At 44.5% G+C, this 57,671-nt stretch carries 52 protein-coding genes and 1 riboswitch (2 of these 53 only partly in view); of the genes, 5 read left to right on the top strand and 47 right to left on the bottom strand.

Features of this window, described 5'->3' with window-relative positions:
• Positions 1-679, top strand: the 3' portion of a protein-coding gene (gene fni / locus FC51_RS01490) for a type 2 isopentenyl-diphosphate Delta-isomerase (RefSeq protein ID WP_057909151.1). It extends 353 nt beyond the left edge of the window; 679 of the gene's 1,032 nt are visible here — the last part of the coding sequence; its start codon lies beyond the left edge, outside the window; it ends in the stop codon at positions 677-679.
• Between the two features lie 98 nt (positions 680-777).
• Here fni and FC51_RS01485 read toward each other — a convergent pair whose 3' ends face one another.
• Complete coding sequence (locus tag FC51_RS01485; protein ID WP_057909152.1) at positions 778-2,142, bottom strand: RsmB/NOP family class I SAM-dependent RNA methyltransferase; 1,365 nt, start codon at positions 2,140-2,142, stop codon at positions 778-780.
• Positions 2,143-2,219: 77 nt separating this feature from the next.
• On the opposite strand from FC51_RS01485, the gene FC51_RS01480 reads away from it, so the two are divergent.
• Positions 2,220-3,053, top strand: coding sequence for a Cof-type HAD-IIB family hydrolase (locus FC51_RS01480; RefSeq protein ID WP_057911131.1), 834 nt, complete (start codon positions 2,220-2,222; stop codon positions 3,051-3,053).
• A 169-nt stretch (positions 3,054-3,222) separates the two neighbouring features.
• Here FC51_RS01480 and glpK read toward each other — a convergent pair whose 3' ends face one another.
• Together glpK and FC51_RS01470 are read right to left on the bottom strand one after the other, a co-directional pair.
• Entirely contained in the window at positions 3,223-4,728 is a 1,506-nt protein-coding gene (glpK, locus tag FC51_RS01475; RefSeq protein WP_057909154.1) for a glycerol kinase GlpK, read from the bottom strand.
• A 172-nt stretch (positions 4,729-4,900) separates the two neighbouring features.
• Positions 4,901-5,089 (bottom strand): 2-hydroxymuconate tautomerase, encoded by a 189-nt coding sequence (locus FC51_RS01470; protein ID WP_057865671.1) that lies wholly within the window; start codon positions 5,087-5,089, stop codon positions 4,901-4,903.
• A 145-nt stretch (positions 5,090-5,234) separates the two neighbouring features.
• Here FC51_RS01470 and FC51_RS01465 point away from each other — a divergent pair, with 145 nt between their 5' ends.
• Positions 5,235-6,668: a C69 family dipeptidase gene (locus tag FC51_RS01465; RefSeq protein ID WP_057909155.1), complete on the top strand. Its 1,434-nt coding sequence runs from the start codon at positions 5,235-5,237 to the stop codon at positions 6,666-6,668.
• A 58-nt stretch (positions 6,669-6,726) separates the two neighbouring features.
• Here FC51_RS01465 and FC51_RS01460 read toward each other — a convergent pair whose 3' ends face one another.
• From FC51_RS01460 to FC51_RS01400, 13 genes are all read right to left on the bottom strand, one after another.
• Positions 6,727-8,154: a C69 family dipeptidase gene (locus tag FC51_RS01460; protein WP_057909156.1), complete on the bottom strand. Its 1,428-nt coding sequence runs from the start codon at positions 8,152-8,154 to the stop codon at positions 6,727-6,729.
• A gap of 247 nt (positions 8,155-8,401) precedes the next feature.
• Positions 8,402-10,534: a type I DNA topoisomerase gene (topA, locus tag FC51_RS01455; protein WP_057909157.1), complete on the bottom strand. Its 2,133-nt coding sequence runs from the start codon at positions 10,532-10,534 to the stop codon at positions 8,402-8,404.
• A 116-nt stretch (positions 10,535-10,650) separates the two neighbouring features.
• Complete coding sequence (gene dprA, locus FC51_RS01450) at positions 10,651-11,529, bottom strand: DNA-processing protein DprA (RefSeq protein WP_057909158.1); 879 nt, start codon at positions 11,527-11,529, stop codon at positions 10,651-10,653.
• A gap of 38 nt (positions 11,530-11,567) precedes the next feature.
• Positions 11,568-12,341, bottom strand: a complete 774-nt coding sequence (locus FC51_RS01445) for a ribonuclease HII (protein WP_057909159.1) — start codon at positions 12,339-12,341, stop codon at positions 11,568-11,570.
• Complete coding sequence (gene ylqF, locus FC51_RS01440; RefSeq protein WP_057911130.1) at positions 12,322-13,194, bottom strand: ribosome biogenesis GTPase YlqF; 873 nt, start codon at positions 13,192-13,194, stop codon at positions 12,322-12,324. Before ylqF ends, FC51_RS01445 begins: the two co-directional genes overlap by 20 nt.
• A gap of 11 nt (positions 13,195-13,205) precedes the next feature.
• Complete coding sequence (locus FC51_RS01435) at positions 13,206-13,424, bottom strand: YozE family protein (protein ID WP_057909161.1); 219 nt, start codon at positions 13,422-13,424, stop codon at positions 13,206-13,208.
• Between the two features lie 2 nt (positions 13,425-13,426).
• Positions 13,427-14,044, bottom strand: coding sequence for a YpmS family protein (locus tag FC51_RS01430; RefSeq protein WP_057909162.1), 618 nt, complete (start codon positions 14,042-14,044; stop codon positions 13,427-13,429).
• 7 nt (positions 14,045-14,051) lie between these two features.
• On the bottom strand, positions 14,052-14,978 hold the full coding sequence (locus FC51_RS01425) for a GDSL-type esterase/lipase family protein (protein ID WP_057909163.1): 927 nt from the start codon (positions 14,976-14,978) through the stop codon (positions 14,052-14,054).
• A gap of 87 nt (positions 14,979-15,065) precedes the next feature.
• Positions 15,066-15,914, bottom strand: a complete 849-nt coding sequence (locus tag FC51_RS01420; protein WP_057909372.1) for a DegV family protein — start codon at positions 15,912-15,914, stop codon at positions 15,066-15,068.
• A gap of 85 nt (positions 15,915-15,999) precedes the next feature.
• The gene (locus FC51_RS01415) at positions 16,000-16,497 is read right to left on the bottom strand and encodes a dihydrofolate reductase (RefSeq protein WP_057909164.1); all 498 of its coding nucleotides are present in this window, start codon (positions 16,495-16,497) and stop codon (positions 16,000-16,002) included.
• A gap of 10 nt (positions 16,498-16,507) precedes the next feature.
• Positions 16,508-17,458 (bottom strand): thymidylate synthase, encoded by a 951-nt coding sequence (locus FC51_RS01410; RefSeq protein ID WP_057909165.1) that lies wholly within the window; start codon positions 17,456-17,458, stop codon positions 16,508-16,510.
• A 27-nt stretch (positions 17,459-17,485) separates the two neighbouring features.
• Positions 17,486-19,408 carry an ABC-F family ATP-binding cassette domain-containing protein gene (locus FC51_RS01405; RefSeq protein WP_057911129.1) on the bottom strand — a complete coding sequence of 641 codons (1,923 nt, stop codon included), beginning with the start codon at positions 19,406-19,408 and terminating at the stop codon, positions 17,486-17,488.
• 7 nt (positions 19,409-19,415) lie between these two features.
• Positions 19,416-20,615: a CCA tRNA nucleotidyltransferase gene (locus tag FC51_RS01400; RefSeq protein ID WP_375710465.1), complete on the bottom strand. Its 1,200-nt coding sequence runs from the start codon at positions 20,613-20,615 to the stop codon at positions 19,416-19,418.
• Positions 20,616-20,756: 141 nt separating this feature from the next.
• Here FC51_RS01400 and FC51_RS01395 point away from each other — a divergent pair, with 141 nt between their 5' ends.
• On the top strand, positions 20,757-21,647 hold the full coding sequence (locus FC51_RS01395) for a YitT family protein (RefSeq protein ID WP_057909168.1): 891 nt from the start codon (positions 20,757-20,759) through the stop codon (positions 21,645-21,647).
• Between the two features lie 131 nt (positions 21,648-21,778).
• On the opposite strand, the gene FC51_RS01390 is transcribed toward FC51_RS01395, so the two are convergent.
• The 17 genes from FC51_RS01390 to dnaE all read right to left on the bottom strand — a co-directional run bounded on the left by FC51_RS01390 (position 21,779) and on the right by dnaE (position 40,868).
• Positions 21,779-23,041 (bottom strand): tetratricopeptide repeat protein, encoded by a 1,263-nt coding sequence (locus tag FC51_RS01390; protein WP_057909169.1) that lies wholly within the window; start codon positions 23,039-23,041, stop codon positions 21,779-21,781.
• Positions 23,042-23,107: 66 nt separating this feature from the next.
• A complete protein-coding gene (locus tag FC51_RS01385) occupies positions 23,108-23,383 on the bottom strand; it encodes an HU family DNA-binding protein (protein WP_057909170.1) in 276 nt (91 codons plus the stop codon).
• A 208-nt stretch (positions 23,384-23,591) separates the two neighbouring features.
• On the bottom strand, positions 23,592-24,899 hold the full coding sequence (gene der, locus FC51_RS01380) for a ribosome biogenesis GTPase Der (RefSeq protein WP_057909171.1): 1,308 nt from the start codon (positions 24,897-24,899) through the stop codon (positions 23,592-23,594).
• Positions 24,900-24,995: 96 nt separating this feature from the next.
• Positions 24,996-26,240 (bottom strand): 30S ribosomal protein S1, encoded by a 1,245-nt coding sequence (rpsA, locus tag FC51_RS01375; RefSeq protein ID WP_057909172.1) that lies wholly within the window; start codon positions 26,238-26,240, stop codon positions 24,996-24,998.
• Between the two features lie 83 nt (positions 26,241-26,323).
• The gene (gene cmk, locus FC51_RS01370) at positions 26,324-27,001 is read right to left on the bottom strand and encodes a (d)CMP kinase (protein ID WP_057909173.1); all 678 of its coding nucleotides are present in this window, start codon (positions 26,999-27,001) and stop codon (positions 26,324-26,326) included.
• Positions 27,002-27,033: 32 nt separating this feature from the next.
• Entirely contained in the window at positions 27,034-27,669 is a 636-nt protein-coding gene (locus FC51_RS01365; protein ID WP_057909174.1) for a LysM peptidoglycan-binding domain-containing protein, read from the bottom strand.
• Positions 27,670-27,733: 64 nt separating this feature from the next.
• Positions 27,734-29,185, bottom strand: coding sequence for a RecQ family ATP-dependent DNA helicase (locus FC51_RS01360; RefSeq protein WP_081037507.1), 1,452 nt, complete (start codon positions 29,183-29,185; stop codon positions 27,734-27,736).
• Positions 29,175-30,233: a helix-turn-helix domain-containing protein gene (locus FC51_RS01355; protein ID WP_057909175.1), complete on the bottom strand. Its 1,059-nt coding sequence runs from the start codon at positions 30,231-30,233 to the stop codon at positions 29,175-29,177. Before FC51_RS01355 ends, FC51_RS01360 begins: the two co-directional genes overlap by 11 nt.
• A gap of 126 nt (positions 30,234-30,359) precedes the next feature.
• Positions 30,360-30,941, bottom strand: coding sequence for an ECF transporter S component (locus tag FC51_RS01350; RefSeq protein ID WP_057909176.1), 582 nt, complete (start codon positions 30,939-30,941; stop codon positions 30,360-30,362).
• 89 nt (positions 30,942-31,030) lie between these two features.
• Positions 31,031-31,152: riboswitch (FMN riboswitch) on the bottom strand.
• A 40-nt stretch (positions 31,153-31,192) separates the two neighbouring features.
• Positions 31,193-31,921 (bottom strand): pseudouridine synthase, encoded by a 729-nt coding sequence (locus tag FC51_RS01345; protein ID WP_057909177.1) that lies wholly within the window; start codon positions 31,919-31,921, stop codon positions 31,193-31,195.
• 11 nt (positions 31,922-31,932) lie between these two features.
• On the bottom strand, positions 31,933-32,514 hold the full coding sequence (gene scpB, locus FC51_RS01340; protein WP_057909178.1) for an SMC-Scp complex subunit ScpB: 582 nt from the start codon (positions 32,512-32,514) through the stop codon (positions 31,933-31,935).
• Positions 32,504-33,253 carry a segregation and condensation protein A gene (locus tag FC51_RS01335; RefSeq protein WP_057909179.1) on the bottom strand — a complete coding sequence of 250 codons (750 nt, stop codon included), beginning with the start codon at positions 33,251-33,253 and terminating at the stop codon, positions 32,504-32,506. Before FC51_RS01335 ends, scpB begins: the two co-directional genes overlap by 11 nt.
• A complete protein-coding gene (locus FC51_RS01330; RefSeq protein ID WP_057909180.1) occupies positions 33,246-33,608 on the bottom strand; it encodes a hypothetical protein in 363 nt (120 codons plus the stop codon). The genes FC51_RS01335 and FC51_RS01330 overlap by 8 nt, the downstream gene beginning before the upstream one ends.
• Before the next feature lie 12 nt (positions 33,609-33,620).
• On the bottom strand, positions 33,621-34,508 hold the full coding sequence (gene xerD / locus FC51_RS01325) for a site-specific tyrosine recombinase XerD (protein WP_057909181.1): 888 nt from the start codon (positions 34,506-34,508) through the stop codon (positions 33,621-33,623).
• Positions 34,509-34,517: 9 nt separating this feature from the next.
• Positions 34,518-35,378 (bottom strand): CvfB family protein, encoded by an 861-nt coding sequence (locus FC51_RS01320; RefSeq protein ID WP_057909182.1) that lies wholly within the window; start codon positions 35,376-35,378, stop codon positions 34,518-34,520.
• Between the two features lie 146 nt (positions 35,379-35,524).
• On the bottom strand, positions 35,525-37,282 hold the full coding sequence (gene pyk, locus FC51_RS01315) for a pyruvate kinase (RefSeq protein ID WP_057911128.1): 1,758 nt from the start codon (positions 37,280-37,282) through the stop codon (positions 35,525-35,527).
• A gap of 238 nt (positions 37,283-37,520) precedes the next feature.
• Positions 37,521-40,868: a DNA polymerase III subunit alpha gene (dnaE, locus tag FC51_RS01310; protein WP_057909184.1), complete on the bottom strand. Its 3,348-nt coding sequence runs from the start codon at positions 40,866-40,868 to the stop codon at positions 37,521-37,523.
• Between the two features lie 132 nt (positions 40,869-41,000).
• Between dnaE and FC51_RS01305 the strand changes: the two genes are divergently transcribed.
• Positions 41,001-41,207: a YjzD family protein gene (locus FC51_RS01305; protein ID WP_057909185.1), complete on the top strand. Its 207-nt coding sequence runs from the start codon at positions 41,001-41,003 to the stop codon at positions 41,205-41,207.
• Between the two features lie 163 nt (positions 41,208-41,370).
• Here FC51_RS01305 and FC51_RS01300 read toward each other — a convergent pair whose 3' ends face one another.
• The 14 genes from FC51_RS01300 to FC51_RS01235 form a co-directional block, all read right to left on the bottom strand.
• The gene (locus FC51_RS01300; RefSeq protein WP_057909186.1) at positions 41,371-42,252 is read right to left on the bottom strand and encodes an alpha/beta fold hydrolase; all 882 of its coding nucleotides are present in this window, start codon (positions 42,250-42,252) and stop codon (positions 41,371-41,373) included.
• 21 nt (positions 42,253-42,273) lie between these two features.
• The gene (gene clpB / locus FC51_RS01295) at positions 42,274-44,886 is read right to left on the bottom strand and encodes an ATP-dependent chaperone ClpB (protein ID WP_057909187.1); all 2,613 of its coding nucleotides are present in this window, start codon (positions 44,884-44,886) and stop codon (positions 42,274-42,276) included.
• Between the two features lie 146 nt (positions 44,887-45,032).
• Positions 45,033-46,271, bottom strand: a complete 1,239-nt coding sequence (gene pepT, locus FC51_RS01290; protein ID WP_057909188.1) for a peptidase T — start codon at positions 46,269-46,271, stop codon at positions 45,033-45,035.
• Between the two features lie 26 nt (positions 46,272-46,297).
• On the bottom strand, positions 46,298-47,413 hold the full coding sequence (locus FC51_RS01285; RefSeq protein WP_057909189.1) for a Nif3-like dinuclear metal center hexameric protein: 1,116 nt from the start codon (positions 47,411-47,413) through the stop codon (positions 46,298-46,300).
• Positions 47,403-48,107: a tRNA (adenine(22)-N(1))-methyltransferase gene (locus tag FC51_RS01280; protein WP_057909190.1), complete on the bottom strand. Its 705-nt coding sequence runs from the start codon at positions 48,105-48,107 to the stop codon at positions 47,403-47,405. The genes FC51_RS01285 and FC51_RS01280 overlap by 11 nt, the downstream gene beginning before the upstream one ends.
• 176 nt (positions 48,108-48,283) lie before the next feature.
• Positions 48,284-49,525 (bottom strand): RNA polymerase sigma factor RpoD, encoded by a 1,242-nt coding sequence (gene rpoD / locus FC51_RS01275; protein ID WP_081037508.1) that lies wholly within the window; start codon positions 49,523-49,525, stop codon positions 48,284-48,286.
• 17 nt (positions 49,526-49,542) lie between these two features.
• A complete protein-coding gene (gene dnaG / locus FC51_RS01270) occupies positions 49,543-51,369 on the bottom strand; it encodes a DNA primase (protein ID WP_057909191.1) in 1,827 nt (608 codons plus the stop codon).
• Positions 51,370-51,505: 136 nt separating this feature from the next.
• Positions 51,506-53,587, bottom strand: a complete 2,082-nt coding sequence (glyS, locus tag FC51_RS01265) for a glycine--tRNA ligase subunit beta (RefSeq protein ID WP_057909192.1) — start codon at positions 53,585-53,587, stop codon at positions 51,506-51,508.
• Positions 53,587-54,513, bottom strand: a complete 927-nt coding sequence (gene glyQ, locus FC51_RS01260; protein ID WP_057909193.1) for a glycine--tRNA ligase subunit alpha — start codon at positions 54,511-54,513, stop codon at positions 53,587-53,589. Before glyQ ends, glyS begins: the two co-directional genes overlap by 1 nt.
• 296 nt (positions 54,514-54,809) lie before the next feature.
• Positions 54,810-55,571, bottom strand: a complete 762-nt coding sequence (recO, locus tag FC51_RS01255) for a DNA repair protein RecO (protein WP_057909194.1) — start codon at positions 55,569-55,571, stop codon at positions 54,810-54,812.
• Positions 55,572-55,583: 12 nt separating this feature from the next.
• Positions 55,584-56,486 carry a GTPase Era gene (gene era / locus FC51_RS01250; protein WP_057909195.1) on the bottom strand — a complete coding sequence of 301 codons (903 nt, stop codon included), beginning with the start codon at positions 56,484-56,486 and terminating at the stop codon, positions 55,584-55,586.
• 13 nt (positions 56,487-56,499) lie between these two features.
• Positions 56,500-56,901: a diacylglycerol kinase family protein gene (locus FC51_RS01245; RefSeq protein ID WP_065203810.1), complete on the bottom strand. Its 402-nt coding sequence runs from the start codon at positions 56,899-56,901 to the stop codon at positions 56,500-56,502.
• Entirely contained in the window at positions 56,885-57,367 is a 483-nt protein-coding gene (gene ybeY / locus FC51_RS01240) for an rRNA maturation RNase YbeY (protein WP_057909197.1), read from the bottom strand. Before ybeY ends, FC51_RS01245 begins: the two co-directional genes overlap by 17 nt.
• 30 nt (positions 57,368-57,397) lie before the next feature.
• Positions 57,398-57,671: the 3' end of a PhoH family protein gene (locus FC51_RS01235; RefSeq protein WP_057909198.1), read on the bottom strand. 692 nt of this gene lie beyond the right edge of the window; only the last 274 of its 966 coding nucleotides appear in the window; its start codon lies off the right edge, out of view; it ends in the stop codon at positions 57,398-57,400.

Genomic DNA, 57,671 nt, shown 5'->3' with positions numbered 1-57,671 from the left:
GATTTTTGCCAACATTGGTGCCAATCACAATGCCGACGATGCCAAACGGGCCGTTGACCAATTGAAAGCCAACGCGTTGGAACTCCATATCAACGCTGCTCAGGAACTGGTCATGCCGGAAGGTGACCGGACATTTTCGTTCATCAATCACATTGAATCGATTGTTAAGGCCGTTAACGTCCCCGTGATCGTTAAAGAAGTCGGATTTGGGATGAGTCAAGACATCATCAAAGAGCTCCAGGAGTTGGGCGTTCAATACATCAACGTCTCTGGGCGTGGCGGAACAAATTTTGCAACAATTGAGAATTTTCGCCGGCCCGATAAAGAGATGACCTATTTGGAAAATTGGGGATTGACGACTGTTGAATCGCTGCTGGAAAGCCGCCCATTCCAAAAGCATATGACCGTCTTTGCGTCCGGTGGGATTCAATCCCCCATGGCCGTTGCCAAAAGCTTGGCACTTGGAGCTTCTGCGGTGGGCGTTGCCGGCTATTTTCTTCACGCCTTGATTCACCAAAAAGATGAGGCCGTGATTTCCGACATTAACAACTGGAAATACGGGTTAAAAGCCATCATGGTGATGTTAAACTGTCAGACGATTGCGGATTTACAGAAGCAAAAATTAATTTTGAAACCCGAACTTAGAGATTATTTAAAACAGCGACAGATTGACTATTAGGATATGAACCAAACAAGGCTGAGAAACGAGCAGATCACTCGTGTCTCAGCCTTATTTGTGTATTGGTACGTAATTCGCCCGCGTATTTCGGACACAATCTAAACGATAAATCGCAGCCCTTTTGGAAAGAAGTTTTTCGCTGTGCCGTTAACCACTTTGGCAAAGCCGACGGGTTGGTTGGCGCAAACTAACAAATACCAGCCCTTTGACAAACTCGGTTCAACCGTAAACGTATCCCCGTGAACATACTTGGCCCACTGAAGTTGGTCAATGACGACTTGGCGTTTAACTTGATCAGCATGAAGTGCCAGTGCTAACGCGTAGCTGGGCTCAAAGCGGTTCTTTTTGAAGGTGCCAATTTCCAACCCCAGGCGAACAATTTTGATGCCCGATAAATTAGGCGTTTCTTCGGGAACCGAATACAAGTGATCTTTAAAGACCACCAGTTTTTTGAAATTAACATCCGTTAAGGTGTCATCTTTAAATTGATTTAATAACACATTTTCGTCTTTGGTGGGCATCTCAATATTGCGCCCGATTCCACGGAACCGTTTTGGCTTTGGATCAGGTTCGCCGGTTTCCGGCTTCTTGAGTTTGGCAATGAAGTGGCCCTCACCGTCAAAATGATGGGGGAAAATTCTCACACAGTTTTTCAAATCCGGATTGCCGTTCGCCCATTCTGGGATGCCCGAATCCATTCCCGGGTACTTTTTGACCGGTAAAATTTCAAATCCAAACGTCTCCACCAGCCAGGCAATAATCTGCTCATCTTCTTCCGGCGCAAAGGTACAGGTTGAATAGATCAACTCGCCGCCGGGCTTTAGGTTTTTGACCGCTTGTGTGAGAATGGTTCGCTGACGGGTGCTGCATTCTTTCGGGTAAGCCAAATTCCAATACTGCATGGCATCTGGATCCTTTCGAAACATCCCTTCTCCTGAACATGGCGCGTCCACCAACACCCGATCAAAAAATGCCGGAAGTTGAGCGGCCATTCTGTCTGGATCGGTATTGGTGACAATTGTGTTGGTCAGCCCAAACCGCTCGACATTTTCAACCAAAACTTTGGCCCGTTTACTGTCGATTTCATTTGCGATTAGCAGCCCGGTATTACCCAGATAACTCCCCAAATGCGTGGTTTTACCACCCGGAGCCGCGCATAAGTCCAAGACTTTCTCGTTTCGTTTGGGTGCAGCAACTTCCCCAACGTACATGGCACTTGGTTCTTGACTGTACACCGCGCCACTTTGGTGATCGACGGTTTTACCGCTAACCTGGCCATGATAGCCAAACTGACAGTGAGCTGTGGGATGCGTCAAGTCAAGGTCCTCAGGCTGACTGACCTTCAGCGGGTTCACTCGAAAGCCTGGCGTACTGGGTTGGGAAAAACTGGCAATAAAAGCCGCTGCCTGCTCTTCGCCCATTAATTTTTGATATTTGGTGATGAAATCGGTTGGTAGGTTCATTCTAATCTCCCTTGTTATGATGAATAATTGACGTTTTGACCGTTTTCAGATACTATAAATGGATATGTTGGTAAGGAGTGATTACAATTACAAGAAAACTCATCGCACTCGACCTGGATGGGACGACGTTAAACAACGATAGCAAAATCAGCAGCCAAACTGCCGCAACCATTCGGGCTGCAGTGAAACAAGGCTACTTGGTCAGTATTGTGACCGGTCGTCCGAACAGACTTTCTGAAAACTTTTATGATGATTTACATTTAAATACACCCATGATTAATTTTAATGGCAACCTTGGCATTTTACCACATCAAGCGTGGAATCGTGAATACCAGTACACAATTGATAAGGAAATCGTGGCGGAACTGCTGGCAAAAAGCAAGTCACTGGGCTTATCTCTGATCGCCGTTGAAGGCCGGGATATGTTTCTCGCCAACCATGGCGTCAAAAATAACGCCGGTTTTGGCTTTTTCCCCAGTACGTTAGAAACCGACCAAGTTCTCAGTCAACAAAGCCTGCGGGACAACCCCATCAGTATTACGGTACAGGTGGAACCGGAACTCAAAGCCGGCTTAATCGACTTCCTTCAAAACCAATTTGGCGATCAAGTCGAAGTGTCCCCTTGGGGCGGCCCTCATTCGATTGTCGAAATAGCGACCAAGGGCGTCCATAAGTCCACTGGCTTGAAATTCTTGGCGGACTATTATGGCATTCTTCAAAAAGACATTATTGCCTTCGGCGACGAAGGAAATGATGTCACCATGATGCAATACGCTGGTACCGGCGTCGCAATGAAAAACGCCATTGACAAAATCAAAGAATTTGCCAATGACGTGACGGACTTTTCCAACGACGATGATGGCGTGGCCCGATACTTACAAGACCGAATGGATATCGCGGTTGGAGAATAATAATGGCCAAATGACACCTCAGTGTTGTTTGGTTTTTTTGTTGGCATGCATTTCATGATGGAAAATCAATGGCATCCCTCATCGCCTTGAATCCCAACCAAAAACGCACCTGGTAAAGCAAACAATGATCGTCAGCCACAGGTACGTTCAAAAACAGAGTTGCGTTCAATTAGTCATTTGGATGATACTGAATGGTTGCCTTAACGGCGCGTTGCCAGCCTGCATACAGCGTCGTTCTGGTAGTCGCATCCATCTCAGGCTTGAACTCATCCCTTGATTTAACCGTCTTTTTAATATCTTCAATCGAATCCCAGAAACCAACCGCCAGGCCTGCCAGGTATGCAGCTCCCAATGCAGTTGTTTCAGCAATCGAGGCCCGTTGAATTGGGGTTCCCAAAATATCCGCTTGAAATTGCATTAGATAGTTGTTGTTGGCAGCCCCACCATCAACCGCAAGCGATTTAAGATCGATCCCGGTTTCGGCGGCCATTGTGTCAACAACGTCTCTTGTCTGGTAAGCCAGCGATTCAAGTGTCGCCCGAACAAATTGATTTTTGGTTGTTCCACGAGTCAATCCAAAGACCGCGCCTCTGGCATCCTGATCCCAGTAAGGCGCACCCAGCCCGGTAAATGCCGGTACGACGTAAACGCCGTCACTGCTTTTGGCGTCAATGGCCATCTGTTCGGAATCGGGTGAAGATTTGACCATTTCCATCCCATCTCGCAGCCACTGAATGGCCGAACCCGCCACGAAGATACTCCCTTCCAGCGCGTAGTTGACTTTGCCATTGATGCCATATGCGATCGTGGTCAACAGTCCGCGTTTGGACAACGTTGGCTCTTCGCCGGTATTCATCACGATAAAGGCACCTGTTCCGTAAGTATTTTTAATCATTCCCCGTTGAAGCGCCATTTGACCGAACAAAGCTGCCTGTTGGTCACCGGCAATTCCGGCAATTGGCACTTGAACCCCAGAGAAAGAGTAACCTGAGGTATAGCCGTAAATCTCTGAAGAGGAATGAACTTCAGGCAACATGCTTTCTGGAATATTAAGCACCTTTAAGATATCTTGATCCCACTTCAGCGTATGAATATTAAATAACATCGTTCGACTGGCGTTGGTGTAATCAGTCGCATGGACCTTGCCGCCTGTCAGCTTCCAAAGAACCCAGGTATCAATGGTGCCAAATAACAAGTCACCGTTATCCGCCTTTTGACGAGCACCTTCCACATTATCCAAAATCCATTTGATCTTGGTCGCCGAGAAGTAAGAATCAATAATTAAGCCAGTCTTTTCGTGAATCATGTCGTTATAGCCGTCACGCTTCAATTGGTCCGCCAAGTCGGCAGTCTGCTTGGACTGCCACACGATTGCGTGGTAAATCGGCTCGCCTGTGTTCTTATCCCAAATCACGGTTGTTTCCCGTTGATTGGTGACACCAATCCCCCGGACTTTGTATGGCGGAACATCAGCATTAATTAAGGCTTCTGAGATAACAGATTGAACGGCATTCCAAATCTCGTTGGCATCGTGCTCAACCCAACCGGATTTTGGAAAATACTGGTGGAACTCCCGTTGCGCCTTTCCAACGATATTGCCATCATTATTAAACAATATTGCCCGGGTACTGGTCGTGCCCTCATCAATGGACATTATGTATTGCTGATCATTCATGTAAAGGTCTCCATTCCTGTTGTTAATACGTTTAACGCGTCTTTTCTCTTTGTTTAGTATACAATAATATCCAGTTGACGACCAATTTGTCCATAAACTTTAGAAAATAATAGACGCTATCGAAAGAAAAAGCCCGCAACCCTGAGATTGTGAGCTTAACATGACTAAAAGTCTACTTTTCGTCACTCTTTAAAACGCCGCCAACGCTGTAACGGTTTGTTTGCATTTCACTTAAAATAACGTGAACGTGTTCTGCGGGTGCGCCAGTGTTTTTAACAACGGCTGCGGTGACGTCTTCAACGAGTCCCTTCAATTGATCCTGTGAACGACCGGCAATTAAATGAATATCTACGATTGGCATAAACTAATTCCTCCATTTTTTTGAATGCAAAAAGTATACCCTAAAAGTTTTTCGCCTGCAATCACATTTGAACGCCCGCCAACCGTTTTGGGGCAAAAAATGATACAATGTTGCAAGCAACGTTTACGATAGGAGATTTTTAAACATGATACCAACTAAAAACTTTTCAGCCTGCACCAGTATGATTGTGGGAAAGAATGCCAGTATCGATGGGTCGATCATGATCGCTCGAAACGAAGACAGTAAGGCATCCTGGCCTAAGAATTACGTAATCCATCCTCACGAAGAATTTGACCAGCCCCAGGAATTTTCTTCCAACGATAATGGCTTTAAGATCAGTCTGCCAACCATTCGCGCCAAGTATTCAGCGACTCCCGAATGGACGGATAAATTCGGCTTGTTTGAAGAAGACGGCTTTAATGAATACGGCGTTGCCATGAGCGCCACTGAAAGTACCTACACCAACAAGCTGGCTTTGGGTGCCGATCCACTCGTAGAAGACGGCATTGGTGAAGAAGCCATGATTACCGTCGTTTTACCCTACGTCAAAACCGCCCGTGAAGGCGTCCAGCGTTTGGGACAAATTGTTGAGTACTACGGCACGTCAGAATCAAACGGGATTTTGTTTGCCGATCAAAATGAAGCTTGGTACATGGAAACCGGTGGCGGTCATCACTGGGTGGCGCAACGAATTCCTGACGACAGCTATGCCGTGATTGCAAACCAAAGTGCCATTCAAGAAATTGATTTTGATGATCCGAAACACTTCATGTGGTCAACAAACATTCGCAAATTTGTCGCCGACAACCATTTGAACCCCGACCCATCCGGTCATTCATTTAACTTCCGGCAGATTTTTGGTACCGCCGACTTATCGGATACCTATTACAATACGCCGCGGGTTTGGTATGGCCTGCGGATGTTCTCGCCCGACCTCGAATTTGACCCAACTAGCCAAAATATGCCGTTTATTAATCAGGCCAACCGAAAATTGAGTCTCTTTGATGTCCAGGATTTTCTTGGATCACATTATCAAGGGACTGCGTATGACCCCATTGGCGAGGGCTCTGAGCACGACAGGCACCACTTCCGACCAATTAGTCTCGCCAAGACACAAGAGGCCCATATCCTCCAAATACGGCCAAATATGCCCACTCCTGCCGCAGGGATCCAGTGGTTGGCAATGGGGGTTGCCGCACAAAGCAGCTTTGTGCCATTTTACGCCGGTGCAACCGACACTCCAACCGAATACCAACATGCCAGTGGCACTTATGCACCAAATCAAGCTTATTGGACGTACAAATTAGCCGGCGTCCTGGTAGATCCGCACTACGTTTCGTTTGGGCCGAAGTTAAACGATACCAGAGCCGATCTGCGGGTTGCCTTTCAACAAGCTGTTAAGAAGGCCGATGCGGCCGTCGGTGGCTTATCAAATGTCGAATTAGCGGATTTTCTCACCAAAGTTAATTTCGAAAATGCTAAAACCGGGCTGACCGCTTACAACAAGCTTATCTCCGACCTGATTACCCATTCAACTGATTTTTCACCAATTAATTTTAAACAAGACGTTAACCTGTAGCACTAAAAAATGAGCAACCTGCCGTCCTGGTAGATTGCTCATTTTTGATTACCATATTTTAATAATGTTCTCTGGTAAACGAACCTGGAACATCCTGACTGGCTTTAACAACCAGCTTGGTCAACAGGTCTTCAGTGGCTTTCATCATGTGATCGGCCGTTCTGGCATTGGCTTGGCCAAGTGCTCGGACAATGTGTGAACCAGCCGCTTCTTTTTCGGAAATCCGCTTATCAACCTGGGCAATTCGTTCATGGGCATAACCCATTTCTTTTAGTTGATAATCTTCAATATCAGCCATTAATGCCTGATAATGGTCGGCAGCAATCAGTGAAATCAACCGATTTGCCCAATAGGCGTTATGACTATCCAAAGTTTCCGTCGTATCCCGGTAGCAATCCGGTGTGTTGATGACGTTGGTGTAAAACGGCGTTAAGACATTAAACGGGTTGGACGCAAACGTGATCCACTGAATCGCTGAATAAGCCGACGGCATGTTAGGCCGCAACTGCAAGATGGATAATTGCTGGTTACGGTTAATCCCAATTGGCCGATAAGGCACTGTTTTGTAATCTGCTCCTGGCGCAAACGGATCGTAAGGCGTGTCCTCGTAATGAGAGCTCAAGACAAATTTGATATCCTCAATGGTGATTTTTCGATTGGCGTGGCAAATAAACGGCAGGTCGTTCCTCATCGGTGACTTATCCTTAACGGATTCAGGATCAAAGTAACGTTGGCCATACCATGCCCGTGGTGTGTTGTAATGGCGATCCAACTGGGTGTCCGAACCAAAGATCTTTCTAAAATTAAAGTGATTGGTTAAATTCAAGTGGTTGTCACGGGCAAATTTACGTAAATCCTTGGAATACATAAAGCTGTCCGGATCATCGAAGTCGATTTCTTGAATGCCGGTCTGGTTTGGCGCGATAACATAAGCGTCATCCGGAATCCGTTGGGCAACCCAGTGATGGCCGCCGGCAGTCTCCATATACCAAATTTCGTTAACGTCAGAAAAGATAATTCCGTTTGATTCGTAGGTCCCATACTTCTCAAGCAGTTCACCCACTCGTTGAACGCCTTGCTTGGCAGAATCAATATATGGCAGCGTGATTGTCAGTAAATCTTCTTCACCCAGTCCATTGGGCTCAAATGGATCAGCACCCATCACCCTGGAATTGGTCGTAATCGTCTCTGTGGCGCTCATCGCCACATTATGGGCATTTATACCAGCTTCTCCCCAAACGCCCTTTCCAGGGACAGCATCGGGCACTGAGGTATATCTCAGTGGATTGTCTGGCAATTTAACAGCAAATTTCGTTAATTGTGCGTGATAGTCCCTTGGTTGGTCTTCAGGTTCGACGACCACAAACTTCTTAGGGTTAACGGCATCGCCCGCGTCTTCGTTTCTGGCAATGAGCGTTGACCCGTCGTAACTGGCCTTCTTACCAACTAAAATCGTCGTACAACTACTGTGTTTTGATGAAAACATTTTAAAGCCTCCCCTTTATCTTCCTATCACCTTGATTTTACACCCTTTTGACTGGAGTGGAAGAAAAGAGCGTGAAATCGGTCACATATGAAGGCATCACTGCAAACAAACGCTTTTGACAAAATAAAAACCGATTGGAAAACAAGTTGCGTTTTCCAATCGGTCATTTTCGTTCAGTGACAAAGCCACTTAAGGGTAAATCATTATTTTTGTGCCGGTTAATCATTATTTTTGTGCCGGTTAATCATTATTTTTGTGCCGGTTCTTCATAATCACCATTTGGACAGACCACTTGGGTGCCGCCCTTTACCCGTTTTTCAACCAGGAAGTGGCCATCCTTTGGACAGTCACGGCCGATTGGTTTATCCCATGAAACAAAGTCACAGTCGGGAAATCTCGAGCAACCATAGAAGATTCGGTTCTTTCTTGATTTTCGTTCAATGACCTGGCCTTCATGACACTTCGGACAAATAACGCCAATTTCTTTAACAATTGGTTTGGTATTTCGACAGTCAGGGAACCGCGAACAAGCGTTGAACTTGCCGTAGCGTCCCATTTTAATGACCATCGGTGCCCCGCAGATATCACAGTTAAATCCGGCTGGTTCGTCTTTGATTTGGACCTTTTCCATGTTCTTTGTGGCCGACTCGACCTCGTCTGAGAACGGCTTGTAAAAAGTATCAACCAACTTGATCCAGTTTTCCTTACCCTCTTCAACTTGGTCAAGCTTGCCTTCTAAATTAGCCGTAAAGTCAATGTTAACCACATCCGGGAAGTATTCGACGATAATCTTGTTAACAATTTCGCCTAATTCAGTCGGTTCAAATCGACGACCGACTTCCTTGACGTAATAACGCCGTTGGATGGTGTCAATGGTTGGTGAATAGGTGGAAGGACGTCCAACACCCTTTTCTTCCAGCGCCTTAATCAAGGTTGCTTCACTGTAACGGGCTGGTGGCTGGGTGAAATGTTGATCAGGGTTGTTCTTAACCAGTGAAACCACGTCGCCGGTTTCAAGATCAGGAAGTAAATTATCCTTTTCTTTGGTATCACCGTATACCTTCAAGAACCCATCAAATTTCATCTTTGACCCGTTGGCTTTAAAAATCACGTTATTTTGTTCAATCGTGACCGCCATGGTATCCATAATTGCCGGTGTCATTTGACTGGCAAGAAATCTTGACCAAACCATTTGGTACAAGCGGAACTGGTCACGGGTCAAATATTTCTTGAGACTTGCCGGTGTTCGAAAGACTGATGTTGGCCGAATCGCCTCATGGGCATCCTGGGCGCCTTCAGGCAATTTACCTTTGATTGGCTTGGTGGCCGCATATTCTTCCCCGTATTCTTCGTGTAAGAACTTGGAAGCTTCATGCTTGGCAATAACGGAAATTCGGGTTGAATCCGTCCGCATATAGGTGATTAAGCCTTGGCTGCCCTCTTTACCAATGTTGATTCCTTCATACAGCTGTTGAGCGGCCATCATTGTTTTTCGAGTCCGGAAATTCAACTTCCGGTTAGCTTCCTGTTGCATCGTACTGGTCGTAAATGGTGGCTGCGGCTGGCGCTTACGTTCACGTCGGGTCACTTTGGTAATGTCAAAATCACCCTTTGGATCAAGCTGTTTTAAAATAGCTTGAACGGCTTCATTGTTAGGCAGTTCTTTTTTCTTGCCGTTCACGCCATAAAACGCCGCCTTAAATTTACTGCGACCCTTTTTAAATTCAGAATCAATGGACCAGTATTCTTCAGGAGTGAAATTCTTAATTGCTTTTTCACGCTCAATAATCAGCCAAAGTGCAATTGACTGCACCCGACCGGCACTAAGACCTTTTTTGACTTTTTGCCATAATAGCGGTGAAATCGAATACCCTACAAGGCGGTCAAGAATTCGCCGTGCCTGTTGGGCATCTACCAGGTTCATGTCAATGTTTCGGGGATGCTTAAAAGATTCTTTAACCGCATCCTTTGTAATTTCGTTGAAGACAACCCGATTATCATCGTTTGGATCAAGGTCTAAAATGTGTTGCAGGTGCCAAGCAATTGATTCGCCTTCACGGTCCGGATCGGCTGCGAGATAAACTTTTTTAGCTTTTTTGGCTGCAGAACGTAATTCCTTGATTGTATCGCCTTTGCCACGAATCGAAATGTAATGCGGTTCGTAATCATGGTCGATATCAACGCCCATCTTACTCTTTGGCAAATCACGGACGTGACCTTTACTGGCGACAACCTTGTACGATCGGCCAAGATATTTTTCAATTGTTTTGGCCTTAGCTGGAGACTCTACAATCACGAGTGTCTTTTTAGGTGATTTCCGTTTTGTCTTCGCTTTTGGTTTAGATTTGGCTTTTGGTTTTGGTTTAGTAGAAGTTGCCATTATTTCTCCCTTCGAAAGTGCTACTTTTGTATTCATATTATTGTAGGAATTTTTATTACAAATCTACCACATCATATTGCAGGAATTTTGAAGTGTCAACTCATGCACTTTCAAATTCAGATTTGATAGAACTCTTCGACGATATCATCGGCTTGCAAAATCGGCTTGGCGCCAGCCGCGATTAATTCATTCGTACCAACTGATAGCGGGCTGTTGATCGGACCGGGAACTGCTAAGACATTCCGATTGTTTTGAAGCGCCAAGTTTGCAGTAATTAAACTTCCGGAGTGCTGCTTCGCCTCAGTCACTAAGATGCTTTGAACAAGACCGGCAATAATGCGATTTCGTTCCGGAAAATGGCTGCGATAGCCCTTGGTATGATTGGGATATTCAGAAATCAACAGTTGTGTTTGGCCAATTTGTTGCTGCAGGGGTCTGTTGGCCGCTGGATATTCGATGTCCAATCCAGTCCCAATGACCGCAATAGTCGAGCCACCGCTGGCAATTGCGCATTGGTGAGCAAGAGTGTCGACGCCTTTAGCAAGTCCGGATACAATAGCCATTGTATTGGAAACTGTGCCAGGAATCAACTTTTTCATAACCTCAAACGAATAATTTGTGCAGTCACGGGCACCGACGACGCCAAGTAGCGGCCTTGATAAAAGTGGCAGCCGGCCCCGATAAAACAAAATCAACGGCGGTGCGAATGCTTCCCTCAAGGCGACCGGATAGTCCGGATCACAGATCGAAAGCCACTTTTCACCGGCCACTAATTTTTCAACTAACCGTGTATCTTGAAGCAGTTGATGATAGCTTTTAGAAAAGGCGGCAAAGTTGTGCTGATTGATTCCGGCGACGTTCGCCAACAGTTCAACCGGTGGTAATTGGGTGTTTGACCACTCAGATTGTTTTAGCCAAGCGTATACCTTCGCCTTGCCAATTATTCCAATTCCGTTACATAAATGAATCCGCAATAAAAAATCTCTTAAAAGCATTTTTATCCATCCTTTTAAGAGTATATACGTCATTAAATTTAATTTTTGCGAAATTTTTCAACCGGCGAAAAAGTCATCCGGTGAATTGGGGTTGGCCCGTACGCCTTTAGGGCAGCCAAATGCTTTGCTGTCCCATACCCGGCGTTATGAGGAAAATCGTAAGCCGGATATTGCTTGGCATATTCATCCATTAAGTGATCACGATACACCTTGGCGATGATGCTTGCAGCAGAAACACTGATGCTCTTGGCGTCCCCCTTGATCAACCGCGTTTGTTTGATTGGCACGGGAATCTGCATGGCATCGACAATAATTTCTTCTGGTTGCGGATCCAATTTCTCAACGGCTTGTTTCATGGCGACTCGAGTTGCTTGATAAATATTGAGTTCGTCAATCCCTTGATTATCAACCAATCCGATACCGATACTAATGGCAACTTGTTGAATCTTCGGCGCCAATTCAGCGCGGACAGCCGGTGTTAATTGTTTAGAGTCATTGACCTGAACCAAATCAAAGTCCTTCGGCAAAATGACGGCAGCTGAAACGACCGGACCGGCCAATGGTCCTCGACCAACCTCGTCAACCCCGGCAATATAGTCAATCCCCTGTTGCCAGAAGTGACGCTCATATTCAAATCGGTGTTCAAATGCGACGACCGCGGCCTGCTGTTTATGAATGCGAGCGGCTGCAGCATGAAGGGCTGTTTGGACACCCTTTCTGGGATCGTTTTTAAGCTGGGTAAATAGCGGGTCGCTGACGGCTGTCACATCCCTTAACAATTGTTTAATCTCACTAATTGTTTGTTTGCGCATCATCTTCCACCATTTCTGGATTGTCTAACGTAAAGCGGCCAATTTTTCCTGACCGGAAGTCCTGAATAATCCGGTTGGACCCCCGTTCATAATCGTCTCTCATCCCAACTTTTTTGGTAATTTCGAGTAGTAAATCAACATCGGATAAATCAAAGTCGGCATCCGTCAAATGATAGCGTTCTTTTAACCCGTTTGGATTAAGCAGTCGTAATCGCCCGAGTCCAAACAAGGCAACGTCATCGCTGGCGAAGACGCTTTCCTTAATGGCACCAGTCAATGCCAGCTTATCAGCAACCTCCTGACTTGAAAACTTGGGCCAGAGGATTCCTGGCGTGTCCAGCAATTCAAGCTTATCGTCTGACTTTAACCACTGCTGTCCTTTGGTTACCCCTGGTCGGTTACCAACCTGGGCAGCCCGTCTGTTCACCAGGCGGTTAAGCACCGTCGACTTACCAACGTTGGGTACACCGACACTAATCGCGCGAATGGGACGTTTTTTCATCCCCTTATCCTGTTCGCGTTGCAATTTTTCGCGCAAAATTGGCGAAATAACGGAAATGACGTTGTTGATTCCAAATTTCGTCTTTGCATCAATGGCGATTGCCGGTTGATGATGTTCGGCAAAATAGTTTAACCATTGATTGGTGAGCTTGGGATCTGCCAAGTCACGTTTGGTCATAATATATAAATGCGGTTTTTGAGCGCTAATTCGCCTTATTTCCGGATTTTGAGAGGTCAACGGAATTCTTGCATCAATCACCTCAAAAACAATGTCAACCAAGGATAAATTTTCCTCGAATTGTCGAATGGCCTTGGCCATATGTCCTGGGAACCACTGAATTGTTACTGCCATTTTTTCACTTCCTAAAAGCTTTCTTGATATTCGGTCCAGACTGAATCAAAGATTTCCATTGTTGGCAGATATGTCGCGTTTTCTTCCAAGTATTTGGAAAGCGCGTCAAACTCATCTTCCTGCTTGGGAAATGACTGATCGTAAAATGCGTTGTTGGCAAACTCTGCCACCGGATCGGTGCTGCCGGGGTTTCGTTTGGTCATTAAAAATTGGTAGAACGTTTTATGCATGGTTAGTTCACCTCGGTTGCTGGCGGTAAAATGATCTCAAAGGCAAACCTGCCCTTGCCATTCATATCAATGGTTTTGGCACGATAATTGATCCCATGCTTGCCATTCATGTGAATAATATCAAGTTTGATGAGTTTATTCTTGGGATCGAGCTGAACCCACTTTGGCAACTTATAATTTTGTTTAACGTAAAGTAGAACAAAACTAATTGGTACCGGAAACTTGCCTAATGCAAGCTTGTTGGCATGAAGCGTCACGTTCCCATTGGCCATCACCTTTGGGTCAAAGGTAAGTGAATAGTCCACGTTTGACCCCAGTAACTTCAACGTCCCGTAGACAATGCCTTCGTCTCCGACCTCAAAGTGATACTTGTTTTGGCTGTCTTTTTGCAGGCGCCCCAGGTAATAGCTCGATAGTTGATTCAGTTGTGCCTTGTTAATTGAAACTGAAACCGGCTGCGAGGAAGACGTGACCTGCTTATCGGCAGATTTGGTCAATGAAGATGACGATTGAACGGCTGCCCACATTCCCAAAATTGCCACGACCAAAAGTCCAATCAACGAAATAAAGGCCAACTTCCAGGGATTGCGCCGCTTAACTGATTGCTTGTCTTGTCTCATCTTCAAATCACTCCTTTGCCCAAGTTGTATGCTTCACCATCTGCTGATACAGTTGATCGGTCATAATCTTGTACCCGGTTAAATTAGGGTGAAAATGATCATTGTTTGATAAATATTGATTGGACTGGGCGGATTGGCCGTTTAGGATCCGTTCAATATCAGCCGGTGAACTTTGGTTGCCGCTAAAATTGCTGGCGCCAGCCTTCTTTTCAAGGCTCTTTCGTTCTTTAGCGGTCTTAAACTGTCCGTCCGTCAATTGCTTGTTGATCGACACAAAGTAAATCCCGTGTTGTTGCTGGCTGACCTTCTTGGTTATCTGGTTGGTTTGAGCAACCGTGTCGTTAATGTATGAAACCTGCGGAAAGTAGACGTAAACCGGGTTGTAGATCCCAAAGACAAAGATTGGCGCGCGGGAATTAAGCCGGCGAATGTTTCGAAATAGCCGAGCCACTCGCTGCTGATAAATCAGGCAGTATTGATTCAACTTGGTATCCAAAATCTTTTGGTTGGACGCCACCACGTTGGCCTTTAAAAATTTGAGCAGGTCATTGCCGCCCGTGGTCACGGTGATCACATCCGCATGCCGTAAGCTCGTTTGAAGGCGTTTTGAAGAAACCACCCGATGATTAATCTGATCGGTGGTTTCCCCCGAAATACCGTAATTTGCCGTCGACATTCGGACATTGGGATTCTTGGCGTTCACCTTTTTACGAATTAAATTGGTGTAACCGCCTTTATTGGTGGGATCCCCCACTCCTTGGGTCAAAGAATCGCCAACAGCGGTCAAGCGGATTTCTCGTGGCCGTTGCGTTGATCCCTGGTGAAAATACCGGAAACCGGCAAATCCCAAGGCAACAAGAACGACCAACCCAATCAGCCAACCGCCCCAGCGAAACGAATGCTGATGACTTTTGACATGTTTATTTTTGCTCAAACAAAAAACTCCTCAAATATTGAAATCTAAAAGGGGTTACGACAAACAAACGTTGTCTCGCCCCTTCATACAAATCTCTGTGTTGATTTAATCAGGATCACTGAAATAAATTAACGCGAAAGCACCCTTTCCGGTATGGGTAGAAATCGTCGGTGATGTGACGCGCTCAAGAAGCGATGCGTTCGGAAAATCGTCTTTGAGCTTTTGGACCGTTTCTTTCAAAATTTCGGTCTCGGTCACATATGAAATACCAATTGACTTGATTGAAGGTGTTTGCTTCATTTCGTCAATGATACCATTGAAAAATTTTCGAAGCGACTTATCGCCGCGACCTTTAGAAATAATTTTAAGTTTACCACCCGTCACCTGAAGGCCTAATTTAATATTCAAAAAATTAGTAATTGCCCCGGCAAATGCGGGAAGCCGCCCGCCTTTGACGATATTGTCCAGTGTCATCACACAAAGATATAACTTTGTGTTGCTGCGGACTTTATCAACCCGCTTTAAGATGGTTTGTAAATCAGCACCTTGTTGCGCGAGCTTGGCAGCCTCCAAAACTTGGAAGCCCAGACCCCGGTCAGTGCTTTGACTATCCACAACGGTCACATTGCTCTTACTGATCGTCGCTGCCTGTTCAGCTGCATGAACAGTCCCACTAATTGCTTCAAGCATATTGAGGCACAGAATTTCGCTGCCGTCCTCACCCAGTTGATCAAACGCTTCGACAAACTTGCCAACAGGCGGTTGACTCGTCTTTGGCAGATCATGAGCTGCCAACATTTTGGGAACAAACGTTTCGTTGGTGATTGTATCATGGTCAACATAGACTGTGTTATCAATCATCACCGTTAGTGGAACCATTGTAATGTCATATTGTTCAAGTTCTTCATCGGTTAATTGAGCAGATGAATCCGTCACAATTTTTACTTTTGCCATTTCCGCCACTCGTTTCTTTACAAAATTATTAAATAATTGATAGTCCATCGATAATTATATCAAAATTTAGATGAACGGACACCATTTATGAATGGAATTGCCTTCTTTCATAAACTTCAAATGTATGGGGATACTTGTTTTTTTCATCGACAATGCCTGGGATTGATTTAACCAAAGCAAACTGAGAATAATCAATTGGCGGCATATAGGTATCGCCCACAAACGTCCCCTCAATTTTAGTTCGATAGAGCCGATCAACCCGGGTTAACAGTTGTGAGAACAGGTTGGCGCCACCGGTCACAATATATTCCTTGGTGGGATTTTCTGCCACCAGTTCACAAAGTCGGTCAATCGAGGGCACAACATGAACGCCGGCCGGGAAGTCACTTTGACTGGAAATCACAATGTTTTCTCTTCCGGGAAGCGGCTTGTTATAACTTCGAAAAGTCCGCGATCCGGAGATAATCGTATTGCCCATCGTTGTTTTCTTAAAATAGTGCATGTCATCTGGAAGATGCCAGGGAAGCGTGCCATTTTGGCCAATTAAGCCGTGTGAATCTTCAGCCCAAATAAAAGCTAACATGACTGCCCTCCTAAACCGCAACCGGTGCTTTGATAACGGGATAAGGATCGTAGTTTTTCACTTTAATATCCGCCATCGAAAAGTCATCCAGATTCTGCTTGTCGGGATTTAACCACAATTCTGGTGCCTGACGTGGCTTTCGGGTAAGTTGCTCTTTTACCTGCTCAATATGATTTAAGTAAATATGAGCATCGCCAAGCGTGTGTACAAAATCGCCGACCTCAAGCCCACATTCATGGGCAATCATTGACGTTAACAATGAGTAGCTGGCAATATTATACGGCACGCCCAAGAAAATGTCGCCGGATCGCTGATATAACTGACAGCTGAGCTTTCCATCGTTCACATAAAATTGAAACATTGTGTGACATGGTGGCAGCGCCATTGAAGGCACATCTTCCGGATTCCAAGCAGAAACAATCATCCGTCTTGAATCAGGGTGCGTCTTAATCGTTTCGATTACATTTTGAATTTGGTCAATCGTTTGGCCATTAGACGTCTTCCAGGCGCGCCATTGACTGCCATATACCAACCCAAGATCGCCATATTGTTGCGCAAACGCATCGTCTTCCAAAATTCGTTGACAGAACAATTTCTTTTGTTCCTGGTAGATTTTGTTGAACTCGGGGTCTCTTTCAGCACGGTGAGCAAAATCTGTCATGTCAGGACCAGTGTAGTCTTTGGATTCAGTGAACCGTTTAAATGGCCACTCATCCCAAATATGATTCTTGTGTTCGAGCAAAAATCGGATATTGGTATCACCCTTTAAGAACCACAAAAGTTCACTTTTAATCAGCCCAAACGGGACTTTCTTGGTGGTCAGAAGTGGAAATCCCTTTGATAGATCAAAGCGCATCTGATAGCCAAACGTACTCAAAGTACCGGTATGCGTGCGGTCGGTCTTTTTATGGCCATTTTCTAAAACGTATCGTTCAAGGTTTAAGTAAGCGTCTTCTAACATGGCAATTTCTCCTTTAATGATCGTGCATTATTCAGCATATTCACTCAAATATTCCCAGCGTTGCATCTTCTTGTCGGCTTCGGCTGACAACTTGTCCTTTTGTGCCTGCAGGTCGGCCAGTTTATCATAGTCCGAGCCGTTGGTCTGCATTTGTTGATCAATCTCTTCAACTTGAGACTCAAGGGATTCAATTTCGTCTTCGATGTGGGCGTATTCAATCTTTTCAGAATACGTCAGCTTCTTTTTCGCCTGTGACTGGTCATTATCGACTTCACGCTTATCACTTGAATCCGCGGCTACCGCAGTATCCGCCGAATCTTGCTTGGTCGAATTTTGACTTTGCTTGGGCTGATCTTTTAATGATGCCAGATAGTCCGTGAACCGGCCACGATGTTCTTCAATCACGCCGTTTCCTTGGAAAATCAAGAGGCGATCGGCCACTTTATCCAGGAAATACCGGTCATGAGAGACCGTTATAACCGTTCCTTGGAACTTGGAAATGTAATCTTCCAGAACCGTTAACGTGGCAATATCCAAATCGTTGGTCGGCTCATCCAGCAATAACACGTTTGGTTGTTGCATGAGTAGTTTCAGCAAATATAACCGTCGCTTTTCACCACCTGAAAGTTTGCGAATCAACGTCCCGTGCATAAACCGCGGAAAAAGAAATTCTTCAAGCAATTCAGTGACACTAATCTTGTTTCCGGTGTTATCGGTCACCTGCTGGCCGACTTCACTCAGATAACTGATCACCCGTTTATCTTCGGGAATCGGTTCGGTTAACTGGGTATAATACGCTAATTTAACCGTTTCGCCAATCTTAATGATGCCTGAATCGAGTTTCAATCTGCCGGCAATGACGTTTAAGAGGCTGGTTTTTCCGGCCCCGTTTTCACCGCTGATGCCAATTCTTTCATTCGGCTGAATTAAGATATTGAAATCCTTCAAAATGGTCTTGCCATCAATTGTTAAATTAGCATCCTTCATTTTGAGCACTTCTTTGCCCAACCGGGTTTGACCCAGTGAGATGTTGACGTCCTGATCAACTTGAAGGGTCCCAACGTTTTGTTTCAAATCATTAAATCGGTTGATTCTGGCTTGCTGCTTCGTGGATCGCGCCTTGGCTCCGGTTTTCATCCACGCCAACTCCTTTTTATACAGCTGTTGGGTCTTATGTTCTGCTTGAATTTCACCCTCAACGCGGGTCGCCTTTTGTTGGACGTAATCCTGGTAATTACCGTCGTATTGGTACAGCTTTCCAAACGACAACTCCCAAATCTTGTTGGCAACGTGATCCAAGAAGTAACGATCATGGGTCACAACAATTAGGGACCCCTTATAAGCGGCCAAGTAGTTTTCCAACCAGTCAATTGAGTCAAAATCCAAGTGGTTGGTCGGCTCGTCTAAAAGCAGTAAACTTGGTGCCTGAATCAACACTTGGGCTAAGCCGACCCGGCGCCTTTGCCCACCTGACAGGTCAGCGACTTTTTGGTTGTAATCAGTTATTTTTAACTGATTTAAGATGGTCTTGACATCGTTTTGGGCATTCCAAGCGTCTTCTTCGTTCATCCTGGCTTCAGCCTTGGTGTAACGTTTAGTGGCCTGCTCGTCTTCAGGATGGGCAGAAAACTCTTTTAAAGCAGCCTCATAATTTCGAATCGTTTGATAAACGTCTTGGGAACCCGAAAAAACGGCATCCATAATGGATAATTGGTCGTCAAGTTCCGGGTCCTGCTTCAAATAGCCGATCGAGTATGTTTTTGACGTAATAATGTCTCCGGTAGAGTCTTGATCAATTCCTGCCAATGCATTCAGCAGAGAAGTCTTTCCGGTTCCATTCGTGCCAATTAATCCGATTCGATCATGTTCATTTATGATAAAATTCAGCTTATCAAACAGCGTCTTTTCACCGTACGTCTTTGCTAAGTTTTCAACTCGCATTGTTTCCATTCAGTTATCAGTCCTCATTTAGAAAATTTACAGCAGCCGCTTTTAAATCATCAAAATTGTTTGGAATTTGGCCGTCAACAACTGCCCGTTCAAGATAATCCAAAATCTTGCCAAGTTCGGGTCCGGGTTGTAATACCCCCTGTTGGATCAATTGCCCACCGGTAATTTGTAGCTGCTTCTTAGTTTTAATTGGAAGTTCGGCATATCTGGACATCAGTGTCTGTGTTTCAGGCAGAGGGCCAAACACATCAATTGCGTTCGTGATGTTGGCTGCTCCCGTTTGATACAACAGCCAATTTGTGACCTGCTGTTTTTTAATCGCAAAAAGTAATTCAGTGGTAAGTATAACATCATTAATTATTTTATTGGCCGTCTTCCACTTTTTTAAAAATGACGAAATCTGACCGCGCGAAAAACCAAACGTAAAGGCTAGAAGCGACCATACCTGAACCTCATTTTGCAAGCTTAACGGGCTGTTTGCCAACTGTTTAAGCGCTTGTTCGTGTTCACCAAGGACCGGGACGTGTCGGTCCAATCCGGTATCCAGCATCACATTCAAGCCATTTTGGGCAGCAACACCCAGCATCATTTTAACGAATTCTGAATGACAGCGCTCAACGGCGATTTTTTCAAGTAACCGACTGTGCCTGGCAATTCCCTGCAGCGTCTCAGATTCAATTTGAAAATCTAATTGACTTGCAAACCGAACTGCCCGCATCATTCGCAACGCATCTTCGTTAAAGCGCTCGTTGGGATCGCCCACCGCTTTGATAATGTGGTGTTGCATATCGGCCAAGCCGCCAAACAGATCAAAAACCTGGCCGCTTTCAGAAAGGGCCAGCGCATTAATTGTAAAATCACGTCGTTTAAGATCTTCTTTAAGTGAGCGAACAAACGTAACTTTGTCCGGCCGTCGGTAATCCTGATAACCGGATTCGGTTCGAAAAGTTGTCACTTCATAGCCGGTCCCATGGTCCAAAATCATCACGGTTCCGTGCTCAATTCCAGTGTCAACAGTCTTCTTGAACAGTTCCTTAACTTCACTTGGATAGGCACTGGTCGCAATGTCCACGTCATGAATCGGCCGCTTTAAGATGGTATCTCGAACAGACCCGCCAACGAAATAAGCTTCGTAGCCGGCTGCTTCAATCTTTTGTAAAATTGGTAATGCTTCCTTGAATTCTGTGGGAATTTCTACTATTCGCACAATCATCGCCATCCATTTTTAGTTTATCCTCTGACAATTCTAACAGAATTTGCAGTGAAAGAAAAAGATCACCACAATCATTGCCAATCCTGAAGTACAATTGATATGATAAGTTGTCAGATAAACGCGGGAGGTAACACGATGGAGAAAAAACAAAGCCGCTTCAACCTTGATATTTCAATCGTTGATCTGCTGGTCATTGCGGCCGGGACGGCAATTTATTCATTTGGAATCGTCTTTTTTAACATTTATAATCACTTGGCCGATGGTGGCGTTACGGGTATTACGCTGATCCTGCGAGCGTTATTTCACATTGACCCGGCTTATTCAACCATCCTGGTCAATATTCCCTTGTTTGCGATTGGCTACCGATTTTTAGGAAAAAAAGATATGTTTTATACTTTGTACGGAACCATTGTGTTGGCGGTTTTTCTTTGGATCTGGCAGCGGGTCCCCATCGTCATTAATCTTGATCATGATCTGTTGCTTTCAGCGATCGGTGCCGGCTTGTTTGGCGGCTTTGGCTGTGGCATTGTTTACCGGTTCGGCGGTACCACTGGTGGTGTTGACATTGTTGCCCGGCTGTTTGAACGTTTCAAAGGCGTTCAAATGGGACAGACCCTGTTAACGATTGATGTCTTGGTACTGTTGTCGTCACTCATTTATCTAAACGTCCGCCAAATGGCCTACACCTTGATTTATGTTTGGATTTTTTCAATGATTGTCAACTTTACCCAACGTGGTGCCTACACAGCCCGCGGAATCTTGATTATCAGTAATGAATCGGAGCGAATTTCAACCGCCATTCAAGACGAACTCAGCCGCGGCGTGACGTTTCTGAATGCTGAAGGCGGCTATTCACACAAATCAAAGCAGGTCGTTTACTGTGTGGTTTCCCCAAGCGAACTGCATACCCTCAAAAAATTAGTCGAGTCCATCGATGAAGAAGCCTTTATTTCAATTATCGAGGTCAACGAAGCGATTGGTGAAGGATTCACGTATAAACGACCGAAACGCTTTAAATTATTATAGACGTTGAAAAAGGATCTGGTTCACGCGCTTGCCGTGGGATCAGATCCTTTGTTTTATCTTTTAAGTTAGTCAGAGTGTGGGCCACGATGACTTCCATGTCCAATCGTCGTTTCCCCGTTCTGTTTTCATCTTTACAAGTCTTGGTCTTCTTCATACATTGAAGCCATTTCAATATCGCCTGGAACCAGGTCCAAATACTTCTTCAGGTATTTTCGTTCGGGTTCTAATTGCCCCGCTTCACGATAAAACAGCGCGGCGTGCTTTAAAAAGTCAGGATTGTCGCTTAATTCATGAGCCGCTAGTTCATAGTTTTGGTCGGCTTTTTTGATGTTTCCGGCATCTTGATATGATTGTGCCAGGTTGTATGCAAGATGGGCGTCGACGACGTGTTCATCGGAAACTGCTTCTAACAGCGCTAAATTGTCGCTGTAGCGTTCGTGAGCGATATACCAGTCAGATAGTAAGGTCAGCAGTTCAACGTCCTCAGGGGCGATTTCATGGCCTTTTTTGAAATACGTCAAAGCCAGTTCGTCCTCATTGTCCATCAGTGCAATTTGACCCGCTTTCTGCCAAATTTTTTCGTTGAACTGATCAATTGAAATGCCTTCTTGAATTGCCTTTAAAGCTTCGTCAACTCGTTTTAAGTTGACATAGGCATCCGCCAAGTAGGGATAAAGTGAACTGTATTGCGGATCTGAGTCGCGTAGATCTTGGAAGGCCTTGATCGCTTTTTGATACTCTTTGAGGTTGAAATAAGTAAATGCTAATTCAAATTTAACATCGCTATTCATGTGAATTGGCTTGATCTGTTCAAGGTACCCCAAAGCCTGCTCGAACTTGCCGATTTCAGCATATGAAACGCCAAGCCGCTCAATCAAATTCACGGCAGACATTTCCAAAGTGCCGGATTTGATGAGATCCAGATACAAATTGATTGCTTTACGATAGTTTCGGGTCGTGAAATAAAATTCTGCCAGAGCAAATTTAATGACATCCTCGTCAGGCGCCAATTTTTGGGCCGCCAAGAGCTTTTGTTCACTAATCTCAAACATTCCCTGGGTCTGGTACAAATCGGCCGCCACCATCAAGGAACGGACATATTCGTCCGAATCCGGGGCTACTTGAGATAAATAGTTGAGTGCTTGATCATCGTGATCATCATCGATTGCCAATTCAGCCAAGTTAATCTTTAAGCCATCGTCTTCAGGATATTTTTGAGCCAGGTGTTCATAGATGGTACTGGCATCTTTTGAAAATCCCAGTGAATACACTTCTTCAGCTAACGAGTACAACATATCATCGGAGTCATTTGCCAAAGCTTTTTTCAATGATTCTTTGTAATCATCGATTTGGCCAGCCTCAAGTTGATCTAACGCGGTTTTTGAATAGCTCATATTTGTCCTCCAAAGTAAATAAAAAAGCCAGCCCGACAAATGCCGTTCTGGCTTAACAGATGAATACTATTTAACAGCATCCTTGAGCGCCTTACCAGGTTTGAAAGCTGGTACTTTGCTTGCAGGAATTTGAATTTCTTGACCTGTTTGTGGGTTACGGCCCTTACGAGCGGCACGTTGACGTACTTCGAAGTTACCGAAACCGATTAATTGAACCTTGTCACCTTTTGCTAAACTAGCTTGGATTGATTCAAATACTGCATCCACAGCTGATGTAGCGTCTTTTTTAGTTAAACCAGTTGCAGCTGCAACATCGGTTACTAATTCTGCTTTGTTTGCCATGAGTGTATTCACCTCCCTCAAAGATAGGTATGTAAAACATTGCAAATCAAATTCTCACAAATTCAAAATGCTAAAACAACGCCTTTTTGAAGCATCATTTCTTTTTCAAAGATAGCATAAGAACGTTGTCATTGCAATGCTTTTGCCAAATTTAGTGCCGATAAACCCCGAAAAATCAAGATTTTGTTAAGAATCGGTCAAAATCGGCTTATTTTCGGCTTCGCTTGATGATTTTGATTGGCGTTCCAGTAAAGTCAAAGTTATCCCGAATTTGGTTCTCCAGGAACCGAACATAAGAAAAATGCATCAAGTCTGGATTATTGACAAACACCACAAAGGTTGGTGGCCCGGATTTCACCTGAGTGGCGTAATAAATCCGCAGTCGTTTTCCATTTACGGTCGGCGTTGGATGAACCGACACGGCATCCATGATCACATCGTTCAACGCAGAAGATTGAACCCGCTTTTCGTGATTATCATAAACTTGTTTGATTAAGGCCGGCAGCTTTTCAATTCGCTGTTTGGTGACGGCCGAAACAAAGATAATTGGCGAATAGGCCATATATTGAAATTCGTTTCGAATCAGTGTCTCAAAATCCTGTTGGGTATGGTTGGTCTTTTTCAAGGTATCCCATTTGTTCACAACGGTAATAATCGCTTTACCAGCTTCATGGGCATACCCGGCAACTTTTTTGTCCTGTTCACGAATACCTTCTTCAGCATTCATCACAAATAAAATCACGTCGCTTTGATCAATTGCCTTCATTGCCCGCATGACACTATAACGTTCTGTGTTCTCGTAAACCTTGCCCCGCTTACGAATTCCGGCAGTATCGACCATGGTAAACTTCATACCGTCTGCTTCAAAACGCGTGTCGATCGCATCTCGGGTAGTTCCGGCAATGTTTGACACAATTACCCGGTCTTCTCCGAGAATCGCATTCACCAACGATGATTTGCCGACGTTTGGCCGACCGATAATACTGAAGCGAATATCGTCATTTTCTGGTGTGCCTTCATTTTTAGGAAACTTCTCAACAACTTTATCGAGCAAATCCCCCAATCCCAGACCATGAACACCGGAAATGGGCATTGGATCACCAAAACCTAATGAGTAAAATTCATAGATATCTTCTCGGCTTTCAGGGTTGTCGACTTTATTGACTGCTAGAACAACCGGTTTATCGCTCCGATATAAAATCTTGGCAACCTGTTCATCATCGGCTGTTAAGCCTTCTTTGCCACTGACGATAAAGACAATGACGTCTGCTTCGTCAATTGCAATCTCCGCCTGGTTTTTAATTTGTGTACTAAATGGGGCATCACTAATTTGAATTCCCCCTGTGTCGATCATTGCAAATTTAGTTGCGAGCCATTCACCGTGTGAATAAATTCGGTCACGCGTCACACCCGGGGTATCTTCAACAATTGAGATCCGGTCGCCGGCAATTCGATTAAAAATGGTCGATTTTCCGACATTTGGGCGCCCAATAAATGCAACTGTAGGCAGTGCCATATAAATCCCTCCTTTGCTTAAGTAATTCAGAAAGAAAGGAGCTGGGACAAAACTTACGTTTTGTTTCCAGCCCCTTTTCAAAATTTAAAGTCTCAATTATTTGTTATCGTCATCATTGCTGCCGGATTTTTTCAATTCGTCACCAATGAGATCACCTAAAGTAAAGCCAGTTTCTTCTTCAGGTGCATTGCTGATTGAACGGTCGTTAGACTTACGTGATGGCCGTTTGTTAGAAGACTTCTTTGGTTTGGATTCTTCTTCAGGTGCATCAGTCAAAGCCTTGATTGATAATGCCAAACGCTTTCTGTCGGTATCAACATCAAGAACCTTAACTTGAATCTTTTCGCCAACCTTCAAAACATCGGCAGGTGTGTCAATGTGTTCATGAGCAATCTGAGAAATATGAACTAAACCTTCAACACCAGGGAATACTTCAACGAAAGCACCAAAGTCAACGAGGCGCTTAACAGTTCCCTCAAGAACGCTGCCAACAGGAGCTTTTTCTTCGATTCCGTCCCAAGGTTCTGGAAGAGTTTGTTTGATTGAAAGTGAAATTCGGTTACGGTCGAAGTCAACAGACAAGACCTTAACCTTAACTTGTTGACCAACTTTAAGGACATCTGACGGCTTGTCAACTCGTTCGTAGGCGATTTGAGAAACGTGAACCAATCCGTCCATGCCACCAAGGTCCACAAAGGCACCAAAGTTGGTCAAACGGGCAACAGTTCCTTCAACAACATCACCTTCGTGAAGCGTCTCCATCAATTTCTCACGTTCTTCAGCCTTTTCAGCCTGAACAATTGACTTGTGAGAAAGAATTAATCGGTTTTCAACTGGATCAATTTCAATAATCTTAAGCTCAAGTTCTTGACCTTTAAATTGATTCAAATCATCAACATAATGGTCGGAAATCATTGAAGCTGGGATGAAGCCACGAACGCCGGCGTCAACAACCAAGCCGCCTTTAACAGCTTGGCTGACTTTGGCAGTAATGGTTTCGTCGTTCTTTGACTTTTCAGCCAATTCGTCCCAAACTTTACGGGTTTCCAAACGACGTGATGAAAGCAGGAAGCTTCCGCCTTCTTTGTCGCTTCCGATACGGGAAGTTACAACCAGCTTCAACTTGTCGCCCTGCTTAATATCATCAACATTTTGTGAGGATGACAGTTCGCGTGGTGGCACAACGCCTTCAACGCCTGAACCTTCAATACCCACAATTAATTGTTGGTTGTCGTCCTTGGCCAATACTTCACCAGTTACAACGTCACCAACTTTTACTTCATTAACGCTGTTTAAAGCGTTCAATAGATCGTTCTTATCGTTATTTGCATTTTCACTCATCAAACAATTCCTCCTTGAAACAACTCTAATCATAATTTTATCTTAAATCGACCAATATTACCAGTCAATTGACCAATTAGTTGCTATTTCAATGTTTTATTTATAACTTCAGCGATTTTTTCGACAACTTGATTGATAGAAAGTGAGGTTGTATCAATCTCCACAGCATCATCGGCTTTTGTCAATGGTGAAATTTTTCTGTGAGAATCTTTATAATCTCTTGCTTCTATCTCTAATTGTAATTCATTAAGGGGTGTATTGATCCCTTTTTGAATGTTTTCTTTATATCGTCGTTGAGCGCGCTCTTCAACACTGGCAATCAAAAAGATCTTCACTTCGGCATTTGGTAAAACAGACGTGCCGATATCCCGGCCATCCATTACAATCCCACCGTCCTTGGCGATTGCTTGTTGTTGTGCGCTCAGTTCCTCTCGAACGGCAGCAATTGCAGCGACCGCCGATACCGAGTTGGTCACGTCTTCTTGGCGGATCGCTTCGGTAATTTCTTTGCCGTCAATAAAAACCTTCTGACCGTCGTCTGCCGGTTCAAAGGTAATTTTGGAAGCCTTAACAATTTTTGCGATTTCATCGACATCGTCAAATGAAACCCCGGACCGGATCGCTTTTAGCGTGATTGCCCGATACATGGCGCCGGTATCACAGTAAATATAATGAAATTGTTTTGCCACTCGTTTGGCGACTGTACTTTTACCGGCAGATGCCGGTCCATCAATGGCGACTTGTAATCCATTCTTTCGCATTCTAACATTCCTTACCTAACAATTTATTTGTACTACCTGACCCGCAGCCGCTGGCCCGGATAAAGCTGAGAGCTTGACGTCAACCCGTTCATTTGCATTAACTGAGCCGTCGTAAGGCCGTTATTATAAGCAACCCGAAACATCCCCTGTCCTGCTTTAACGGTTACGTATTTGTGGCCGCTGGTCGAACTAGTCGCTTTTTTAGCTGTTGAAGTTGTTTTCTGGTTTTGAGCGGTTAAGCTGCTTTTCGACTGGCTTGTCGACGATGATCGCGGCTTAGCGGTTTGCTGACTTGTTGAAGCAGACTTCGACTGAGTCACAGCGGCCTTTTTCGGTTGCTTTACATCAGACTTAGCCTTCTTGGCTGTCGTTTTTGGTGATGATGATTTTTTTTTTGCAGAATCCTGTCGCACAACTGTCACGGATGATGAGGCAGCACTCTTGGTATCATTTCCCATCGCACTTTGGCGAACCAGGCCGTAAACCAATGCGACGACCGCCACAATAATAATCAGGGCGGCTAAAACAACGGTAATTAAATGATGGTTTTGGCTTTGCTTTCTCAGCTTAACCCGAGAGAGATGACCATTTTCATCACGATCCTCAGAAAACGTTTGGTTCCATGGTTGATCTTGATCGGTTTTATGTTGTTCATCGTTGGACTTCATATTGACCCCCCTTTGATCAGAATATAGACAAACTTATTTTATCATTAATTGCAATCATTTTATCTTAATTTTTTAATAAAAACAGCTGATCGATGACTTGACGCCAATCTTTTGATTGAATTGGCCCGGTTGTTGAAGAAACTTTCAAGTATTTTTGATTAAAATTCCGCCAATCCCCCCAAAAATCCGAGTCATGATCGCAACAAAAGGTCCGATCATTATCTGATACGTCTTCATCAAAGTAATCTAAAAGTTGCGTTCTCCGACAACCAGGATGATAAACATAATTGACCATTGCGGAAAGCTCGGCGATTCGGCGACGTTTAGCTTGATCAAATACCCGCTGGACCGACTCAAATGAAAGCCCCTTGTCAAAATAATACTTGATGACTCTGAACTGATCATCATCGTTTAGCGCTTTGGGGTGTTGATAAAGGTAGTCAACTACCCCAATATCTGGAATGGTATGGTCAATCAGGTTAAGCTGTAAATACCGGTCATTTGGCTCATACAACAAAATGGCCAAACTGGGTTTTTGATCCCGCCCACAGCGACCAATTTCTTGGACATAACTTTGAATATTGGCCGGTAAATGATAATGAATAACAAACCGCACGTCGTCCTTATCGATTCCCATTCCAAAAGCACTCGTCGCACAGACAATATCCAAATTGCCATCCATGAACTGTTGTTGAATATGAAATCGGCGCTGATGATCCATTCCGCCATGGTAAGCCATCACTTTGCGATCGGTTTTTTGATTCAGCATGTCGGCAACTTGTTCGGCCTGCTTTTTACTGGAAAAATAAATGATCCCTGCGCCGTTTAACGTTTGGACAAGCTCCAACAGCGTTTGATCCTTATGTTTTTGGTCCTGGCAAATTTGAGCACTCAAAAAAATATTCTTGCGGTTAATCGGCAGCAGGACTTGTTTGGGCTTGGCTGTTTGAAAATTCAAATGATTCAAAATATCTTGGCGGACAAATGGCGTGGCCGTGGCGGTCATCATCAAGGTCAACGGTTGGCCGAGCTTTTGGCGAACCTGCCCCAATTTTAAATAGTCAGGTCGAAAATCCGGGCCCCACTCTGAGATGCAGTGGGCCTCATCAATCACCAACAGGCCAACGTTTAGGTGGGCCATCCGGTTTAAGATGTCGGGGTGAGCCAGCATTTCCGGCGAAACATAAATAAATTGATACTGGTTCAAGTGGTCGATAATGACCGCCTTTTCGTGAAAATCAAGTGCCGAAGTCAACGCAACCACCCGCTTTGATCCCAGGTATTGCAACCGACTGACTTGATCTTGCATCAACGAAATCAAAGGCGAGACAATCACCACCCGCTGATGGGTGAGTGCACCATACAATTGATACAGCAAGGTCTTTCCACCACCTGTCGGCAATACCGCCAACGTATTTTGACCATTTAACAGATACTGAAGGATCGCTTCTTGACCAGGCCGAAAGTGATCAAAACCAAAATATTTTTTTAAGGCAACTTTTAGATCAGTCATCATGTGCTGTTTTACTCCTATAAATTTGAAACAATCGAAATTCGAAGAAACTTAACCCGGGAACTTCTTCGGCTGCTTGATCAAACGCCCAGTTGGCAACATCATCGGGTTGGGTCAAAGTGAGCTGTTGAAATGTTTTCGGCTGAATTAATGATTGATATGGGAATTGGGCAACCGGCGCCATAATGGCCGCTTCGATGAGGTGTTCATAAACCGTGGTCTGCTTAATCCGCCGTTGTGCCACGATTTGGTCAATGCTGGGCACCATTTGTCGGCGGTATAATTCAAACGTTTTTTTAGCGCTATTCGAGATGACCGGTTTTTCCAATCCAGCCGTTAATTGCATGAAGGGGTTGGGTTGAGGATGTTTTTGAATCAACAATAATAACATCCCGTAAAGCTGCAGCCACTGGATTTCGATAATGGCTGGCCTGGTTTTGAGTGAATCAGCCAGCTGGTCTTCAGTCATACCAGAAAAGTGGTGACCAATTAAACTCTGAACAAAGACTTCAGCGCGCTGGTCATTATCTAAACGGCTTAAAAAGCCCCTCAACAAATCATGAAATTGCTTCGGTAGGTTCTGCCGTTTATTCGCAATGAACCAGTGTTTCAAAAGTTGATCATCATAGTAGCCAAGGGATTGGGGATAGTATTTATGATTGGCGTAACTGTATTCCGAAACGATCTGCGAAGCAAAAACAAACCTTTGTGCAAACCGATTGACATCAAACCGTGACGATACTCCCAAGTATTTCAGCGGCAATAATTGAGCCGTGTAGTCATCGTGGATCGCCTGTCCCTTCTTTGTTAATTTAAACTGAAGACGGTCGTCAACCACAATCAAACCGGCTTGAGAAAGTTTCAGGGCAACTTGTTGATCATCGCCAAATTGCTGGCCATGCAGGCTATCCACAAAGTCCAACATGTCGTACTGCAATGCCCAGTAAAGATTAGAAACCGTTCGTCTGCCAATCAGTGCGTTTTTCATGGCCTTAATCCGCCGGTATTGCGTTGAACTTCCAAAGATGAGGCAAAGCGTTTCTAAATCCATAAGATCCCCCAAAACCAATTCACGCCATTACAAAAGGCTAGCAACAAACCGCAAGTCCGTTCTAGCCTTCTAACATTACTCACTATTCAATTATATACGAAATTGGTTAATTATAAATGCTTTAACTTATCGAAGTTTCAACCTCGGCAGGAAACTGCCCTTGATCGCATAGAAAACGCCGCCCACGACAACGCCTTTAATCAGATTGAACGGCACTGCCCCAAACAAGATGACTGTTGAAAGTGGAAAGCCCAGCTTCATATTCATCAAGTTCATGTAAAGCGGAATGACGCCCAACCAGTTAATGGTCGACATAACGATCATCAACGAGATTGCCATTGTCAAGATCACCAACGTCGTCTTTTTCAGGCCGCTGGTAAACGAAAATGCCCGCTCACCCAGGTAATAGCTCCAAATCAGAACCAGTGATGAAATTAATGATGACCCAACCCCAATGAAGCCAAAAATCGATGCGCCAGTGGTGACCCAATAAAGAAGCGCCTTTAACCCGGCAATCGTCATCCCACCAACGGGGCCAAAAATAACCGTTCCAATCAAGATTGGCATGTCGCTTAAATCAAGCTTCATGTATGGGACAATCGGAATAATTGGAACTGACAGGAACATCAAAACATAAGAGCACCCTGCCAAAATCGACATCTCCACCAAACGAGTGGTTAAAACCTGCTTGTGATTACTATTTTCCATTGAAAAAACCTCTCCTCCAATGGTCAATCTTCAAAATAATGCCCTGACAAAAAGAATTTGTCAGGGCATTATAAAAAGCATCGTAAGAATTTAATCTTCTGCATACCAGACTTTACTGTCGGTCCTGGAATTTCACCAGTTCATCACGATCGCTCATGAGTCGCGGACTATCACCGCCGGTCGGGAATCACACCCTGCCCTGAAGATAAACCAATTTAATTAACTTAAATATATCAAATACTCACTAAAAGTCAACGATTTGTTTTTCCGGTCAATTCTTTCAACTCTTCAACTTCATGTGGTTTAAGTGGTCGGTAATCACCAGGTTGTAAGCCCTTCAAGGTTAAGAAGCCATATGTTTCGCGACTTAATTTTTCGACCGGATGGCCGATCTTTTCGAACATATTCTTAACTTGGTGGTTACGGCCCTCATGAATCGTTAACTGAACAATCGAGGAATCCTTATTGGTTCGGATGAGTTTGGTCTTCGCCTTAGCCGTCTTTCGATGGTCGATCACGACACCCGTTCTCAAGTGTTTCAAATCATCGTTGGTGACAATCCCCTTTACTTTGGCAACGTAAGTCTTTTCAACCTCATACTTGGGATGGGTTAATTTGTTGTCCAAATCGCCATCGTTGGTGAGGAGCAATAACCCCGAAGTATCATAATCCAAACGACCAACGGGATAGATACGCTCAGTGACTTCATCAAGGATATCAACCACCGTTTTTCGATGCTTATCGTCACTCACCGCTGTAATCACCCCACGGGGCTTATACAGCAAATAATAGACAGGTGCTTCTTTTGAAATTGGCACCTCATCAACTTTCACTTCGTCATTTGGGGTAACTTTGGTTCCAAGTTCCGTCACCACTTGGCCGTTGACTTTGACGTGGCCGGTTGAAATCAATGTTTCAGCCTTTCGTCTTGAGGCAACGCCCGCGTGGGCAATCACCTTTTGTAACCGTTCTTCGTTCATAAATCGACCTCCTAATGGTCTTTGTCTATTTCTTTGTTAAATCTGGTTAAGAGTGAATCACTGGTATCATCATCCAAAACTTCATCTTTCGGCAATTCGGGTAAGTCCTTCAACGACTTGAGGCCAAAATAATCCAGACCGAAATTGGTGATGCCATACTGCTTGGGATTTCCAACCTCTTCCTTGACGCCGGTCACCTCGATTAAATCCTGGTTAACCAATCGATGAAGGAGTGCGGAACTATTCACACCACGAATCTGATCAATTTCGATTCGAGTAATCGGTTGGTTGTACATAATAATTGAGATGGTTTCCAAGGCAGCTTCGGAAAGCACTCGGGGTTTGGCGTCGTTAATGTAATCGCCGACTAACGCGGATAGCGCTTCTTTGGTCCCCAATCGATAAACGTCGTCACTGACAAAAACTTTCAAACCACAATTCTCATCAGTGGTGTATTTTTCGATGATTTTTTCAACCAGCTGGCGAACAGCTGCGACACTCAGGGCGGTGCGCTGCGCAATTTGTCGAAGGGTGATTCCCTGGTCGCCGGATGCATAAAGCAGTGATTCGATTTTGGCTAAATTACTGATCAATATATCCAGGCCCCCTTCTAATTTCAATTGCCGACTCAGCATCGGATTGATTTAAAACAACTTCATTGTATTTGGCCATTTCAAGAATCGCCAAAAAATCGGTGACAATTTCTTCCGGCTGGTCGGCTTTGTTGACCAGCGTGTCAAAAGAAATCCTGGCGTGGTCCCGTTTCAATAAGGCGCGCACTTTTTGACTCTGGCCCTCAATGGTGTAGGCCCACTCGTGAATGACGGTCGACATTGGTTGATTGTACTTAAAATGTTTCAACGCATCAACGTAACTCGCCATGATGTCGCCACTGTTAAACGGAGAGGGTTGAATCAACTCATCCTTGGTTGCCGGCACCGTCAGTTCGGACCTGGTGAAACTCTGGCGGCGAAAGGCTTCTCGGCGCTTCATGTCTTGGGCAACCATTTTGTAGCGCTTATAATTTAATAGCTGTGAAACTAATTCCTCTCGGGGATCTTCATGCTCGTCATCGGAATCATCATCGACCTCGTTTGGCAGCAGCATCTTCGACTTAATGACCATTAACTTAGCGGCCATCACAAAATATTCGCCGACAATTTCCAAGTTAAGCTGTTGGGCATCGTAAATATATTGCATATATTGTTCAGTAATCGTTGAAATCTGAATATCATAGATATCCATTTTGGATTCCTGAATTAGATGCAGCAACACTTCCAGTGGGCCGTCAAAATCATTTAAATGTAATTCAGGTTGAATAGTTTCAGGCATGATCAGGTGAATTCTCCCATTTTTCCCAAGCGGATTTATTGTCAAATCCGGCAACGATTTTATACTTTGGATACAAATCCTGTAAATCATCAAAAATTCGGTTGTAGTTTGCTTGATTGACACTTTGCGGCGTCAAGACCAGCTGATGGACCAGCAATTGATCGTCCTGCAATTCGATGCCGACTAATCCTGACCAATTATTGGACGGATCGCGCCACAAATAGATAATGCGGTTCTCCTTATTGGCATACCAGTTCATCTCCTGAGAGACGAGATCCATATTTTGTAGTTCCGTTACCAAGGAGAACAGGCCCATGGCAATTTTTTCATAATCTTTTCGATACTGATATAACATTAGTTATACTCCTTACGCGCGTGGATGATATTTGTTGTAAACCTCGGTTAAGTGCTGATGCGAAACGTGCGTATAAATTTGGGTGGTCGAAATATCCGAATGCCCCAGCAGCTCTTGGACAATTCGCAAATCCGCCCCGTTTTCAAGCAGGTGCGTCGCAAACGAATGGCGCAGCGTATGGGGCGTGACGTGGCGTTTAATGCCGGCTTGATTGACGTATTTCTTAATCATCAGCCAGATTGCCTGGCGAGTCAATTGTCTGCCGTGAGCATTTAAAAAAACAAACTCGGTATTTGGCTTTCCGTCGAGCAACGCGACCCGGGTGGTGGTCAGATATCGATTCAGCCAATCGACCGCAACGTCACTGATTGGAATGATCCGTTCCTTATCGCCCTTACCAATTGTTTGCAATAAATTCATCGGCAAATGCAGATCGCCCAGCTTTAAGTTCACCAGTTCGCTAACCCGAAGCCCAGTGGCATAGAGGGTCTCCAGGATTGCCCGATCCCGAATTCCTAATTTCTGATTGGTGTTCGGCATTGAAAGCAGCTGGTTAACCTGAGCAACCGTCAGAACATCGGGAAGGGTTTGAGCCTTTTTGGGAGAGTCAACCTTCAACATTGGATCGTCTTTGATGACCCCAAATTGCACCAGGTACTGAAAAAAGCGGCGCAGTGTTGAAACAACTCGGATTACGGTGTTTCTGGCTTTACGTTGTTGTTGAAGCTGCTCTAAAAAATTGAGAATGACAAACTGGTCAATTTCGGCAATTGACTTGGTCTGGGTTTTGAAAAAAGCATCAGCCTCTTGTAAATCCTGGCGATAGCTTTGAATGGTGTTGGCTGAAAGTCCTCGTTCAACCTGCAGATAATGTAAATAATCCTCAATTTGTTCGTGCATCGCTTTAACCTACTTTTTTAACGAAATATGCCCGTCCTCTTGAACAATTAAATTTTCTTTGAGCAAGTGACCCAATGCCCGCTTAAAGGCCCCTTTGCTGATCCCAAAATAGTCCTTAATCGCATCCGGTGTGCTTTTGTCGCTAAAAGCCAGCTGTTTGTCATCCGTATGTTCAATGGCCGCTAAAATCATCTGGGCGTCCTCACCAATTTCTTGGTAAGCACGGGGCTTGGTCGAAATATTGACGCTGCCATCGCGTAACATGCCGATTACCCGACCCTCGACCTCTTCGCCCAAACGTGGTTCCATTAATCGCTCATCTGGATGTAAAAATGCCAGGTTATAGTCTTCGGTTAGTAGGCGGGTGCCAGACATTTTAAGGCGGTAGGCCCGTGCTTTTAAATTCTTATTCTGCAAATCATCCTTGGCGGGTTTGGCAATGGCACTGAAGATTTCTTCATCGGCCAAATGACCCCAAATTCGGTTCTTGTTATCCACCGTCAAGTCGATTAAAAGTTGATCGCCGTCTTGTGGCCACAATGAACGGACAGTTGGGAGTTCGTCAATTGAAACGACGACGTCCTTGTTGGGCAGTCCAATGTCGACAAAAACACCCAAGCCAAACTTTTCCTTCACAACGGTCGCAAAACCGTAATGGTCTCTACGGATTTCTGGAATGTTTCTGGTAATTTGCATTTTATGCTGTTCATTTTCGTACGTAAAGCCAGTAAAGCTGGCACCAATTTTTAATGGCTTCTTGACTTCCTCTTTATCAAGGAGAAATGTTTCGCCCTCAATTTGAATAAAGTAGTCTTTATCATTTTCATCAATGACTTTTCCAGTCACAACTTGCGCAATTATATTATTCATGTTCGTCTCCGATCTAATCCATCATGTCACCATTTTACACGTTTTCAATCTAAATTTCGACTTCAGTCTTTAAATCACAAACAGGTCCGAACGGATTAACCGCCCGGACCTGTTCTTTATGAATTGTGATTACTCACAAGTTAAATTTAGATTGATGATGATGCGCCGTGATAAATGACACCACGATGTGAATCAACAGTAATCAATTCACCGTCAGAAATCTTGGTAGTTGCGTCAGCAGCACCGACAACAACAGGGATTCCCATTGAAATACCAACAACAGCTGCGTGTGAAGTCAAACCGCCTGTTTCAACAACAACGGCGCTTGCCTTTTCGATAGCTGGCAGATATTCTTTGTCAGTTGACTTGGTTACAAGGATGCTTCCTTCAGTAACCTTGCTCTTAGCATCAGCAGCGTTCTTAGCAACAACAGCTTTACCAATAACAGTCTTGTCACCAACACCTTGGCCTTGAACCAACTTTGAGCCGATCAATTGAACTCTCATCAAGTTAGTCGTGCCACTTTCGCCAACTGGAACACCGGCAGTGACGATAATTAAATCGCCTTCCTTAGCCAAACCAGTTTCGAGAGCCTTCTTTGAAGCTAATTCAAAGATTTCATCAGTGCTCTTAACTTCGTCAACCAAGATTGGGTGAACACCCCAGTTAACCATCAAACCACGACGGGTACGTTCGTCAAATGTGATGGCAAGGATGTCAGCATCTGGATGATACTTAGAAATCATACGTGCAGTGTATCCTGAACGGGTGGCTGCAACGATGCAGTGAACACCTAATTCTTCGGCAACACGGGCAACTGAGTCACCAATTGATTCAGTAACGTCACTTGAGTCAAACTCAGGACGTGGAGTACCGAATTCGCTAAATGCATTTTCAGCCTTAACGTCGATACGAGCCATTGTTTGAACTGATTCAACAGGGTAGTCACCGTTGGCACTTTCACCTGAAAGCATGGTTGCGTCAGTACCATCAAAGACGGCATTGGCAACATCAGAAGCTTCGGCACGAGTTGGACGTGGGTTTTCCTGCATTGAATCAAGCATTTGAGTAGCGGTGATAACAGGCTTGCCAAGTTGGTTACACTTCTTGATCAAAGTCTTTTGTACCAACGGAACGTTTTCGGCTGGAATTTCAACACCCATGTCACCACGAGCAACCATCAAACCATCAGATACCTTGATGATATCGTCAAAGTTGTTGATTCCTTCTTGTGATTCGATCTTTGGGAAGATTTGAACGTGTTCCATGTGCTTTTCTTCAAGCAATTCACGGATGTCCAATACATCTTGTGGTTTACGAACAAATGAAGCTGAAATAAAGTCGATGTCGTTGTCCAAGCCAAAAAGAATATCATCTGAATCTTTTTCAGTGATACCAGGCAAGTTAATGGAAACACCAGGTGCGTTAACACCCTTCCGTGAACCAAGAATGCCGTCGTTTTGAACAGTCACAACTAATTCTTTATTAGCGTCGTCTTTTTTAGTAACAACAGTGTCCAACAAACCATCGTCAAAAAGAACGTGGCCGCCTTCATGAACATCATCAAAGAGTCCTGGGTAAGTAACTGCAATCTTTTCTTTAGTACCCTCAAGACTTGCGTCCATTGAGATACGGAATACGTCACCAGTGTGGAATTCAATCTTGCCGTCTTTTTCAACGGTCGTCCGAATTTCAGCACCCTTAGTATCGAGCATAATTCCAACAGTCTTACCAGTCTTCTTTTCAGCTTCGTGAACCTTGTTCATACGATCAAGATGTTCAGGGTGGTCACCATGTGAAAAGTTAAATCGGAAAACATTAGCACCAGCTTCAATCAACTTAGTAATTGTTTCTACATCAGTACTTGCTGGGCCTAATGTACTTACGATCTTAGTTTTCTTCATAAGTAAAATCTCTCCTTCGGTTTTTGGGCACTCGACGCTTTTTCGAACCGTCTACAAAACGTCTCAAATCATGCATCGGTATCCTTTTAGATTCACCGGTTATTTTATCACTTTTTACACGGATTGTCGCCCACCTTTTAGGCCTAAATCAGTGTCTGTGATTTAAGCCGACAGCCAAAAAGTTAGGCCTACCGCAAATGAAAGCCTTTACCAAACTAAACTTTTTTTCTGAAAAAAATTACTTATACACGACATTATTATTGCCAAAGATTGTGATTAATTGTTCTTTTAATTTTGGCGAATCTGTCAGCCAAAATTGTTCAGCCAATGCCCACGTCTTTTTTGTTTCTGTCTCGAAGACAATCACGGGGACGTTTCCGTGATATTGGCGGCTTAATTGATTCAGATTGTGAAAGATAACGTTTTTATCCTGCTGAGCGTCAATCCGCAAATACCATTTTGAAGACGGCTTCTGTCGTTTTAAACTTTGTAGTGCGTTTGCCGCTGGCTGCAAGTCATTAGCAACCATCTGAATGTCGTTGGTTTTTTCAACGTTCCCCTTGACCAAAACCACCATATCCTTATGCAGCCAAGATTGCGTTTTGGAAAACAGATTCGGAAAGACCGTAATCGACGTTTCGCCTACCTGATCGTTGCCGTCTAAAAAGGCCATCTGCTTGCCGGTTTTGGTGCGGATAATCTTCACCTTGGTGACGTAAAGAATCAAATAGACATTTTTCATCCCCACTGCCATCGTTTGGGTTGTTTGCGCATTTAACTGGTTGGCCAACGTCTCAAATCGTTCGGTTGGATGTCCGGATAAATAAGCCCCAATGTATTCATTTTCCTTTTCCAGCTTGTCCATTAACGGCATCTCAGGCATCCGCGGCATCTTGGGCTCCAGCACTTTAAACAGGCTCATTGACTTGCCGCTTAGTTCAACTGAGCTGATAAATTCGGGCGTCGCCGCAATCAGTTCGGACCGGTTGTATGAAAAGCCGTCCAGCGCACCGGAATAAATCAGCGCTGAAATGAGTTCCGACTTACGATATTTATCATCCAAACGACTTAAGAAATCCGGAAAACTCTTAAACGGCCCGTGTTCGCGTCGCTCCGCCAACATGTCTTCAACCATATCATGCCGAACACCTTTAATGGATTCCAGGCCAAAGATAATTTTATCGTCTTGGTAGGAAAAGGCCGCCTGGCTTGTATTAATATCTGGACCCAGAACAGTGACTCCCATGGATTTTGCATCTAGCAAATATTCCTTAATTTTGACGGCGTTGTTTTGAACCGAATTTAATAAGGCAACGTGGAACTCGCCAGGATAATGAACTTTTAAAAACGCCAGTTCGTAGGCCATTTTGCTGTAGGCAACCGCATGGGATTTGTTAAACCCATAGTTAGCAAAGCGTTCGATATAGTCAAAAACCTTGTTGGCGACCGCTTCTGCATAACCACGTTTTTTTGATCCGGCCATAAATTGAACTTTCATCTGGTCCATCACGGCCAGCTTTTTTTTACTCATTGCCCGCCTCAAAATATCGGCTTGCCCTAATGAAAAGCCGGCCATTTTGGAAGCAACCAACATCACTTGTTCTTGGTAGACAATCACCCCGTATGTTGGCTTAAGAATTTCCTCCAGTGACTCATCTGGATAACTGAGCGCCTCGTTTGTCGTCTTTCGTTTGACAACTTCGTCAATATTTTGCATCGGACCTGGCCGATATAAGGCGTTAACCAACGCAATATCTTCAAAGCGGGTTGGAACAAGTCGCCGCAACACGTTTCGGATACCGTTTGATTCAAATTGAAAAATACCGGTGGTGTTGCCCTTGGCAAATAAGGCAATTGTTTGTGAATCGTCCAAAGGAACCGCGGAAATATCGAGGGCTTGACCAGTTGATTGCTTCACCTGATCCAGCGCGTCAGCTAAGATCGTTAAGTTCCGCAATCCCAAGAAATCCATCTTTAACAGACCGACTGATTCCACGTAGTCTTTTGAATACTGTGTCATCAACAAACCCTCATTGCCATTTTGAAGCGCAACCAGATCCACCAATGGCTGGTCACTTAAAACAAGCCCAGCCGCATGGGTTGAATAGTGCCTTGGCAATCCCTCCAACACCGTGGCGGTATCGTATAAGGCTTGATTTAACGGACCGTCGGCAATCAGATTCTTTAGTCGTTGGGAATTATCATAGGCATCTCGCAGCGTCACGTGAAATGCACTTGGGATCGCCTTACTCCAAACGTCTTGTTGCGCTGGATTGAGGCCGAATACCCGGCCGACATCTCGAATGGACTGTTTGGCAGCCAGGGTCCCAAAAGTGATGATTTGGGCGACCCGCTTGTGCCCGTATTTTTGATGGACGTACTGAATCACTTCGTCGCGTTTGTCGTCGGGAATATCCAAATCGATATCGGGCATCTGCACCCGTTCGGGATTTAAAAAACGTTCAAACAGCAGGTCATACTTGATCGGGTCGACGTCGGTAATCGTCAGCACATAAGCGACCAGGGAACCTGCGGCCGAACCACGCCCGGGACCAGTGATAATATTAGTCTGATGGGCAAAATTGATAACATCCCAGACAATTAGAAAATAGTTATCAAAACCCATTGAGTGAATGACTGAAAGTTCACGCTCAAGCCGATGTTGATAAGGTGTCGGATCACTCACATGATTGCTTGCCAGTCGTTTCTTTAATCCCTGTTCACAAAGTTGTCTTAAATACGTCCCCGAATCAATGCCGTTGGGCGTATCGAACTGGGGTAATTTAGGCTGTTGTTTTTTAATTTCGACGTTAGACTGATCAACGATTTGATCAACTTGGGTTAACGCATCGTTTAGATTAAGTTTACGATATTCACTGGCAACCTGATCGGCTGGACGCAGCCAATATGGCCCAACTTGTTTGCTCAACTGAGAAACATTGGTAATTTTGGTACCAGCAGCGATATTTTTTAAAACCTGCATTGGAAAATAGTCCGTCGCGTTAATGTAATCGATCGGTGAATCAGCAACCAATGACGTCGATGTATCGGCAGCTAACTTGCTAAGCATATCGATCAGACTGTCAGAGGCGTGGTAGTCGACCCCCAGCTTCAGTGATTGATTGTCAATGCCACTGTCCTTCAGCTTGTCAATCAATCCGACAACGTCCTCTGAGCGTCCCTGCAGTAAAAGGTCATTGACTTCAGCTAATGGTGGTAAAATGACGAATAAGTCACTTAAATAACCGGAAATTTGGTCAAAAGTAACCCCGTCGTTAGTCATTTTAAGCGTCGAAATTTTGAGTAGGTTTGCGTATCCCCGTTGATTTTTAGCAATCAATACAAGGTTGTACTGACCATCGTTTAAAATTAAACCGGGAATTTCAAGTGTCAGCCCGATGAGCGGCTTAATATTCGCCTTAAGACAGGCATCATAAAATTCGACCGCACCGTAGAGGACGTTCTTATCGGTAAGGGCCAGCGCCTGGTAGCCACGCTTAGCAGCCTCAGTGATCAAATCCGTGATCCGGACTGGGCTTTGAAGCAGACTATATGAACTGATAACCTGTAATGGAACATAACTCACGTGATGACCCCTCTTTCTATTTCAAATTATACCAAATTAATCGATGCGACATTCAGAATTCGAAATCAAAAAATTAATGATTTTTCGGGAAATATATGCTAAAATGCTATTGATTGTGAGGTGGCGTAAAACATGAAACTGATTAGTTCAAATATTGTCGCAATTTTATGGGCTTACATCTTTGGCGAAATCATTGGTTACATAGGTTCTGCATTGGAAGTTCGATCATGGATTCCTTCACAGATTGGAATTGCTGCCGCGATTACAGCGTTTGTTGCCGTAAACGGTATCTATCTCATTACCAAAGATTCGTCAACACCAAAGAAAGATAACGATTAATCGTCAGTGTTTGCTGACGATTTTTTATTTGCCGCCTGTTTTCAAAACGGACACCTCAAACGTGTGGGACAAGCAACGATGAGTCACACAAAAAAACGACCCGAACATCCAAATCAAGGATATTCAGATCGTTTTTTTGCGCTGAGAATAACTCACTTTTGACTCATTGATGCCGTTCAAAAAACGTCAACAAGCGGTTAAAGACAACCTGGCGCTTGGTTTCTTGAAGCACCTCATGCTTCATATGTGGTTCTCGAATGCTTTTGACGTGCCGATAGCCAATCTTTTTTAACGTTGAAAGGGTATCTGCCAAGCCCTTTTCGCCGCCGCTAAACTTGTCGTCTGCCCCAACCAAACTTAAAATTGGCAAGTTGGGGTTGTGACATTCAAAACGCCGGGTTTGTTTAAGGGCAAAGTCCCCCTGCCACAATGTTTGCAAGCTGCGGACCGGATACTCGTCCATCATTAACGGATCGTTTGTGACCTTTTGAATATTCTCCGGGTTATAACTTAACCACTCGTGATCCCCGGGGGCTAATCCTGAAATCTTCGATAAATAGGACCACTTGGCTGTTTCTGGAAAAATCGTTAAAAACAACCGACCAATCATTAGTCCCACGGGAACAATTGGCACATAGTTGGTGGTCCCAGTCAAAGCGACCGCATTGACATCGTGATCGTGCTGCTGAAGATAAAGCCGGGCCAGAATCGACCCAAAAGAATGGCCAAATAAGCTGACGGACAGACTTGGATATTTTTGTTTAATAAATTTGGTCACCAAAACCTGGTCGTCAACTAATCGGGGAATGCTTCTCATCAATCCCCACGGGTCGTCTTTTGAAACCGAGCCGCCGTGTCCGCGGTTGTCGGAGATAACAACTACGTACCCATGACTGGCCAAAAAGTCGGCAAATTCATAGTAGCGTTCCTTATGTTCCAACGCGCCGTGCATCATTTGAACAATTCCCTTGGGGTTTTCAGCTGGAAAAACGGCGACGGCCAACTTCGTCTGATTATCCGTTGGCAATTGATAGTTCAGTGGCAACGAAAATCCCTCCTTAACCGCTTAAACGGTTTGATCTTCAGACAGCTTTTCAGGGTCAAAGGTTAATTGATTATCCTTTAGATTAATGTGGACAATGCTATGCGGTTGAATTTGATCAGCCACAATCATTCGGGCCAACGGCGTTTCAATGACATTCGTCACGTATCGTTGAAGTGGACGAGCACCATATTGTGGTTCGTAACCGTTATTAGCGATCCATTGCTTGGCCTCGGCTGAAATCGACAGTGCGATATCTTGGGCCTTGGTCCGACTGGATAATTGATTAACCAACTTTTGAACGATCTTTTCAATATCTGCTTTTGATAATGGCGTAAAGGTAATCACGTCATCAATTCGGTTCAAAAATTCCGGTTTGAACGACGCTTTTAACAGTTGGTTAACCTGCTTTTTCGCGTCAGCTGAAATAACCCCGTTTTCATCAGTTCCGTCCAGTAAAATATCGGACCCTAAGTTCGAAGTCATGATCAATATTGTATTCTTGAAATCAATCGTGCGCCCTTGACTATCAGTTAAACGACCGTCGTCAAGCACTTGCAAGAGGATATTGAAGACATCGGGATGGGCCTTTTCAATTTCATCAAACAAGACAATCGTGTACGGGTTTCTGCGAACGGCCTCGGTTAACTGACCGCCCTCTTCGTAACCAACGTAGCCAGGAGCCGCGCCGACTAAACGCGAAACCGATTCTTTTTCCATATATTCGGACATATCGATTCGAACCATATGATCTTCCGAGTCGAACAGGTCTTCTGCCAACGCCTTGGCCAGCTCGGTTTTCCCGACGCCTGTTGGTCCGAGAAACAGGAATGAACCCAGAGGCTTGCTTGGGTCTTGAAGGCCCGCACGTGAGCGGATAACGGCATCTGAGACGGCCGTAACGGCTGCATCTTGGCCAATCACGCGTTTATGAAGGTTGTCAGCCAAATGCAGCAGCTTTTTTCGTTCACCCTCAACTAATTTTGTGACTGGAATACCAGTTTCTCGACTCACAACCGCCGCTATTTCGTTGGCAGTGACAGATTCACTAACCAGCCAATCCGCATGCTGATCATTTTCTTCGAGCTGATTAAGATCGGCTTCCAATTGTGGAATTGTCCCGTGTTGCAGGACCGCCGCCTTGTTTAAATCATAGCTGTTTTCGGCACTCTTTAAATCATTTTTGGCCTGATCAAGCTGTTTCTTCTTATCAGAAATCTTTTTGATGGCCTCTTTTTCCTGCGACCAGCGAGCGTTAAGCTGATTAACTTTTTCTTTGATATTGGCAAGCTCTGATTGAACCTCTTTTAAGCGCTTCTTTGAGGCTTCATCACTTTCCTGCTTCAAAGCTGCTTCCTCAACTTCCAAGCGCATCAATTGCCGCTTTGATTGATCCAATTCAGTGGGGCTGGAATTCATTTCGACCCGAATTTCAGCAGATGCTTCATCAACTAAATCAATCGCCTTATCCGGGAGATAACGGTCGGTAATATAGCGATCGGAAAGCTTTGCGGCTGCGACCAACGCGTTGTCGTGAATCCGCACGCCGTGGTGAATTTCCAAGCTTTCAGATAAGCCCCGCAAAATGGTAATCGTATCTTCTACGGATGGTTCGTGAACCATCACCCGTTGGAAACGACGCTCAAGGGCCTTGTCTTTTTCCATGTACTTGCGGTATTCATCGATGGTCGTGGCACCAATCAAGTGCAGCTCACCACGGGCCAACATTGGCTTTAAAATATTGCCGGCGTCCATACTGCCCTCGGCCTTGCCGGCACCGACAATGTTGTGGATTTCATCAATGAACATGATGATTTGGCCTTCAGCCTTTTTGACTTCTTTTAACACGGCTTGCAAGCGCTCTTCAAATTCGCCACGGTATTTGGCCCCGGCGATTAATGATCCCATATCCAATTGGAAAATCGTCTTATTCTTCAAATTCTCCGGCACATCATTGGAGGCAATTCGCATGGCCAATCCTTCAACGACCGCCGTTTTCCCGACACCGGGAGCGCCGATTAGGACGGGGTTGTTCTTGGTTTTTCTGGATAAGATTCGGATAACATCCAAGATCTCTTCGTCTCGGCCAATAATCGGACCTAATTTGTGATCACGGGCGGCTTGAACTAAATCGGTTCCGTATTTTTCAAGCGATTGATAACTATCCTCTTGATTTTTGGTGGTGACTTTTTGCCCGCCACGAATTTTTTCAACAACGTTTCTGACCTTCTGTTCAGTGATGCCTTGGGCAGAAAGGTAATCGGCAAACTTGTCGCCATGAAGCTGCATGACCGCAATGGTTAATGTATCAACAGCGATGTAGGTATCGCCAAATTCATTTTTGATCTGTTCGGCATCTTGAAGCAATTCATAGAGGTTGGACGACAAGGACTGGCCGTAACTGACATTGCTGCCCTCGACGGTTGCAATTTGGTCAATCTCCTTGTCTAATTCCGCGTTAACGTCGTCCAATTTTAAGCCCAACTGGGAATAAATTTCCCGTGCAAGTTCTCCCGGTTGAACCAAAAACTTGAACAGATGGGCCACCGTAATATTTTGCTGCTTCCGTGTCGCAGCAATCTGCTGGGCCTGAGAAATTGCCTGCGTAACTGCTTCGGTTAAATTATCAGGATTCATTTAATTATCACCTTATTAATGTATTTTTATTGACTTTTTTAATAAAAAGGTTCGAAACAAAAATAATCATTTTCATCTCAAACCACCTACAGACATACTATCAAATTTTCAATGCCCTGAACAATAATTTGACCTTTTTTGACCAATTACTTTTCAGCGTATAATTTTGCAATTTCCAAAATAACATCCACGGCCTTGACCATGGTTTGTTCAGAAACGTATTCGAAGCGCCCGTGCATATTCTCGCCGCCCGCAAAAATGTTGGGTGTCGGAAGGCCCATGTAAGAAATCTTGGAGCCGTCCGTGCCACCACGAACTGGGAAAATGTGTGGCTTGACGTCGACATTCTTCATTGCTTGTTCGGCAATTTTTACCGGTGTCGGATCTTTTTCAATAATCTCGCCCATATTGTAGTACTGGTCCTTGATGGTGACTTTGATTCGATCCTCACCAAAATCAGTATTCATTTGATCGGCAATTCCCTGGAACAATCGTTTTCTGGCTTCAAAGCGATCGCGATCATGATCCCGGATAATGTAGGCCATTTCAGTGTGGTCAACGCTGCCCTTAAAGTCGTAGATGTGGAAAAAGCCTTCCCGATCCTCGGTCTTTTCAGGACGGTCAAAGTCTGGTAAAGCGCCATGAAAGTCCATCCCGACTTGGATGGCATTGACCATAACGCCTTTGGCTTCTGCGGGATGGACATCGGTTCCTTTAATCGATACTTTGGCATCAGCCGCGTTGAAGGTCTCGTAGTTCATATCTCCCAACGGCCCGCCGTCAACGGTATAGGCAACGTCTGCGCCAAAGTCTTTGACGTCAAAACGGTCAGCGCCGGTACCAATTTCTTCATCCGGCCCAAAGCCAATTTTGATCGTGCCATGCTTGATTTCAGGATGGTCCATCAGATACTTGACCGCCGATAAAATTTCGGCAACACCGGACTTATCATCAGATCCGAGTAACGTTGATCCATCGGTGGTAATCAGGGTATCGCCCTTGTACTTTTTAAGGCTGGCAAATACCTTGGGATCCAAAGTATATTCACCCTTTTCATCGAGCTTAATCACTGATTGACCATCATAATTTTCAACAATTTTTGGTTGAATATTTTCTGAATTAAAGTCAGCCGTGTCAATGTGAGAAATAAAGCCAACCGTTGGGACAGCTTGCTCAGCAGTTGCAGGCAGTGTCGCAAAAACATATGCGCTTTGGTCGTTGGTGTGAACATTCTCCAATCCCATAGCGATGAGCGTTTGTTTAAGCATGTTCAAAAATTCCGTTTCTCTAGGTGATGAAGGAACCGTAGTGGAATTAGGATCAGAGCGGGTATTGATTTTAGCGAACTTCAAAAAGTTGGGAATCAGTTCTGGGTATTTTGACATTTTAATAATCTCCTTTAAATCATCAGTTACATAAATGTGTATGGATCGGTATTAATCGTTGACTGATAAATATCGATTGACCAGTTATTTTCAGCGGACCAGCGTTTAAACATTTCGGCCAGACGCGGAATACAAATGGCTTCAATATGGTGGCCGGGGTCAATCACTGGTAAATTAGCGGCCAGCATATCATGACCGGTATGGTAATAAACATCGCCAGTCACGTAAACGTCGGCCCCCTTCTGCTTGGCCAGCGGGAAGAACTTACCGCCGTCACCGCCAAGTACCGCCACTCTTTGAACCGGCTGCTCCAAGTCACGGGCAATAACCCGCAATCCAGAAACGTGAAACACCTGCTTACAATACTCAGCGAAGTCTTTGACGGCCATGGGCTCGGATAAGTCACCGAGTCGCCCCATCGTGTAATGGTGCTTTTTATCGGCCAGTTGAATTAAGTTATATAAGGGCTTTTCCAGTGGATGGACATCATTTAAAGTCCTCAAAACCTGGTGGAGATTTTTTTCAGGGACTTCAAATTCCAAACGAGAATCCTCAATTTCGTTGGGTTCTCCGGCGGTGCCCATTGTCGGATCAGCACCCGCTTTGGGCACGTAATAAACGGTCCCATCAATTTCGTACGTATAGCCGCTGTATTGCGTGCCGCTTGCTTGTGCTCCGGCATCAACCAACGACATGCGAACCGCCGTGGCGTAGACCTTCGGAACTTGAACCGTCAGTCGAAACACCGACTCGTCGTATTCGGGAACAAAGCCGGAAATATTGGTTAGCTTTAAGGCTGCCGCTAACCAATCATTCATACCGTCATCTGCTGAATCCAAATTTGTATGGGCGGCATACACCGTGATGTGATGAGCAATAATTTTAGCGTACATCGCGTTTTGTGGATCTGAGAGATCCAAGTTTTTGGCAGGACGAAACATCACCGGGTGGTGGGCAAAGATAAAATCAACATTGTTTTCAATCGCTTCGTCAACCACTTCCGGTCGCACATCAAGTGTCGTCATCACTTTATGGATGTCACTGTCCAACGACCCAATTTGCAGGCCAACTGGATCAGTCTGCATTGCCAACTTTTTGGGGGCAAATTTTTCGAATTGTTCAACTAATTCTTTAGCTTTCACCGGTGATTACCTCTTCAATTGTTTTAATTTCTGCTTGGATGGCGGCTATTTTAACGTCATCTTTGTGCGTTGCCCGTTGCATGTCAGAAATGACACGCTTTCTTAAGCCGATTTCACTTTGCCATTTTTCAATAAAAACCGATGACCGTTGCTGAATCAAAAATGGGCCGAATTCCAATTCCAGTGGCGAATAGGTGACGGCAGACGCCGCCTTTTTGGCCGTGATGATTTCATAGATATGCCCGTCTTCTTTGAGAATCTGTTCAGCAAATATTTGGTAGCCGTTTTTCATCAACCACTTTCTGACGACTGGTTCGCCAACATTAGGTTGAAGAATTAATTTTTCGTTGCCGGATAGTTTGTTGCGACCGGCCTCTAAAATGTGGGTAATCAGATTACCGCCCATTCCGGCAATTGTAATTGCGTCCACTTGATCGTCAGGTTCAATTGCAGCCAAACCGTCAGCTAATCGGGGATGCAAGACGCCTAATAAATTTTCTTTTGTAATTTCTGAAATCGCGTTTGAAAGCGGCCCTTTTGCCACTTCGCCCACGACACCATAGTCAATGATGTGATTTTTTGCCAAGTAAATCGGCAAGTATGCGTGGTCCGAACCAATGTCGGCTAGGCGACTCCCTGGTTCAACGTGATCACTGACTGTTTGTAGTCGTTTCGATAAATGCGTACTATTCATAGTGAACTCCTAAGTTTGTGGATAGTTTCATTATAAATTATTAAATTCAAAATGAACAGAACGACTGGGAAATTTGAGTCATTCAACATCCAGAACGCAAAAAAACTGGTTGGAAAAACTGACGATTGTCAGTCTTCCAACCAGTTCTTAATTCAAGAGTTAATCCATTAATAATCTTAATCCAAGAAGTCTTTTAATTGCTTGCTTCGAGATGGGTGACGCAGCTTTCTCAATGCTTTGGCTTCGATTTGACGAATCCGCTCGCGGGTGACGCCAAACACCTTACCCACTTCTTCAAGGGTGCGGGTTCTCCCGTCATCCAATCCGAAACGCAAACGAAGAACGTTTTCTTCACGATCAGTCAACGTATCCAAGACACTTTCGAGTTGCTCTTTGAGCAGTTCGTAAGCGGCGTGATCAGCTGGTGAAGTGGCGTCTTGATCTTCAATGAAATCACCGAGGTGTGAATCGTCCTCTTCACCGATTGGTGTTTCAAGTGAAACGGGTTCTTGCGCAATCTTCAAGATTTCTCGAACCTTTTCAGTCGGCATATCCATTTCAGCACCAATTTCTTCAGGTAATGGCTCACGGCCAAGGTCTTGAAGTAATTGACGTTGAATTCGGATTAACTTGTTGATCGTTTCAACCATGTGGACAGGGATTCGGATTGTTCGCGCCTGATCGGCAATTGCACGGGTAATCGCCTGACGGATCCACCAGGTTGCGTAAGTTGAAAACTTGAACCCTTTTCGGTAGTCAAACTTCTCAACGGCTTTCATCAAGCCCATATTTCCTTCTTGAATCAGGTCCAAGAACTGCATCCCCCGACCAACATAACGCTTGGCAATCGAAACAACCAGTCGCAAGTTGGCTTCAGCTAGTTCCTGTTTGGCTTCTTCATCGCCAGATTCAATTCGTTTGGCAAGTGAAATTTCCTGATCGGCACTCAGCAGTGAAACCCGACCAATTTCCTTTAGATACATTCTAACAGGATCATTGATCTTCACACCGGTTGGTGCTGACACGTCTGAAAGTTCCTTCTTGGTAACCTTCTTAGCCGCATCAATGGCACGGGGATCCGGATCACCATTTTCGTCAACGACACTAATTCCGGAGTCTTCAATGTTTTCCAAAAGGCCTTCCATATCCTTTTCATTTAAGGAATAAGGTGTTTGGATTTTCTTTTCAAGTTCATCATAGGTAATATGACCGATCGGTTTGCTTTCCTTAACAATTGCGTCAAACTCTTTTTTGTAAGGCTTGTCAGCTTTCTTAGCGGGCTTGGTTGCTTTAACAGCCGTCGTCTTCTTGGCCTTAGTTGACTTGGCTTTGGCGGCCGTTGTCTTCTTGACCGTGGTTTTCTTTTCGGCTGCCATCTTTGTTACCTTTACTTGTTCATCTGATTTTTTGTTAGCCATCAAAACGCCTCCTGAAGTTATACTTGTTGCTTCATTCTCTTCTGTTGTTCAAGCTTGACAATCTCAATTGTAAGTTCTTTTTGTTTGTCAATATCACCAATCTTAGTTGCCTGCCGGAGTTCGGCACGCTTCTTTTTTAATTTTTCTTCAACGGGGGCTCGATTCATCAAAATATTTAAATAATTGTCAATTTCAGCGTTGGTTGGATTATCCGGCAGCTCAAGCATGTCAATCTCAACGAGTAGGCTCTGCAATGACGCTTCGGAAATCAAATTACTGAATGTGGCAACGTTATAAGTGTCAAATTTTGTGAAATAACCCTCAGCTAAAAGGTACAACATTTGGTACGGTTCATCAACAAATGCGAATCCAGACACGTTGCTGACCTTGAGCCAAATATCGTGGTAATGAAGCATTCGACTCATCAGTTGCATCTCAGCTTTCTCAACCAGCGAATAATGCTTCGTCTGGTTGAGTTGAACCGGCTGCTGATACGTCCGTGGCGTCTGGACCGGTGCAGTTGGTTTTCGAGTCAACGGCGCCAGTTGCTGAGAAAGTAGCTTCTTGTCCACTGAAAACTCATCGGCTAACCGGTTCAAGTAGAGATCCCGGGAAATTCCGGAGTCCACTTGGCTGATTAATTTTAAGGCTTCAGCAATATAGTGACTTTGATCAACTTCCGAATCCAAATTAAACTGCTTTTTCAAGTAACTCAGTTCAAATTCAATCGGAGCTTGAGCGTGAGTAATCAGTTGTTTAAACGCATCGGCGCCCTTTTTGCGAATGAATTCATCAGGGTCCATGCCATCAGGCACAGAAATAATCTTCATCTCAACATGGCTTTGTTGCTGGTTAAACGCATCGATTGCCCGCTTAATCGCCTTTTGTCCGGGCGTATCGCCATCGTAGGAAATGACGACCTCGTGTGTAATCCGCTTAATGTCGTAAATCTGCTGTTCGGTTAAGCTGGTTCCCATGGAGGCAATACCTGACTTAATTCCAGCCTGATAGGCAGTAATGACATCCATAAACCCTTCAAACAGAATTGCTGGATCTTTACCACGAATATTTGGCCGAGCTAAATCCAGATTAAACAATACTTTTCGCTTGTTAAAGATTTCGGTTTCCGGACTGTTCAAATATTTGGGCATATCCGAGTTGGCTGTCAGCAGCCGCCCAGAAAAAGCAATTGTTTGTCCACCGCCGTTTCGAATCGGATACATCACCCGATCGACAAAGCGATCCCGCAAATTGCCCTCCTGGTCCTCAGAAAAAAGGCCTGATTTGCGAAGCAACTGAAAATCAGTCTTCCGTTCATCAAAAAATGGTTTTAACAACCGTTGACTCGGGGCATACCCGAGCTGATAAATCGCAATGGTATCATCCGAGACCCCACGCTGATGTAAGTAGTCAAGCGCAGGTTGCCCCATCTTGGTATTCGTCAGGATGTGGTGGTACAACTTAACCGTTTGTTCGTGGAGTTCGATCAGCTGCTTTTGTTGCGTATTTTCTGCAGAGGCTTGGGCGTTTCCGACGTCACTAAAGTATCTGTCATCAACGGAAAGGTGTTCCATTTCAGCGACTTTTTTAACGGCCTCAGGAAATGAAATGTTTTGAAGTTCCATCAAAAACTTAAACACGTTCCCACCACGACCACAGCTGAAACAGTGAAAAATTTGTTTATCTTCTGCTACTGAAAAAGACGGGGTCCGCTCTTCGTGAAACGGACAAAGGCCAAATAAATTCTTTCCGGACTGTTTCAATTGAACAAACTGGGAGACAACGTCAACGATGTTAACCTGTGACCTAATTTCTTCAATCACATCTTCTGGGATCTTTGCCATTACTTCGCCTCCCATCTTTTAAAACTGAGTCAATGCCTGTAAAAAGCCGCACAATAAGTGCGACTTGTTTTACTAGCGATACGTATTTAGATAATATCACAAATCAATATTTTGTACAAACGATGACACTTCGGAATTAACCCTTCACAACCAGCTTATCAAGGTCACCGATAAATAGGATCATCTTCGAAATGACCGTCAACTGACGAAGATGGTTATCTTTAAGCTGTGGGTCTTTTGCCATCACCATAGTTGCGTCAAAGTAATCGTTAATCTTGTCTTTAAGTGACGACAACCGACGGAAGTCTTCTTCAGCAGTTTGGTTCTTATAACCGTCGACGGCTGAGCTGACAGCATCATGTAACGCCTTTTCAGAATCATTTTCAAACAAAGTTGGGTCAACCGACAAGTCATCAGATTTGAATGAGCCCTTCTTCGAAATCCGTTGCACTCGGGTCAATGATTCGATGATGTCCTTGAAATCAGCGTCGTCTTTGTGGTCCTGAAGCGTCTTGGCACTGGCAATATTGAATAAAATGTTCGTGTGTGCACCTGATGTAACCGCATCGGCAATATCATAACGAACACCCAGATCATCCAAATATTGCTTAATCCGGTCCTTGACAAAGGCGCTGACTGCTTGAACCTGAGCTTTCATATCCAGTTTAGGTGCAACTTGTGCCTGGTCTTCCAAATCAATCAGCTGATCCAGTGTTTGATCCAAATCAAAGTTCAGCTGTTTGTCGGCAACGATGCGAACGATTCCGGTTGCCTGACGACGCAAGGCATAAGGGTCATTTGATCCACTTGGGATCATCCCGGCTGCGAAAAATGTCAAAATGCTGTCCAATTTGTCAGCAATGGCTAAAATGGCGCCAACATTAGTCTTCGGGAGCTGACCATTGGCAGAAATCGGCATGTAGTGCTCGGAAATTGCAGTGGCAACTGCTGGCGTCTCACCCATGAGCAAAGCGTACTTATCGCCCATCACCCCTTGCAATTCCGCAAACTCACCGACCATTCCGGTGACCAAATCAAACTTGTAAATTTCAGCAGCCCGCTTTAAATCTTTCAATTCTTGATCGGACAAACCGGCAAGTTGACCCAGGTATTGGGAAATGACTTGAACCCGCTGCATCTTTTCGTACATTGTTGAAATTTTGTCGTGGAAGCTAACCTTTTTGAGGCGTTCAACGTAATCGGCAATTGATTTCTTTTGATCTTCTTGATAGAAGAACATTGCGTCATCCAACCGAGCGGTTAGCACTTTCTGGTTTCCGGCAACCACATTTTGGATGTCGTAATCATTTCCGTTTCGAACTGAAACAAAGTGTGGTAATAACTGTCCGCTTTGATCGGTTACGTAGAAGAACCGTTGATGATCCTTCATCGACGTGATCAGGACTTCGTCTGGAATTGCCAAATATTTGTCTTCGAAATTACCATAAAACGCTGTTGGCCATTCAACCAGGTTGTTAACTTCTTCCAAAAGATCGGGATCCAAGTTAATTTGCCAGTTGTTATCCTCGGCAATCTTCTTAATTTGCTTGGTGATCAATTCTTTTCGCTTAGCGGCATCCGCAATCACAAATTGTTCGGTCAGCTTTTCCTCGTATTCGTCCGCGTTTGCCAACGAAACGTCCTTTCCAAGGAAACGGTGGCCGGACGTGATCCGGTCAGTATCGACGTCTAAAATGCTGAAAGGAATCACTTCATCGTCGAGTAATGCAACCAACCACTTAATTGGCCGAACGTACTCAAATGAGTAACTCCCCCACTTCATCATAGTTGGGAAGTTCATGGCGACCACAACGTCCTTCATCCCAGGTAATATTTCCTTGACGGATTTTCCGGCAATGTGTTTTTCAACAAAAACGTACTCCGTTCCTTTGACGTCTTTGAAGGTAATGTCGTCAGGAGTCGCGCCTTGACCACGAGAAAATCCAATGGCGGCTTTAGTCCAGTTGCCATCTTTATCTTGAGCGATCTTTTTGGCAGGTCCCTTAACTGACTCATCGATGTCAGGTTGCTTATCGGCTAGGCCGGTAATGTACAAAGCTAAACGACGAGGAGTGCTAAACGTTTTAATTTGATCAAATGAAATCCGGTGCTCTTTCAAAAAATCAGCAGCCCGCTTCTTTAATTGGATGATACTTGGTGTTACCACGTGAGCCGGGATTTCTTCCAAGCCGATTTCTAATAAGAAATTATTAGCCATTACTTCTCCTCCTTATCGTCTTTAAGTAGTTCCTGACGCTTCTTTTCATCCTTAATCAACGGGAAGCCCAGGCGCTTTCGTGCTTCAACAAATTCTTTGGCAACCGACCGCGCCAAATTTCGAATTCTGGACAGGTATCCCGCCCGTTCAGTCACAGAAACAGCCCCTCTTGCATCTAACAAGTTAAAGGTATGACTGCACTTTAAGATGTAATCATAAGCTGGATGGACCAAATCAAGCTTTAATAACCGCTTTGCTTCTCGTTCGTAGTCGTTAAACAGCGTTAAAAGCATCTCTTGATCACTAATTTCAAAGCTGTACTTTGAATGTTCATATTCAGGCTCTTTGAAAATATCCCCGTACTTAACGCCATCTGCCCAGTTCAGGTCAAAGACAGAGTTGACATCTTGAACGTAGGAGGAAAGTCGTTCCAAACCATAAGTTATTTCGGAAGCGACTGGATCCATTTCCAAGCCACCGACAATTTGGAAGTAGGTGAATTGGGTAATTTCCATTCCGTCCAACCAAACTTCCCAACCAACACCGGCACAGCCCATTGACGGGTTCTCCCAGTTATCTTCAACGAAACGAATATCATGTTCCAAGGGGTTGATGCCCAATTCCTTGAGGCTGTTGAGGTAAAGCTCTTGAATGTTTTCAGGAGAAGGCTTCATGATAACCTGGAACTGATGATGTTGGTACAAACGATTGGGGTTTTCACCATAACGGCCATCAGCCGGTCGTCTGGAAGGTTCAACGTAAGCTGCGTTCCATGGCTCGGGTCCGATTGCACGTAAAAAGGTGTAAGGGCTCATGGTTCCGGCCCCTTTTTCGGTATCGTACGCCTGCATCAGCATGCATCCTTGTGCTGACCAGTATTGCTGCAGCCGCAAGATAATCTCTTGAACTGATAATTTTTCAGTCATAAATTTTCCTCCTAATTTTAAAAAGCATGAAAAAATCCCTATGTTCAACGACTTAATTAGACTAAGCCACTCAACATAGGGACGATGAAATCGCGGTTCCACCCTACTTCTGGTATTGCTACCAGCACTTAATTGTTCAACTCGAAAAGCGCCATTTAAATAATCAATTTTAATCAGCTCACACTGTCCTGATCTCGTTTAAAAAATTGCTTATTTAATTTCTTTTGTCATCGTTGAATTATTTATTTCAAAAATAATCATAGTTGACATTAAAATAATTGTCAACGTCTTAAAAATCAAAGTTTGAATTTTCCCAATTGGTCAATAAAATGCTTACTTTTTGGTACCACACCCACGCTTCGGGAATAAATTTGATCCAACACTTCTCGCAACGCCTTCTTGGTTTGATCACTAACTTTAACATGTTTGAGCTTGGTCAGATCGACCACCGAAAATAAGCGCAGATAATAAATCGTCCTGGCGTCCAAATGCATCCGGTACGGGTCTTGGCTCCAGTGATTCGAACACAAAAGGCCGCCGTATGCTTCCGAATAGTCGAACGGCAAATCGGTTCGGTGGCAAATGACACAATCCACCCAATCCGGTGCGACACCATAGGCGTTCAGCAGCTGCACCTCAAAAATATTGGTGATGATTTGTTCATCAAATCCCTCGTTAATGAGGTTTAAGCCGGTTAACAGCTTATCGTACCATTCGGGGATCGGCTCGCCATCCGGAAACGCCAGGTCAATCAGGGACATAATGTAAGTGGCGTATGCGTTTTTGGTAATATCTTCGCTGATCGCTTGAAAGTGTGCCAGTTGCTTATCAGTTGAAATATACGACAAACCGGATTCTTTAATGTCGCCATTATAAAGCCCGTAGGTAAACGGTAAAATAGCGGCTCGCATCTTGAACTTGGGCCGTTTGGCACCGTGGACAAGAAACATCTTCTTGCCGTATTCCCTGGTCAGAAATTTTACCAACAAGTCTCTTTCCCGATAAGCTTTTGTATAAAGCAAAATCCCGTTAAAATCGGTTCGCAGACCCTTTGACAAAATCACTCACCTCTAATAATTATCCTTACGATAACCGTAGGAATTCAGCAAATTTGCTTTATCCCGCCAATGTGGGACAACCTTCACCCATAGTTCCAAGAAGACTTTGTTGCCCATCATGTTTTCGATATCTTTTCGGGCCAGAGTGCCAATTTTTTTCAGCATTTCGCCGCCCTTACCGATAACGATTCCCTTTTGGCCATCACGTTCAACAATAATGGTTGCCCGAATCCGTAACAAGCTCTGCTCGTCCTTGATACTTTCAACCACCACGGCCGTTGAATGAGGAATCTCTTGGCGGGTCAGTTCCAAAACTTTTTCTCTGATCAGTTCTGAAATGACAAATCGTTCAGGATGATCGGTCACCTCATCTGCAGGATAGTATTGAGGTCCATTGGGAAGGGTTTTAACCAACGTCTCAATGAGCTCTGGGACATTGTTGCCCTGGAGTGCAGAAATCGGATAGACGTCCTTAAACGGCAGTGCATTCTTATACTGCTCGATAATTGGCATGATGTCATCGGGAGATATCTCGTCAATTTTGTTAATCAGTAAATAAATTGGTTTCTCAACGGTTTTCAAGTGATCGATAATAAAATTATCGCCGGCACCACGATGCTCGGTAGCATTAACCATGAACAAAACCGCGTCGACTTCTTTTAGTGCAGACAAGGCTGATTCCATCATAAAATCGCCAAGCTTGTTTTGTGGCTTGTGGATCCCCGGCGTATCAATGAACACAATTTGGGCATCCTTGGTGGTGTAAACGCCTTGAATTTTATTTCGTGTGGTCTGCGGCTTATCGCTCATGATCGCAATTTTTTGGCCGATGACCCGGTTCAAAAATGTTGATTTACCAACGTTTGGTCGGCCGACAATGGCCACGAACCCTGAATGAAAATCTGGATTATCCATAACTTTACCCCTTTTATTTTAGTAACGCGAGAAATTTGGGAACAAAAATTAACATCCCTATAATCACGGCAAAGAGTGCCGACAACAGGACACCTCCGGCCGCAACATCCTTTGCCCGTTTGGCTAAGTCGTCAAAATGGTGGCCAACGATCAAATCAACCACGTTTTCAACGATGGTATTGAGCACTTCTGAACCAATCACCGAGAAAAAAGCTGCGAACAACCACAGCCATTCGTTGATATTGATCCGCATGATCACGGCCAGGGCCAAGACGAGAATCGCCATGATCAGGTCGAACCGAAAGTTGCGCTCCTCTAACAATAGCCGCTTAATTCCGTCCAAGGCATGACCAAGCGATTGGATGAATGTTTTATTCTTATCCAGTTGTTGAGTTTGTTTATCTTTTGAGGCCATAGGCATTTAAAATCTCTTTTTGAAGCGGAAACATAATATCCGCATCAGCTTTCTTCATGTGATCGTAACCGTTAAGGTGCAAAAAGCCGTGAACGCAGAGAAACCCGAGTTCCCGTTCGAAAGAATGTCCCAGGTAGTCTGCTTGTTCAGCAACTTTATCGACGGACACAAAAATATCACCGATGTTTTCCGGGATCGATTCCTTGAGTGCCTCGTCCATGACAATCGGAAAGTCATCGTCGGCTTCGTCTTCAATCGCAAAGCTGATCACATCAGTTGCCCGATCAACGCCACGGTATTGTTGATTAATTTTGTGAATCTCGTCGTTGTTAACCAACGTTACTGACATCTCTGTGTTGTCTGCCAGGTGAATGAAAGACCCGGCGAAATTCAAAACGTCTCGAATCAGTTTTTGGTCTTTTTCCGAAACGCCTTTTTCAGTCTTATCGTATATTTCTAAATCCATTAATCTAAATCCTCGACTATTTTCTAAGAATTAATTGCCGCTTTTTTCGTAAGCGGTGATGATTTTGGCAACGACTGGGTGACGCACAACGTCCTTTGCTGTGAAGGTGACAAACTCGATTTGATCAATGTCCTTCAAAATCTTTTGTGCTGTGACCAAGCCGCTGGCTGAGTGCTTTGGCAAGTCGATTTGCGAAATGTCTCCGTTAACGATCATCTTGGAGCCAAATCCCAAACGGGTCAAAAACATCTTCATTTGCATATTGGTGGTGTTTTGGGCCTCGTCCAAAATGACAAAGGCGTTG

This window comes from Lentilactobacillus parabuchneri DSM 5707 = NBRC 107865, assembly GCF_001435315.1.
GTDB classification, from domain to species: Bacteria; Bacillota; Bacilli; order Lactobacillales; family Lactobacillaceae; genus Lentilactobacillus; species Lentilactobacillus parabuchneri.
The sequence above is the reverse complement of the archived record's forward strand: the minus strand, read 5'-3'. Positions and strand labels throughout refer to the sequence as shown.

Bases quoted from the DNA above. Each gene is read 5' to 3' on its own strand.
- era (WP_057909195.1), bottom strand. From the start codon at position 56,486: ATGGATAATCCAGATTTTCATTCAGGGTTCGTGGCCATTGTCGGCCGA.
- rpsA (WP_057909172.1), bottom strand. From the start codon at position 26,240: ATGAGTGAAAATGCAAATAACGATAAGAACGATCTATTGAACGCTTTA.
- FC51_RS01385 (WP_057909170.1), bottom strand. From the start codon at position 23,383: ATGGCAAACAAAGCAGAATTAGTAACCGATGTTGCAGCTGCAACTGGT.
- FC51_RS01365 (WP_057909174.1), bottom strand. From the start codon at position 27,669: ATGAAGTCCAACGATGAACAACATAAAACCGATCAAGATCAACCATGG.
- FC51_RS01390 (WP_057909169.1), bottom strand. From the start codon at position 23,041: ATGAGCTATTCAAAAACCGCGTTAGATCAACTTGAGGCTGGCCAAATC.
- FC51_RS01420 (WP_057909372.1), bottom strand. From the start codon at position 15,914: ATGGCAAAAGTAAAAATTGTGACGGATTCATCTGCTCAATTAACCGAT.
- FC51_RS01305 (WP_057909185.1), top strand. From the start codon at position 41,001: ATGAAACTGATTAGTTCAAATATTGTCGCAATTTTATGGGCTTACATC.
- pepT (WP_057909188.1), bottom strand. From the start codon at position 46,271: ATGTCAAAATACCCAGAACTGATTCCCAACTTTTTGAAGTTCGCTAAA.
- rpoD (WP_081037508.1), bottom strand. From the start codon at position 49,525: ATGGCTAACAAAAAATCAGATGAACAAGTAAAGGTAACAAAGATGGCA.
- dprA (WP_057909158.1), bottom strand. From the start codon at position 11,529: ATGCTTTTAAGAGATTTTTTATTGCGGATTCATTTATGTAACGGAATT.
- FC51_RS01350 (WP_057909176.1), bottom strand. From the start codon at position 30,941: ATGGAAAATAGTAATCACAAGCAGGTTTTAACCACTCGTTTGGTGGAG.
- ybeY (WP_057909197.1), bottom strand. From the start codon at position 57,367: ATGGATTTAGAAATATACGATAAGACTGAAAAAGGCGTTTCGGAAAAA.
- FC51_RS01460 (WP_057909156.1), bottom strand. From the start codon at position 8,154: ATGTTTTCATCAAAACACAGTAGTTGTACGACGATTTTAGTTGGTAAG.
- FC51_RS01445 (WP_057909159.1), bottom strand. From the start codon at position 12,341: ATGCGCAAACAAACAATTAGTGAGATTAAACAATTGTTAAGGGATGTG.
- glpK (WP_057909154.1), bottom strand. From the start codon at position 4,728: ATGAATGATCAGCAATACATAATGTCCATTGATGAGGGCACGACCAGT.
- clpB (WP_057909187.1), bottom strand. From the start codon at position 44,886: ATGAATCCTGATAATTTAACCGAAGCAGTTACGCAGGCAATTTCTCAG.
- FC51_RS01485 (WP_057909152.1), bottom strand. From the start codon at position 2,142: ATGAACCTACCAACCGATTTCATCACCAAATATCAAAAATTAATGGGC.
- FC51_RS01245 (WP_065203810.1), bottom strand. From the start codon at position 56,901: ATGGCCTCAAAAGATAAACAAACTCAACAACTGGATAAGAATAAAACA.
- FC51_RS01330 (WP_057909180.1), bottom strand. From the start codon at position 33,608: ATGTTATATCAGTATCGAAAAGATTATGAAAAAATTGCCATGGGCCTG.
- FC51_RS01470 (WP_057865671.1), bottom strand. From the start codon at position 5,089: ATGCCAATCGTAGATATTCATTTAATTGCCGGTCGTTCACAGGATCAA.
- FC51_RS01355 (WP_057909175.1), bottom strand. From the start codon at position 30,233: ATGGATTTAGAAACGCTTTGCCTCATCTTTGGAAGTTCAACGCAATAC.
- dnaG (WP_057909191.1), bottom strand. From the start codon at position 51,369: ATGGCAAAGATCCCAGAAGATGTGATTGAAGAAATTAGGTCACAGGTT.
- FC51_RS01435 (WP_057909161.1), bottom strand. From the start codon at position 13,424: ATGCATAAAACGTTCTACCAATTTTTAATGACCAAACGAAACCCCGGC.
- topA (WP_057909157.1), bottom strand. From the start codon at position 10,534: ATGGCAACTTCTACTAAACCAAAACCAAAAGCCAAATCTAAACCAAAA.
- glyQ (WP_057909193.1), bottom strand. From the start codon at position 54,513: ATGACTGAAAAATTATCAGTTCAAGAGATTATCTTGCGGCTGCAGCAA.
- FC51_RS01410 (WP_057909165.1), bottom strand. From the start codon at position 17,458: ATGTTAGAAGACGCTTACTTAAACCTTGAACGATACGTTTTAGAAAAT.
- FC51_RS01345 (WP_057909177.1), bottom strand. From the start codon at position 31,921: ATGAACGAAGAACGGTTACAAAAGGTGATTGCCCACGCGGGCGTTGCC.
- FC51_RS01415 (WP_057909164.1), bottom strand. From the start codon at position 16,497: ATGTTAGCTTTTATTTGGGCTGAAGATTCACACGGCTTAATTGGCCAA.
- ylqF (WP_057911130.1), bottom strand. From the start codon at position 13,194: ATGGCAGTAACAATTCAGTGGTTCCCAGGACATATGGCCAAGGCCATT.
- FC51_RS01395 (WP_057909168.1), top strand. From the start codon at position 20,757: ATGGAGAAAAAACAAAGCCGCTTCAACCTTGATATTTCAATCGTTGAT.
- FC51_RS01430 (WP_057909162.1), bottom strand. From the start codon at position 14,044: ATGAGACAAGACAAGCAATCAGTTAAGCGGCGCAATCCCTGGAAGTTG.
- FC51_RS01280 (WP_057909190.1), bottom strand. From the start codon at position 48,107: ATGAATAGTACGCATTTATCGAAACGACTACAAACAGTCAGTGATCAC.
- FC51_RS01320 (WP_057909182.1), bottom strand. From the start codon at position 35,378: ATGAATAATATAATTGCGCAAGTTGTGACTGGAAAAGTCATTGATGAA.
- FC51_RS01360 (WP_081037507.1), bottom strand. From the start codon at position 29,185: ATGATGACTGATCTAAAAGTTGCCTTAAAAAAATATTTTGGTTTTGAT.
- cmk (WP_057909173.1), bottom strand. From the start codon at position 27,001: ATGCGAAAGAATGGATTACAAGTCGCCATTGATGGACCGGCATCTGCC.
- FC51_RS01335 (WP_057909179.1), bottom strand. From the start codon at position 33,253: ATGCCTGAAACTATTCAACCTGAATTACATTTAAATGATTTTGACGGC.
- pyk (WP_057911128.1), bottom strand. From the start codon at position 37,282: ATGAAGAAAACTAAGATCGTAAGTACATTAGGCCCAGCAAGTACTGAT.
- FC51_RS01405 (WP_057911129.1), bottom strand. From the start codon at position 19,408: ATGGAAACAATGCGAGTTGAAAACTTAGCAAAGACGTACGGTGAAAAG.
- glyS (WP_057909192.1), bottom strand. From the start codon at position 53,587: ATGGCTAATAATTTCTTATTAGAAATCGGCTTGGAAGAAATCCCGGCT.
- der (WP_057909171.1), bottom strand. From the start codon at position 24,899: ATGGCACTGCCTACAGTTGCATTTATTGGGCGCCCAAATGTCGGAAAA.
- FC51_RS01465 (WP_057909155.1), top strand. From the start codon at position 5,235: ATGATACCAACTAAAAACTTTTCAGCCTGCACCAGTATGATTGTGGGA.
- xerD (WP_057909181.1), bottom strand. From the start codon at position 34,508: ATGCACGAACAAATTGAGGATTATTTACATTATCTGCAGGTTGAACGA.